Source organism: Ramlibacter rhizophilus, assembly GCF_004681965.1.
Lineage (GTDB): Bacteria > Pseudomonadota > Gammaproteobacteria > Burkholderiales > Burkholderiaceae_C > Ramlibacter > Ramlibacter rhizophilus.
Map to the genome: position 1 here is coordinate 163,861 of NZ_SMLL01000003.1, position 55,100 is coordinate 218,960.

Here is a 55,100-nt window from a genome sequence, read left to right on the forward strand (position 1 = left end):
CAATGATCATGGGGCCTCAGGCGGGAAGCGGCCCGCACGCTGCACCGGCCGCGAAGTCATGGCGGGCCGGCCCCGCTACGTGCAAAGCTGGCTGCGCCGTCAGATTCGAGGCCGCGATCTTAGGTGCGAATGGATGAGCGGCTTTAGGTGTTACGCGTAAGCCCGCGCAGCGTTGCGTGCGCCCAACCTGCGCGGCGTCCGAGACGAAAAACGCACGCCCTTTCCCGTGGAGGGAAGGCGTGCGTGTGCGTCAGGACAGGAATGCGAGCCGAAGGCGGCCGGCTTCAGTCCATCTTCAGATTGAGCTGCTTGACCACCGGCTCCCAGCGCGCGATGTCCGCGCGCATGCCTTTCTCGGCCACTTCGCTGGTGCTGCCCACGGCCTTGAGGTCCGAAGCCTGCAGCTTGGAGCGCACTTCCGGCTGCTGCATGATCTCCGCGGCGTGCTTCTCCAGCGCCGCGATCACCGGCTGCGGCGTTCCGCGCGGCGCCTGCAGCACCAGCTTGAAGGTGATGTCGGCGTCGGGCTTGTTGAGCGCCTTGGGCAGCGTCTGCACGTCCGGGGCCAGCGGCGAAGGCTCGGCCGAGGAAATCGCCAGCGGGGTGAGCTTGCCGGCCTTGGCGTGCGGGATCACCGTGGGCGTGGCCAGGAAGCCGCAGTCCACCTCGCCGGAGAGCACGCCCATGGTCGCGGGCGCCGGGCCCTTGTAGGGGACGTGCTGCATCTTGATGCCGGCGGTCTGCAGGAACATCTCGGCCGCCAGGTGCCCCGGCACGGCCGGACCGCCGGAGGCGTAGGTCATGGGCTTCTTCTTGGCCATGTCGATCAGCTCGGCGACGCTCTTGACGCCGACCTTGGGGTTGCACACCAGCAGCTGCGTGAAGGTGGCGAGCACCGAGACGTTCACCAGGTCCTTCTTCGCGTCGAAAGCGAGGTTGCGGTAGACGAGCGGGTTGGTGGTGACCACGGTGTCGGGGCTCAGCACCAGGGTGTGGCCGTCCGGCTCGGCCTGCGCCACCACCTGGGCGGCCAGGTTGTTGCCGGCGCCGGGGCGGTTCTCCACCACCACGGCTTGCCCGGTGCGCTTCTGCAGTTGCTCCGCGAACAGGCGCGTGGTGATGTCGGACGGCCCGCCGGGCGGCGAGCCGACCAGGATGCGCACGGTCTTGGTGGGCCAGGCCGGTGCCTGGGCCTGCGCGGCGAAGGGGGCGAGGGCGGCCGAAGCGGCGAGGGCGGCCAGCAGGGTGCGGCGAGCGGTCATGGGCTTATCTCCTTGCGTCGTTGTCGGCCGAAGCCGGGTGACGAGTTTATGGCCTGTGCAGGCTGCCGGTCCCCTGCGGCGGACCGCCTGCGCCGCCAGGCTCGGCAATAGTCCGATCGAGCCAGGAGAAAGCTGCCTCGGCCGACCCCACGACGTGCGGGCCTGAACCAGAATTCGCCTGAACGTCAACGGGGCCCGCATGCAGCGCGCGGCGGACCTTGGCTCCAAGAGGTGAGGCGATGTCGATGCTGAAGTTCCTACGCCGTGGATCGCTGGACAGCCAGTTTCCCCCGCCGCCCCCTGCGGCCGAACCCGCCTGCCCGCGTCCCGGCGAGCTGCTCTCGGACGTCTTCGAGCCGCCCGTCGTCGTCCATGGCGACGGCGGCGACGCGGACTGGGCGCTCTGGGACGAGTGCATGTCGGCCTGGGACAGCCTGCGTCCCAGCCCCGACCCGGCCTGAGTGAAACACTCCCTCCCCCTCTGGGGGAGGGTAGGGGTGGGGGCCTCGCGCGCCGACCGCGCCGCTTCCCGCGGGCCCCCATCCCAACCTTCCCCCAGAGGGGGAAGGGGCAAATCCCCTCGCGCCGCGGGAAGGCCCTCCGCCCAACGCCCATACAGACGCCAGACGTTCCCTATTCCAGAGGCCACCGCGGAACCGGCTTCGCCGGGCCGTTGGTGGCGCCCCCTGAGGGGGGAGCGGCCGCAGGCCGCTTCGGGGGGAGCCATTTCCCAGCGGCCACCGCGGAACCGGCTTCGCCGGGCCGCTGGTGGCGCCCCCTGAGGGGGAGGCGGCCGCAGGCCGCTTCGGGGGGGAGCCATTTCTCAGCGGCCACCGCGGAACCGGCTTCGCCGGGCCGCTGGTGGCGCCCCCTGAGGGGGGAGGCGGCCGCAGGCCGCTTCGGGGGGAGCCATTTCCCAGCGGCCACCGCGGAACCGGCTTTGCCGGGCCGCTGGTGGCGCCCCCTTGAGGGGGGAGCGGCCGCCAGGCCGCTTCGGGGGGGGGGCCTATTGTTCGGCGAACGCCCGCTCGATCACGAAGTCCCCGGGCGTGGTCGTGTTGCCCTCGTTGAAGCCGCGCGCCTCCAGCATGTGCTTCAGGTCCCGCAGCATGGCGGGGCTGCCGCAGATCATCACGCGGTCGTTGGCGGCATCCAGCGCCGGCATCTGCAGGTCCTCGAACAGCTTGCCGGTCTGGATCAGCTCGGTGATGCGGCCCATGTTGCGATAGGGCTCGCGCGTGACGGTGGGGTAGTAGCGAAGTTGGCTGGCCACCATCTCGCCCAGGAACTCGTGGGTGGGCAGGTGGTCGATCAGCAGGTCGTGGTAGGCCAGCTCGTCCACCTGGCGCACGCCGTGCACCAGCACCACCTGCTCGAACTTCTCGTAGGTGGACGGGTCGCGCACGATGCTCATGAAGGGCGCCAGACCCGTGCCCGTTCCCAGCAGGTACAGGCGCCGGCCCGGCAGCAGGTAGTCGATCAGCAGCGTGCCGGTGGGCTTGCGCCCCACGATGATGGAGTCGCCCACCTGGATGTGCTGCAGCCGCGAGGTCAGCGGACCCTCGGGCACCTTGATGCTCAGGAACTCCAGGTGCTCCTCGTAGTTCGCGCTCACGATGCTGTAGGCGCGCAGCAGCGGCTTGTTGTTCACGCGCAGGCCGATCATGGTGAAGTGGCCGTTGGAAAAGCGCAGCGAACTGTCACGCGTGGTGGTGAAGGTGAAGAGGCGGTCGGTCCAGTGGTGCACGCTCAGCACACGTTCTTCGTTGAAGGCGCTCATCGGTTCTTTCGATTCGGAAAAAAGGAAAAAGGAATCAGGCCAGTCGCAGCTCCAGCGGACCCAGCGGCGCGTCGAACTCGGCGCGCCAGCACTGTCCGCCGGCGAGCGGCCAGGCGTCGGTCCAGGTGCCGGTGGTGACGAGGTCCCCCGCCTGCAGGCGCGGCGCGCCCGGGCAGCGGGCCAGCTCCCGGGCGAAGGCGTGCAGGGCCGCCAGGGGCCCGCCGAGCACGTTCGATCCGCGCCCGGCCTCGACCTCAGCGCGGTCCCGCAGCAGCCGCACGCCGCAGCGGGCCAGGGCCTCGTTGGCCGACGGCGCGTCCTTGCCGAGGACGCTCACGGGCTGCCTGCGACCCACCCGCAGGCGCGCATGCAGGCCCCCGTCGGCCACGGTCTCGGCGGCGCTGAACTTCCAGTCGGGACAATGCGACTGCACGACCTCGAAGCCGGGCGCCACCCATTCGATGCACTCGAAGAGCTCCTGCAGCGTTGCGTCTGCGGTGGGCGTCGTGCCGAAGCCGAACACGACTTCGGGCTCCAGGCGAGGTTGACACAGGCCGTCGAGGCTCAGCGCGGCGGTGTCGCCCCCGCTCAGGGTGGTGTCCCAGACCGTGCCCCAGATCGGCGCGAAGACGCCGTAGCGGGGCCAGATCAGGCTGTTGGTGAATCCGATCTTGAAGCCACGCGGCTGCTCGCCGCGCCCGACGCGCAGCGCCCGCACGGCCAGGGCAAGTGCATAGGCGGCGTCCAGGTCCGCGGGCGCAGTGCGCACTGCGGGCCAGGCGCGGCCGCTGTCATAGCTGTCCAGGAGGGCTTGAGGTGTGGCGTCCATGGGCGGGGTCGGCGGGGCTTCGGGCGCGGAGCGCCGGCCGGAAAAGCCCTCGATTTTGACAGCTCGCGTTTTTTCCCTGCCGCCGTGCGGTCTGCACCGGCCGGGAGCGCCAGACGTGCGGGATTCGCCCGCAGCTTCGTCAGGTCCCCGCGGTGGCCGTCGCGGCGCCGGAATGGACGATCTCCAGCAGCAGTTCGCTCAGGCCGTTCCAGACGATCTGCACGCCCAGGCACAGCAGGATGAAGGCCGCCAGCCGCAGGAAGACGACGGTGCCCGCCTCGCCCAGGGGGCGCAGCAGGTAGCGCGCGTAGCGGAAGGCCAGGTACAGCAGCACGCCGATGGACAGCAGGGCCAGGATCCCGCCCCCGATGCGCGCCACCGAGATCCAGAAGCGCTCGGTGGGCAGCGACACCCCCACGGTGATCGCCGCGGCGATGGAGCCCGGCCCGCAGCTGATCGGGAAGGTGAGTGGGTAGAAAGCCTGCTTGCTCGCCTGCTCGGGCGTGAAGGCCTCGGCGAGCTCGGCGCGGCTGTCCACGCTGGTGGGCGTCACCGTGAGCAGGCGCCAGGCGGCGGCCGCGACGATGAGGCCACCGCCGATGCGCACGATGGGCAGCGAGATGCCGAAGAACTCCAGCACGTAGGAGCCCACCAGCATGGAGCCGGCCATGAGCAGGACCATGTTGCGCGCGATGCGCCGGGCCAGCAGCGCGCGCGTGCTGTCCGACGCACCCTCGGTCAGGCCCAGGAAGATCGGCGCAGTCGCGGCCGGGTTCAGGATGGGGAGGATGGCGGCCAGGGCGAACAGGTACCCCAAGCCCACATTGGCAACGTGCTCCCAACCCACGGCTTACCCGTGCCGTTTGTCGTCGCGAGTGGCCAGCTGCATGCGCAGCTGCCGGCGCAGCTCGCGTTCACGCAGTTCCTGCTCCAGCCAGTCGGCCTTCACGCCGCGCCAGAGCGCGACGGCCAGGAGCACGATCACGACGGCGAAGGGGAGCGCGAAGACGATGGTGGCGGTCTGCACGGCCTGGATGCCGCCGGCCAGCAGCAGCGTGATGGCGATGCCCGCGACCAGCAGCCCCCAGACGATCTTCACCATCGCCGGCGGGTCCTCGTTGCCGCGCGTGCTCATCATGCCCAGCACCAGCGTGGCCGAGTCCCCGGAAGTGACGAAGAACACCAGCACCAGCACCGTGGCCGCCGCCGACAGCAGGCCGCTCAGGGGCAGGGCGTCGAAGAGCGCGAAGAGCGCGGTGGACACGTCGGCCTTCACGGCCTCGGCGATCGGCACCTGGCGCATGATCTCCAGGTTCAGCGCCGTGCCGCCGAAGACGGAGAACCACACGAACGCCGCCAGAGTCGGCACGGCCACGGTGCCGATGATGAATTCGCGGATGGTGCGTCCGCGCGAGACGCGGGCGATGAACAGGCCCACGAAGGGCGACCAGGAAATCCACCAGGCCCAGTAGAAGACGGTCCAGTCGCCGACCCAGCTGCTGTCGCGGAAGGGCGTCATGCGCAGGCTCATGCGCACAAAGTCGCTGAGGTAGTTGCCCAGGGTGGTGGTGAAGGTGTCCACCACGGCCACGGTGGGTCCCAGGGCCAGCACCGCCAGGGCCAGCAGGCCGGCCAGCACGAGGTTGAAGGTGGACAGCCACTTGATGCCGCGCGACACGCCCGTCACGGCGGAGGCGAGGAAGAGCACCGTGGTCACGGCGATGATGCCCACCTGCGATGCGGGCGCGATCGCCAGGCCCGCGACCGCGTTCAGGCCGCTGTTGATCTGCAGCGCGCCCATGCCCAGCGAGGCGGCCACGCCGAAGGCGGTCGCGATGACGGCCAGCACGTTGACCGCCGGACCCAGCCGGCGCAGCGGCGCCCAGGGCAGCGATTGCACCGCCGTGCTGACCAGGGCCGAACCACCCCGGCGGAACTGGAAGAAGCCGATGGCGAGCGCCACCACGCTGTACACCGCCCAGGGGTGCATGCCCCAGTGGAAGAAGCTGTAGCGCATGGCCGCGTTGGCGGCCTCAGGCGTGCGTGCCTCGATCCCGGGCGGCGGGGTCCCGTAGTGGGACAGCGGCTCGGCCACGCCCCAGAACACCAGGCCGATGCCCATGCCGGCCGCGAAGAGCATCGCGAACCACGCGCCCACCGAGAACTCGGGCTCCTCGTCATCGGCTCCGAGCTTGAGCTGGCCATAGCGGCTGAACGCCAGGAAGAGCGACAACGCGATCAGGCCGAGCACCACCCACAGGTAGAGCCAGCCGAAATTGCGCGTGACGGTCGCCAGGGCCGTGTCGAAGAAGGCGCCGAGGTGCTCGGGCGCAAACACGCCCCACAGGACGATGGCGACGATGACGCCGGCAGAAACGATCAGCTCCAATTGCGTGGGCCTCCGGGAGGTGAGTGGATCGGCCAGTCTAGGCCCTCTCGGCCGCCTGTGGGGCGGGCGGCCCGACCCTGCCTCACGGTGGCGCTGGGCCGCGGCCTATAGTGCAGCGTTCACTACCCCCGATGACCGGAGAGACCCGCATGCCCTTCGTCCGTTTCGGCCGCACCGGCCTGAAGGTGTCCCGCCTGTGCCTGGGCACCATGACCTTCGGCCTGCAGTGCGACGAGGAGACGTCGCGCCGCATCCTGGACCGCGCCTTCGAGGCCGGCATCAGCTTCCTGGACACGGCCGATGGCTATCCGCTGGGGGGCGAGCTGTCGGTGCTCGGACGCACCGAGGAGATCATCGGCCGCTGGATGCGCGGCAAGCGCCAGCAGCTCGTGCTGGCGACCAAGGCCGCGGCCCGCATGGGCGAGGCGCCCTGGGAGCAGGGCTGCTCGCGCCGGCACCTGCTGGATGCCATCGATGCCTCGCTGCGCCGCCTGGGCACCGACTACGTGGACCTGTACCAGCTGCACTGGGACGACCCCGATACCCCGCTGGATGAAATGCTCGAGGCGCTGGATGCCATCGTGCGCTCCGGGCGCGCCCGCTACGCGGGCGTCTCCAACTTCATGGCCTGGCGGCTCGCGCGGCTGATCGGCCGGGCCGAGTTGAACCGCCTCGTGCGCCCGGTCTCGCTGCAGCCCCGCTACAACCTCCTGTTCCGTCAGACCGAGCGCGAGCTGCTGCCGCTCGCGCAGGAGGAGGGCCTCGCGGTCATTCCCTACAACCCGCTCGCAGGGGGTCTTCTCACGGGCAAGTACCGTCCCGGCATGGCGCCGCAGGAGGGCACGCGCTTCACCCTGGGCAAGGCGGCGCGCCTGTACCAGGACCGGTACTGGCACGAGCGCGAGCTGCAGGCCGCCAGCGACTTGCAGGACCTCGCGCAGGCGCATGGCCTCTCACCCGCGCAGATGGCCGTCGCCTGGGTGCTCGCGCAGCCGGCCATCACCAGCGTGATCGTCGGCGCGAGCCGGCCCGAGCAGCTGTCCGATTCGCTCGCGGCGCTGGACGTGAGCCTGGGCGCCGAGCTGCTGCAGGCGCTGGACGAGCGCACGCGCGAGTACCGCTTCGGCGACGCGACGCGCTAGTGGTATCCCTCGCCCGGTCCCAGCTTGCCGCGGAACAGCCAGAACACCAGCACCGTGTAGGCCAGGATCATGGGCAGGAGGATGGAGGCGCCGATCAGGAAGAACACCTGCGAGCCCGGGTAGGCGGCGGCTTCCCAGATGGTCATGCTGGGGGGCACGAGGTAGGGCACGTTGGAGATCACCAGCCCCAGAAAGGCCAAGAGGAAGATCGCGATGGCAGACATGAAGGGCAGCACCGCGTGGCCGCGCCGGATGCCCCACCAGCACAACCAGGCGAAGAGCGCCGTGGCCACCGGAACCTGCAGCAGGAACAGCCAGTTGGGAAAGCTGAACCAGCGCTCGGCGATGCGGTCGAACTGCAGCGGCGTCCAGATGCTCACGATCACGATGAAGGCCAGCAGCGCCGCGAGCAAGGCGGGCCCCATCCGGCGGGCCTTCTGCTCCACGTCGCCCGTGGTCTTCATCATCAGCCAGGTCGCCCCCAGCAGGGCGTAGCCCGAAACCACCGCCAGGCCGCACATGAGGCTGAAAGGCGTGAGCCAGTCGAGGGCGCGGCCGGCGAAGCGGCCGTCGACCACCGGGATCTCACCGAGCAGCCCGCCCAGCACGATGCCCTGCGCAAAGGCCGACAGCGTGGAGCCGACGGCGAAGGACCAGTCCCAGGCATGGTGGTGCGGCTTGGCCACCCAGCGGAACTCGAAGGCCACGCCGCGGAAGATGAGCGCGAGCAGCAGCACCAGCACTGGCACGTACATGGCCGGCATGATCACCGCGAACGCGTGCGGGAAGGCGGCCCACAGCGTCACGCCGCCCAGGACCAGCCAGGTCTCGTTGCCGTCCCAGAACGGCGCCACCGAGTTCATGATCAGGTCGCGCTCGGCCTCCTCGCGGTAGAAGGGAAACAGCATCCCGATGCCCAGGTCGAAGCCGTCGAGCACCACGTACATCACCACCGCGAAACCGAGCAGCAGGGCCAGGATCACCGGCAGCACGTCGGCCATGTCCGTCATGTGGGCACGGCCTCCTTGGTGTCGGGCTGCGCGCCGGCCAAGGGCCGGTTGGGAAGCGTCTCGGGGCCGGGCAGGGACGGGGCGGGGCCCTTGCGGATCATGCGCCACACGTACCAGATGCCCACGCCGAAGACGACGAAGTAGACCAGGACGAACAGCGACAGCGACACCATCACCTGCGCCGCGGATATCGGCGAGACCGCATCGGCCGTGCGCAGGATGCCGGTGGCGATCCACGGCTGGCGGCCGATCTCGGTGACCATCCAGCCGGCCAGCAGGGCGACGAAGCCGAGCGGCCAGCACCGCCGCAGCACCTGCAGGAAGCCGCGACTCGATTCGAGCTTGCCGCGCCACATCAGCCAGCACCCCCACCAGCCGAGGCCGATCATGAGAAAGCCCAGGCCGACCATCAGCCGGAAGCTGAAGAACACCGGTGCCACCGGCGGCCGGTCCTCCGGCGCGAAGTCGCGCAGGCCCTTGAAGAGGCCGTTCCATTCGTGCGTGAGGATGAAGCTGCCCAGCTTGGGGATGGCGATTTCGGCCACATTGCGCTCGGCCTCCTCGTCCGGCCAGGCGAAGAGCACCAGGCCCGCGGGGTGCGAGCCGTCCCAGTGGGCCTCGATGGCGGCGATCTTGGCCGGCTGATACTTGAGCGTATTGAGGCCGTGCAGGTCACCGACCACGGCCTGCAGGGGCGCGAGCACGGCCAGCATGCCCAGGCCCATGCGCAGCATGGTCATGGCTTCCTCGCGGAACTTGCCGAGCAGCAGGTAGCGCGCGCCCGCGGCCACCACCACCAGCGAGGTGGTGAGGTAGGTGGCGATCATCATGTGCGTGAAGCGGTACGGAAAGCTCGGGTTGAAGATGATCTGCAGCCAGTCGACCGGGTAGGTGATGCCGTCGCGCAGCTCGTAGCCCGCGGGCGTGTGCATCCAGCTGTTGGCCGAGAGGATCCAGAAGCCCGACAGCGCCGTGCCCAGCGCCACGACGATGCAGGCGAGGGTGTGCAGCCAGGCGGGAAATCGGTTCCACCCGAACAGCATCACGCCCAGGAAACTCGCCTCCAGGAAGAAGGCGGTGAGCACCTCGTAGCTGAAAAGCGGCCCCAGCGTGTTGCCGAAGACCTGGGCGAAGCGGCTCCAGTTGGTGCCGATCTGGTACTCCATGACGATGCCGGAGACCACCCCCATGGCGAAGGACACCGCGAACACCTTGGTCCAGAAGCGCGCCAGCGTGTGCAGGTGCTGGCGGCCTGTTCTCAGCCACATGACCTCCAGCGTGGCGATGAACGCCGACAGCCCGATGGTGAAGGCTGGAAAGATGATGTGGAAAGCGACCGTGAAGGCGAACTGGATGCGCGAGAGCAGTACCGCGTCCATGCCGAAGACAGTTTCCATGGCTTCTCACCGGAAGAGGCCGCGCCGGGGATGCGGCACTGCGGTCCTGGTGTCCGAAGGACACCAACGCAGTGTAGGCAGCCCGACCCGGACCATGGCGCGCCCGCGCCTGCGAATTGGCAACGATTCTTGTCCGCCCAGGCGGCTAGATGACCTCGGGAATGCGGTCGAGCTGGTGCGCGCCGGGCGTGCGGGCGATGTCGCCCATCAGGCTGCTGTCGCCGCCGACCTGCGCATTCAAGTAGCGCACGGGCCGGCGCGTGCGGGGCGACATGGTGCCCAGCAGCTGCTGCAGCTCCTCGACCAGCATCACGCCCGGGGCGGGGTGCTCGTGCAGCAGCACTGCGGCCACGTGGAACTGCAGCAGCGGGTCGTCCGGATGCTCGGGGTCCTGCATGAGGCCGGAGGCGATCAGCCGCGAGGCGAACTCGCTCACCGGCCCGCGCGCCTCCACGCCTTCGAGCAGCACGGCGAAGCTGCCATCCCCCACGCGCGCGAGCGCGTCCACGTCCTGAACCAGGGCCTGGATCTTGATCACGGCGCGCAGCAGGCCTTCCTCGGCTGCTTCGGCGCCCCGCGCCGATTCGACGGCTGCGTGATTGGCCACCGAAACCACCATGAGCGCAGCGGCATCGCCGCGCTGCGCATGCCGCGCCAGCACGCGGCGAAGGCGCACGCGGAAGGGGTTGAGCTTGGGCAGGCCGGTGAGCGCGTCGTGGCTCGCGAGCGCCTGCTGGCGCAGCTGCGTGCTGCGCCGCTCCCGCAGCCGGATGCGAAGCGCGATGCGCAGCACGGGGAGCGACCACGCGACCGCGCCGAGCACCGCGGCTTCGGAGGCCCAGGGCCAGTGCACCAGGCCGAGCAGGCTCGCCAGCTCCAGCGGCACGACCAGCAGCAGCGGCAGGACGGCCAGCGCCATCCAGCGGCCCACCGGATCGCCCCGGCGCCAGCTCAGGAGCGCCGCGACCATGGCAGCCGCGGTTGCGGCGAAAAGATAGACGCCCAGCAGCAGCACGCCATGGCGTCGCTCGACCAGGAAGGCAAAGGTGCAGGCCGCCGCCACCCCGGCCCAGGCCAGCGCGCGCAGCATGGCCGAGAGCGTGCGACCGCGCGCAGTCGCCCGCGTGAGCTGGCGCATGACCACCAGGCCAAGCGCTCCGGCCAGCAGGGCGAGGCAGCCGGGGGCGAGATCGGCCCAGGGCGTCCATTCGCCCCAGAGCAGGTCTCCCGCAAGCCCGGTGATGCTCGCCGCAGCCAGCAGGCAGGCCGAACCGTAGGCGGCGAACTGCGCGTGACTGCGGTCGCGCAGCACGCAGGCCTGCCACACCGCTGCTGCCACCACCAGCCCCAGGGCGCCGAAGCCCAGGCCCAGGAGCAGGTAGGCCAGGCGGCTGCGCCGTTCATGCGTGTCGGCAGGCAGCAGGCGCACCGGCGCCGCGAGGCGCATGCCGTGCTCCACGCGCAGCCACAGCAGGCTCGGCCCGTCCGCGGGCAGGGACAGGGTCATGCCGGGATGCCGCCCGGCCTGCGGCCAGGCGGAGCGGGGCACCCGGTCACCTGCGCTGGCCGTGCGCCAGCGGCCCTGCTCGTCCTTCCAGTGGAAGCTCACGCGGTCGAGCGTGGGCGAGGGCAGTTCCACACGCCACAGCGCAGGCGAGGATGGCTCGCGGCGCAGGGACAGGGCCAGCCAGGCGGCCGAGCCTTCGTCGGCACTGTGGGCCCTGGGGAGCTGGCCCGATGCCACCTCGACCACGCCGAGCGCGGCGGGTGCATGGCGCCAGGCCCGCCGGGTGTCGACCTCCACCGGCGCATCCGTCGGGACCAGCGTGACCGGCAGCACAGGCGCGAATTCCGCCGCACGCGCGCCGCCGGCCGCCCAGGCGAACAGCCAGGCCGCGAGCAACCCCCACACGCGCCAAGCGCCCCTGCCGCTCATGCGCGGCGCACCGGTCCGGTCATCGACATGCTTCTCCCTCATCACCCTGCTTGTTCTCGGAGCCCTGCGCACAACTGATGAGTTGTACTTGAGAAACGACCCTGCAACAACCTGCGCTCGCCAGAATGTGTGCGGCAGAGGACGCGAGAAGCGGAAAAAAAGGCTGCTATACTTGCGGGCTCAGCGGCTGTAGCTCAGTTGGATAGAGTACTTGGCTACGAACCAAGGGGTCGTGGGTTCGAATCCTGCCAGCCGCGCCACTCACATGCCCCGGAAACCGAAAGGTCTCCGGGGCATTTTCTTTGCGGTCGAGCCTTGCTTCAAGCCAAAGGCACAGCTACGTCCGGTCACGGCGCTTAGCCCATGTCACCCACAGCCGGCCCCGGCGGTGCGCACACTAGGTCCATACCAACCTCGTCCTCAACTTTTCCAAGGAGAAACGTATGCGAAGCGAATCGACCAAGCGGATTGCCGCCGTGCTGGGCCTGGCCCTGGGTGCCGCCGTGATGAGTGGCTGCGCCAACTGGCGTGACGAAGGCCGCATGGGTGCCGGCCCGATGATGAAGGAAGACCCGACCAAGGCCCCGCCTCGGGGTGCCTATGGACCCGGCACGGTGATGCCCAGCGGCACGCAGGGACCGAGCGGCACGGGTGCCGGCGCGGGCACTGGGACCGGGACGCGCTGACCTGCTCGATGGCGCCTTTCGTTTTCCGGACGTGGGCGCCTTCCTTTCAGCCGTTTCGTTCCGTACGCGTGGATGATTCGGCGGCGCCTTCGCCCTTGAGGTAGCACTGGCGCACGCAGTAGTCCACCAGCGAGTCGATCTCGGTGGACTTGTCGAACACCGCATCGACACCCAGTTGTGCGCAGCGCTTGCGCACGCTCGGATTCACATAGTTGCTGAACACCACCACCTTCTGTCCGCTGCGGCGGGTATCGAGCTTCTGCACGAGGTGCATGCCGCTGCCTTGCTGCAGGAAGAGATCCACGATCAGCAGATCCCAGGCATCGCGGTTCGCCTCCACCCAGGCCAGGGCTTCGTCTTCCGTGCCGCTGGTGCCGATCACGCGCACGCAGGTCAGCTCCTCCAGTGTTCCCACCAGGTTCTCGCGGATCGTCAAGTTGTCCTCGACGACAAAAGCATGAAGCTCGGCGGCTGCCATTCGCTCGGGTGGGGTAAAAGAGGGGGTCGGGGAGGGAAGCAAGTCGTTACCACTCTAGCCGGGGTGTTGCTGAGCCCGTACGGACGCGGTCGCGAATGACTGTAGGACGCTGCCGACCCACCTGTGTGCCCCGCGCGGGCTAACATCGTCGGGCAGGCGTGGAACGCCCACCTTCTTCGTGCCAGAACCTTTCACCTCTTCCCACCGGCTGCAGCCGGGTGACTCCCTGGTTGACCTGCTCGAACAGGCGACCCGCGCCGGCCTGTGGGTCCTGGTGCCGCACACGGGTGAGCTGCGCTGGTCGCAGCGCCTGGCCGAGCTGCTCGAAGCGCCCGAGGGCTACACACCGCCGGCTCACCTCGCCTTCGAGTTCCTCGCGCCGGAATGGCGCGAGCCGGTGGAGTTCCTGGCCCGCCGCTGCGCGCAGTCCGGCGAGCCGTTCGACCTGGAAGCGCAGGTGGTCACCTATGCGCGCCGCCGCGCCTGGGTGCGCCTGCTCGGACACGCCGTGCGTGAGGACGGCGGCGCCGTCCTTCGCGTGGAAGGTGCCGTCCAGGACCTGCTGCCCCGCGCCGCCCCCGGCCGCCGGCTGCTGCGCGACGCCGCCGCGTGGGGCACGGGCGCCGAGCCGGGCGACCCCTTCGCCACCGTGGACCGCGAGGGGCGCTTCACCTACCTGAACGAGGCCGCCCAGCGCCTGCTCGCGCAGGACAGTTCGCGCCTGCTGGGCCGCAGCCTCTGGGGCGTGTTCCAGAAGACGGCACGCCTGCGGGTCGAGGAACGGGTGCGCGCGGCGCTGGACAGCGGCAAGCCGCTGGAGCTGGAAGAACTGGACGCCCGGCAGATGGACTGGCTCGAGCTGCGCGGCCAGCCCTTCTCGGGCGGGCTGGCGGTGAGCCTGCGGGACGTGACCAGCCGGCGCAAGTCCCAGGAGCAGCTGCGCCTCCTGGAGGGCAGCATCGCGCGCCTGAACGACCTGGTCATCATCACCGAGGCCGGTCCCTTCAACGAGCCCGGACCGCGCATCGTCTTCGTGAACGACGCATTCGAGTCGCGCACCGGCTACGGCCGCGACGAGGTCCTGGGCCGCTCGCCGCGCTTCCTGCAGGGGCCGCAGTCGCAGCGCGACCGGCTGGACCTGGTGCGCTCGGCGCTGGAGGAGTGGCGGCCGGTGCGGGTGGACCTGATCAACTACCGCAAGGACGGCGAACCCTTCTGGGTGGACCTGGACATCTCGCCCGTGTGGGACAAGAGCCGCAAGCTCACGCACTGGGTGGCGGTGGGCCGCGACGTGACCGAGCGCAAGGCCAACGAGGAGAAGATCCAGTACCTGGCCTTCTACGACGCGCTCACCCGCCTTCCCAACCGGCAGTTGCTGCTGGACCGGCTGAACGCGCTGCTGGCCCGGCGCGAGCCGCTGGGCGAAGGCGCGCTGATGTTCATCGACCTGGACAACTTCAAGGTGCTCAACGACACCCTGGGGCACCAGAAGGGCGACCTGCTGCTGCAGCAGGTGGCCGACCGGCTGCGCACCTGTGTCGATGAGCAGGACACCGTGGCGCGCCTGGGCGGCGACGAGTTCGTGGTCCTGCTGCCTCCCCGCGGTCGCGCAGCGGGCGCCACGGCTGCGGCGGCCCGCACGGTGGCCGACCGTGTCCTCGAAGCCCTGGGCGAGCCGCACGTGCTGCCGGGCTACCTGCACCACAGCACCTGCAGCATCGGCGTGACGGTCTTCGGGGAAGCGCCCTGGAGCGTGAGCGAGCTGCTCAAGCAGGCGGACCTGGCCATGTACCAGGCCAAGCGGGCCGGCCGCAACACGGTGTGCTTCTTCGATCCGCAGATGCAGGCCGTGGCCAGCGCCAGTGCAGCGCTCGCGGCCGACCTGCGCCAGGCCTGGCGCGAGGGGCAGTTCCTGCTGGAGTACCAGCCCCAGGTCGATGCGCAGGGCCGCATGACCGGCGCCGAGGCGCTGCTGCGCTGGCTGCACCCCCAGCGCGGCCGCGTGCCGCCGGAACAGTTCATTCCCACGGCGGAGGAGACCACCCTCATCCTCGTCATCGGTCGCTGGGTGCTGGACCGCGCCTGCGAGCAGCTCGCCCGCTGGGCGCAGCGACCGGACCGCGCGCACCTGAGCATCTCCGTCAACGTGAGCGCCCGGCAGTTCCGGCACCCCGAGTTCGTTGACGAGGTCATGGAAGCCATCGCCCGCACCGGCGTTCCGCCGCGCAAGCTGAAGCTGGAACTCACCGAGTCGCTGCTGGCCGACGGCTTCGACATCACGGTCAAGAAGATGGGCAGCCTGCAGCGCATGGGCGTGGCCCTGTCGCTGGACGATTTCGGGACCGGCTATTCCTCGCTCGCCTACCTGAAGCGGTTGCCGCTGGACCAGCTCAAGATCGATCGCGAGTTCGTCAAGGACCTGCTCACCGACGAGAACGACGCCGCCATCGCGCGCACCATCATCGGCCTGGCGCAGAGCCTGAACCTGGAAGTGGTGGCCGAAGGGGTGGAGACGCCGGCGCAGCGTGAATTCCTGGCCCGCCACGGCTGCGACGGTTTCCAGGGCTACCTGTATTGCCGCCCCGTGTCCATCGAGCAGCTCGAAGCCTTCATCGACGCGAACGCCGGCCTGCCGGTGGCGACCGCCACCGCCTCATAGCGGCGCGATCTGCAGCGGCGAGGTGGCGACCTTGCGCGGCAGGCGCATGACGATGCGGTCCTTCTCCTGGCGCAGCTGCACCGACTCGATGGCGGCCAGTGCCTGCACGTCGGCCCAGTCGAGCTGGCGGTACGCGGCCTCGAAGGGCATGGCCTCGCTGTCCGCCGCGGGCGTGAACTGCAGGGTGAGTACCACCGCGCCCCCGCTGATGTCGCCGCTGACCTTCACCTCGCCGGGGCCGCCGGCGCGGTCGGTCAGGTGGATGAGCGAGGCCAGCAGCAGGTGGCGCAGCAGCACGCGGGAGACGTCGAACTCGTTGGCCGGCAGTTCGGTCTGCAACTTGAAGCCGCGGAAGTTGAAGTTGCTGCGCACCAGCGCCAGGCTCTCCTCCACGCCTTCGCGCAGGCCGACCACCTCATCCTCGGGCGGCTCGATCCAGCCGACCACCTTCAGGCAGTTGGCCACCGCTTCGCGGGCCAGGCGGTTGATCCGGGCCATGCTGTTCTGCAGCTCGGTCTGCGAGGGCACGCCGCGTTCGAGCTTGGCGCCCAGCACCTCGCTCATCATGGCGACGGCCTGCAGGTTCACGACCATGTCGTGCTTGAGCGCCGGGCCGAGCCGGCGCAGGACGCCGTAGCGCGCGGCCTCCGAAGCGGCGCCCGGGCTCATGACGCGGCCATCTGCCACGCCGGGGGAAGTCGCTTGGGTGAGTTCGGCCATTCGGCAGGGGCTCCGCGAGGTCGAGGTGAAGGGATGACGATTGTGTCGGTCATACGGTCGTGCCTGCTGTCAGGCACGGCCCGGCTCCGCTGTAGGATGGGGCTGTCCCACGAACGCATTCGGGACGCGCGGGGCTATGCTCGTGCGATGAGCAAGGCATTCACGCGCGAGACCGATGCGTCCGCGGACGAGGACGAGGACGTACCGTCCGCACCGCCGATTCCCGCCGGCTCGCGCAACTACATCACCCCCGCAGGCTACGCCCGCCTGCGGGGAGAGCTGCTGCAGCTGATGAACGAGGAGCGGCCGAAGGTGGTGGAGATCGTCCACTGGGCTGCGAGCAACGGCGATCGCTCCGAGAACGGCGACTACCTGTACGGCAAGAAGCGCCTGCGCGAGATCGACCGGCGCATCCGCTTCCTCACCAAGCGCCTGGAGCTGGCCGAGGTGACCGACCCGAGCGTCCACCAGGGCAAGGACCAGGTGTTCTTCGGGGCCTGCGTGCGCTATGCGCAGGCGGACGGACAGGAGCGCGAGATCACCATCCTGGGCATCGACGAGGCCGACAGCAGCCGCGGGCAGGTCAGCTGGATCGCGCCCATCGCGCGGGCCCTGCTGAAGTCGCGCGAAGGGGATGTGGTGCGGCTGCAGACGCCGGCGGGCGTGCAGGAGATCGAGGTGCTCGCCGTCACCTACCCGGCGCCGCTGGCCTGAGCGGCCCTTATTGGCCCGGGCGCGGGCGCTTCACGTGCAGCACGGCCGGCGTGCGCCTGAGCGTGCGCATCGCGGCCTCCAGGTGCGCGCGGTCGCGCACGGCGACCACGAAGCGAAGGTCGCAGGCGTCCTGGGCGCGTTCGTCGTCCATGTCCACATGGGTGATGTCGGCCTCGGCACTCGCCAGGGCCGAGGCCACCCGCGCCAGCACGCTCTTGCCGTTGACCACGGTCACCAGCAGGTGCGCCTCGAAGGGGCGCACGGGGTCGTCGGACCATTCCACGCCGATGAAGCGTTCGGCGTCCTTGTTCTGCAGGCGCCGGGCCACGCCGCAGTCCTCGGCATGGACCACCAGGCCTTCGCCGCGGCCCAGGTAGCCCACGATGCGGTCGCCCGGGACTGGGCGGCAGCAGGTGGCGTACTGCACCGAGGCGTTCTCGCTGCCATCGAGCTGCACCGCGCCTTGCGACACGTTCTCGTGCGCGGTGTAGCGCTCGCGCGTGATCAAAAGCGCATCGCGCTTGGCGCCCAGCTCCGCCATCAGCGTGACCAGGCGCTTGGCCACCATGCTGGCGATGCGCTTGCCCAGCCCCAGGTCGGTGAGCAGCTCATCGCGGCTGCGATTGCCGGTAAAGCGCAGGAGCTTGTCCCACAGCGCCTGGTTCTCCTCGTCCTCCGCGGGCAGTCGCTCGAAGCCTTCGGCTCGCAGCGCCTGCGTGAGGAGCTTCTCCCCCAGGTCGCGCGACTCCGCATGCGCCATGGTCTTGAGGTGGTGGCGGATCTTGGAACGCGCGCGGCCCGTGCGCACGAAGCCCAGCCAGGCCGGATTGGGCGCGGACACGGCGGCCGTCACGACCTCGACCACATCGCCGTTCTTCAGCTCGGTGCGCAGCGGCACCTGCTCACCATTGATCTTGGCCGCCACGGTCCGGTCGCCGATGTTGCTGTGGATCGCATAGGCAAAGTCCACCACCGTCGCGCCGCGCGGCAGGGCCATGATCTGGCTGCGCGGCGTGAAGACGTACACCGCGTCCGGGAAGAGATCGATCTTCACGTGATCCCAGAACTCGGCCGCGTCGCGCGTCTCGTGCTGGATGTCCAGCAGGGACTGCAGCCACTTGGTCCCGAGGCGGTCGGCCGAATCGGGGTCGGCCGGCTCGGCCTTGTACAGCCAGTGCGCCGCCACGCCGGACTCGGCCACCACGTGCATGGCCTCGGTGCGCATCTGGAATTCCACGTTCACGCCCGAGGGGCCGACCAGCGTCGTGTGCAGGGACTGGTAGCCGTTGAGCTTCGGGATGGCGATGTGGTCCTTGAACCGTCCCGGCACGGGCTTGTACAGCTGGTGCAGGACGCCCAGCGCGGTGTAGCAATCGATGACCCGGGGCACGATCACGCGAAAGCCGTAGATGTCCGTGACCTGCGCGAAGCTCAGGTGCTTCTCGTCCATCTTGCGATAGACGGAGTACAGCGTCTTCTCCCGCCCCTCGATCCCGATGGGGATGCCCACCGCCTCGAAGGCCTGCTCCACGTCGCGCTGCACCTTCTGGATCAGGTCGCGCCGGCGGCTGCGCGCCTTGGCCACGGCCTTGCTCAGCACGCCGTAGCGCCAGGGCAGCAGGTGGCGGAAGGCCAGTTCCTGCAGCTCGCGGTAGGTCTGGTTCAGGCCCAGGCGGTGCGCGATGGGCGCGTAGATCTCCAGGGTCTCGGACGAGATGCGGGCCCACTTGCTGCGCGGCATGTCGTCCAGCGTGCGCATGTTGTGCGAGCGGTCGGCCAGCTTGATGAGGATGACCCGCACGTCGCGTGCCATCGCCAGCAGCATCTTGCGGAAGGACTCGGCCTGGTTCTCCTCGCGCGTGTCGAACTGGAGCTTGTCCAGCTTGGTGAGCCCGTCCACCAGTTCGGCGACCGGCGCTCCGAAGCGCTCGATCAGCTCGGGCTTGGTGACGCCGCAGTCCTCGATGGCATCGTGCAGCAGGGCGGCCATGATCGCCTGGGCGTCGAGCTTCCACTCGGCGCACTGGGCGGCCACGGCGATGGGATGCGTGATGTAGGGCTCGCCGTTGGCGCGGATCTGCCCCAGGTGCGCCTCGTCGGCGAAGCGGTAGGCTTGGCGGATCTGTTCGACCTCCGCGGCGGCAAGGTAGTCGAGCTTGGCTGTGAGCGCGGCAAAACTGGCCGCCGTGGCGTTCACCGCGGCAGGGTTTGGCGCGGCAGCTTCCTTGCGGGGTTTGCGCCGGCCGGAGGAGGAGGGGTCGAGCACCGCACTCATGGCCTCAAATGTATCGCGCACCCCCGGATGTCCCGGCCGATGAAAACAAAAAGGCACCGCGCAGCGGTGCCTTTGCGAAACAGGCGGAAGAAAACCGGCCGATCAATCAGCCCGGAACCTTTTTGAGCATCTCCAGCCCCACTTTTCCGTCGGCGATCTCGCGCAGCGCGGTGACGCCCGGCTTGTTCTTGCTCTCGACCTTGGGCGCGTGGCCCTGGCTCAGCATGCGGGCGCGGTAGGTGGCGGCGAGTACCAGCTGGAAGCGGTTCGGGATTTTTTCGAGGCAGTCTTCGACGGTGATGCGGGCCATGCAAGCAACTCCAGGGATTCAGATGATGTTGAGGGCCTTGAAGGTATCGGCCCGGCTGCGGCGCTGAGCCGTGAATTTCAGGCGTTGGGCGTGGACGATCGCTTTCAGGTCGAAAAGCGCACGCTCGAAAAGCTCGTTGATTATAACGAAGTCGAATTCCCGGGCCTGGGCCATCTCCTCGGCGGCGTTCTTCAGGCGCATCTCGATCACCTCGGGCGAATCCTCGCCGCGGCGTTCCAGGCGCGAGCGCAGTTCCTCCCAGCTGGGGGGCAGGATGAAGACCAGCACGGCGTTGGTGAAGATGCGCTTGATCTGCAGCGCGCCCTGGTAGTCGATCTCCAGCACCACGTCGGTGCCGCTGGCGATGCGCTCCTCCACGGCCTTCTTCGAGGTGCCGTAGCGATTGCCGTGCACGTGCGCCCATTCGACGAAGGCGCCGCCCAGCACCATGGAGTCGAACTCCTGCTGCGACACGAAGAAGTACTCGCGCCCATGCTTTTCCTGGCCGCGCGGCGCGCGCGTGGTGTGCGACACCGAAGGCTGCACCTGGGAGTCGAGCTCCATCAACGCCTTGACCAGACTCGACTTGCCGGCCCCGCTGGGTGCCGCGACGACGAAAAGGTTGCCGGGGTAATCCATGAGGGTTCCTATTCGATGTTCTGGACCTGCTCGCGCATCTGCTCGACCAGCACCTTCATGTCCACGGAAATGCGCGTGAGCTCCAGCGCCGCGGACTTGGAGCCCAGGGTATTGGCCTCGCGGTGCAGCTCCTGGATGAGGAAGTCCAGGCGCTTGCCGACCTCGCCGCCCTTGTCCAGGAGACGTTCGATCTCGTCCAGGTGGGCGGCCAGGCGCGTGAGTTCCTCGGCGACGTCGATCCGGATGGCGAAGGCCGTTGCTTCCGTGAGCGCCCGGTCCTGGGCGGCCTCCGGGGCCACGGCGCCGCCGGCCTGCTGCCCGGCGTTCATGGCCTCGCGCCAGCGTTCGAGGAAGCGATTGCGTTGTTGCTCCACCAGTTGCGGCACCAGCGGACGGGCCTGGGCGGCCAGGTCGCGCAGCTGTTTGAGGTGTCCGCGCAACATCTCCACCAGCCGCGCACCTTCGCGCTCGCGGGCACCGAGCAGGTCCTTGAGCGCCTGCCGTGCAAGCTGCATCAGCTCCTGGCTCCAGTCGCCGCTGCCGGCCTCGGCGCTCGCCATGCGCAGCACGTCGGCCACGCCCAGGGGGCGGGCCTGCGGCAGCCAGCCGATGACCATGTCCTGCAGGGCCGCCAGGCGCTGCAGCTGCCGCAGTCCCGGCTCCGGCAGGCCCTCGTTACCGGCGGCTTCGACGCCCGCGCGAACTTCGACCTTTCCGCGCTTCAGGCGCGACTGCAGCAGCTCGCGCAGGGCCGGTTCGTGCTGGCGCAGGTCCTCCGACAGGCGGAAGGACAGGTCGAGGAAGCGGCTGTTGACGGACCGGATCTCGACGCCAAGGCGCGCCTGGGAGGCCGGGCTGCGCGACTCTGCGGCCGGCTCGCGCGCCCCGCTCAGCTGGGCGCTTGCGTAACCGGTCATGCTGTAAACTGGCATCGAGACTCTTCGGGTCGAGGGGCGGGCTGGGACGTGTGTTCGACGGGCCCCATCGTCGGCCTCGCCAAGCCCCAAATTATGTCAAAGGTCAAACCCGCGCCCTTGCCGCCGGACACCGTCATCGGCGGCTACCGAATCGTGCGCAAGCTGTCGGCGGGTGGCTTCGGCATGGTTTACCTTGCCGTGGACAGCGAGGGCCAGCAGGTGGCCGTCAAGGAATACCTTCCCTCCTCGCTCGCCTCGCGCGGCGCCGGGGAGCTGCTGCCGCAGGTGGTGCCGGAGAAGCTGTCCCTGTATCGCCTGGGCCTCAAGAGCTTCTTCGAGGAAGGGCGCGCGCTCGCGCAGATCTCGCACGCCTCGGTCGTGAGCGTCCTAAACTTCTTCCGCGAGAACGAGACCGTCTACATGGTCATGAACTACCTGGAGGGCGGGACCCTGCAGGACTTCATCATCACGGCGCGCGACCAGAAGAAGCAGAAGGTGTTCCGCGAGTCCACCATTCGTTCGCTCTTCGACGAGATCCTGCGCGGCCTGCGCATCGTGCACCAGCACAAGATGCTGCACCTGGACATCAAGCCGGCCAACATCTTCATCACCGACGACAACCGCGCCGTGATGATCGACTTCGGCGCCGCGCGCGAGGTGCTCTCCAAGGAAGGCAACTTCATCCGGCCTATGTACACGCCCGGCTTCGCCGCGCCCGAGATGTACCGCCGCGACTCGTCCATGGGCCCCTGGACCGACATCTACGCCATCGGCGCCTGCATCTACGCCTGCATGCAGGGCTACCCGCCCAACGACGCGCCGCAGCGCCTGGAGAAGGACCGCCTGGCATTGGCCCTGTCGCGGCTGCGGGGCGTGTACTCGGATAACCTCATCGAGGTGGTGGAGTGGTGCATGTCGCTCGACGCGCTCTCGCGGCCGCAGTCGGTCTTCGCCCTCCAGAAGGAACTCAGCCGGGAAGGCGAGCGGCGCTACACCAAGCTCACCATGGGCGAGAAGATGCGCCTGCAGTTCGACAACATCGTCTCGGACACGCGCCGGACCGTACGCATGGCCACCGGTTTCGGCGCCAAGCAGCAGCAGAAATGAGCAGGGACCGGCTATGAAGTTTTCCGTCTTCCAGGTGAGCCGCCGGGGCGGCCGCGAGAAAAACGAAGACCGCATGGGCTACTGCTACACGCGGGAGTCCGGGCTCTTCGTGCTGGCCGACGGCATGGGCGGGCATCCCGAAGGCGAGGTGGCGGCCCAGCTGGCGCTGCAGACCGTCTCGGCCCTGTTCCAGCGCGAGGCGCGCCCGGTCGTGCGCCACAGCGGCGAGTTCCTGGCGGCGGCCCTCATGGCGGCGCACCAGCAGATCATCCGCTATGCGAGCGAGCGCGCCATGCTCGACACGCCCCGCACCACCCTCGTGGCCGCCGTGCTGCAGCAGTCCTCGGCCACCTGGGTGCACTGCGGCGACTCGCGCCTGTACCTGGTGCGCGACGGCCAGCTGCTCACGCGAACGCGCGACCACTCCTACCTGGAGCAGCACGCGGCCGGTGTCATCCGGCTGGAGCAGGTCAACCGCAACATCCTCTTCACCTGCCTGGGCTCGCCCAGCAAGCCCGTCTACGACGTGACCGGGCCGGTGTCCCTGCAGCAGGGGGACAAGCTGCTCCTGTGCTCGGACGGCCTGTGGGGCAGCCTCTCCGACGCGGACATCGTGCGCCAGCTCGCGGCCAAGCCCGTCGCCGATGCCGTGCCCGACCTGGTCGAGGCGGCGCTGCGCAGCGGGGGCGCCCATTCGGACAACGTGACCGTCGTCGCGCTCGAGTGGGAGACCCCGGACGCTTTCGAGTCCACGCACGGCGTTTCCACCGACAGCATCAGCGACGGCGTGTTCGCCTCCACCATCCAGTCCGGCGTGCTCGACACTCCGGTGGACGACCTGGACGACGCCGCCATCGAGCGCTCCATCGCCGAGATCAACGAAGCCATCCGCCGTTCGGCCGCCCGCAAGACCTGAAGAAGGCGCGAATGAATCGACTGCGCGATCCGATCTGACGCCTGCGCTTCTCGCCGTACCCGTGTACGGCTGCGATGCTCCGCGTCACTTCGGGCCGCTCGCTACGATTCCTTCACACCTTCTTCGACGTCAGTCGCGTTCCACTCTTCCCGATTGCCATCCATGCGCCCCCACGACCGTTCTCCCGACCAGCTCCGTCCCGTGCGCATCACGCGCGGCTTCACCATCCATGCGGAAGGCTCGGTGCTGATCGAGTTCGGTGACACCCGCGTGCTGTGCACCGCCTCGGTGGAGGAGAAAGTCCCGCCGCACAAGCGGGGCAGCGGCGAGGGCTGGGTCACGGCCGAATACGGCATGCTTCCGCGCGCCACGCACACCCGGGGTGACCGCGAGGCGGCGCGTGGCAAGCAGAGCGGGCGCACGCAGGAGATCCAGCGCCTCATCGGCCGGTCGCTTCGGGCCGTGTTCGACCTCAAGCGGCTCGGCGAGCGCACCCTCACCATCGACTGCGATGTGCTGCAGGCCGACGGCGGCACCCGCACGGCCGCCATCACCGGCGCCTTCGTCGCCGCGCAGGACGCGGTCTCCCTGCTCGTGGCCCGCGGCAAGCTCGCGGCTTCCCCGATCACCGGGCCGGTCGCCGCGGTGTCCGTCGGCATCGTCGAGGGCCAGCCGCTGCTGGACCTGGAATACGTCGAGGACGTGGCCTGCGACACCGACATGAACGTCGTCATGACGGGCGCCGGCCACTACGTGGAAGTGCAGGGCACGGCCGAGGGCGTGGCCTTCACGCGCGCCGAGATGGACGAGCTCCTGCGCCTGGCCGAGAAAGGCATCGCCGAGCTCGTCGGCCTGCAGCAGCGGGCCCTGGCGCAGCCGCTCGAGCGCCGCGCGGCGTGAACGTTTCCGACATGCCCCCGCAGCTCGTCCTGGCCTCCAACAACCGCGGCAAGCTGGCCGAGCTGCAGGCCATGCTCGCGCCCCTGGGCGTGCGCCTGGTCTGCCAGGCCGAGCTGGGCATCGGCGAGGCCGAGGAGCCGCACCGCACCTTCGTCGAAAACGCGCTGGCCAAGGCACGCCATGCCGCGCGCGAGAGCGGCCTGCCGGCGCTGGCCGACGACGCGGGCCTGTGCGTGGACGCCTTCGGCGGCCTGCCGGGCGTGGACACCGCCTTCTATGCCACGCAGTTCGGGCTTCCCAAGGGCGACGATCACAACGTGCAGGCGCTCCTTGAGCAGATGCGCGGCGTCGGGAATCGCCGCGCCGCCCTGGTCAGCACGCTGGTCGCGATGCGCAGCCCCGAGGACCCGGAGCCCTTGATCGCGGTGGGCCGCGCGGTCGGCGAGATCACGCGCGAGCCGATGGGCGAGCACGGCTTCGGCTTCGACCCGGTCATGTTCATCCCCGCCTTCGGCAAGACCTTCGCGCAGCTGCCCCCGGAAGTGAAGAACGCGCACAGCCACCGCGGCCAGGCGGCGCGCCAGATGGTGCAGCTGATGAAGGAACGCTGGGGCGCGGCATGAGCGATCTCGCGCACCACCTGCGTCCGGGCACGCTGCAGCTGGGCGCGCTGCCGCCCCTGTCGCTCTACGTGCACCTGCCCTGGTGCATCCGCAAGTGCCCCTACTGCGACTTCAACTCGCACGAAGTCAGATCGGGCGAGCTGCCCGAGCAGCGCTACCTCGATGCCCTGGTGGCCGACCTGGAGCATTCGCTGCCGCTGGTCTGGGGCCGTGGCGTGCACAGCATCTTCATCGGCGGCGGAACGCCCAGCCTCTTCTCGCCGCAGGGCATCGACCGCCTGCTGGGCGACATCCGCGCGCGCCTGAAGCTCGAAGCCGATTGCGAGATCACCCTGGAGGCCAACCCCGGCACCTTCGAGAAGGAGCGCTTCCGCGCCTTCCGCGACGCCGGGGTGACGCGCCTGTCCGTCGGCGTGCAGAGCTTCGACGACGCGCAGCTCAAGGCCATCGGCCGCGTGCACGACCGCGCCCAGGCCCTGGCCGCCTGCGAGGAGGCGCAGCTCGCCTTCGACACCTTCAACATCGACCTGATGTACGCCCTTCCGGGCCAGACGCTGGCGCAGCTGGAGGAAGACCTCACCCAGGCCCTGGCCCTGCTGCCGCCGCACCTGTCCATCTACCACCTCACGCTGGAGCCCAACACGGCCTTCGCCAAGTACCCGCCGGTGCTGCCGCCGGAGGACACGGCCTACGCCATGCTGGACCGCATCACCGAGGTCACTGAGGCGGCGGGCCTGGCGCGCTACGAGGTCTCCGCCTATGCCAGGCCGGGCCATCGCTGCTGGCACAACCTCAACTACTGGCGCTTCGGCGACTACCTGGGCATCGGCGCCGGCGCGCACGGCAAGCTCAGCTTCCCCCACCGCGTGCTGCGGCAGGTGCGCTATCGCGAGCCGCGCCTGTACATGGACAAGGCCCTGGCGGGCACGCCGGTCACGCAGGAGCACGAAGTCACGCGGGCCGACCTGCCCTTCGAATTCATGCTCGGCGCCCTGCGCCTGAAGGAGGGCTTCGCGCTGCGCGAGTTCGCCGAGCGCACGGGCCTGCCCCTGTCGGCCATCGAACCGGCGCTCGCCGAAGCCGAGCGCAAGGGTTTGGTCACGCGCACGCTGGACCACGTGCAGCCGACGGTCAGGGGCTTCGACTTCTTGAGCGACCTGCAGGGGTTGTTTCTTCCCTAGGGCCGATGTGCTCGAAGCCACTCCCTCCCCCTCTGGGGGAGGGTGGCTGCGCGCGGTATTCGGCCGCGTGATTCGGCCCGCTTAGAATCCCCTTCGTTGGTGCTCGCGTTCCCGGCCTTGCCGGCTCGCAGTTCAACGGGAAGCAGGAGGGTCCCGTCCACCCGGACCGCCTAACCTGCGCTGCCCCCGCAACGGTAAGCAGACGAGCCCCGCTCGGTCTTCGGCTCCCAGCCACTGGACGCGACCGCGTCCGGGAAGGCGCCCGAAGGCAGGTCTGCCAGCCCGGATACCGGCCAACGACGTGGCCCGGCGAGAAGCCGGTGCCGTGACGCCCATGCGCTGCCGGGGAAGGTGGCGCCGGCACCTGTCCCTACCTTCACGTCATGACGTTTTCCTCGCGCACCCGCTGGCTCGGCGCCTCGCTGCCCCTGCTCGCCTCCACGCTGGCCCTGGCCCAGGCCCCGTCCCTCACGGCATCGACGACGCCCACCCTGGCACCGGTGGTGGTCACCGCGACCCGCACCGAGCAGCCGCTCACCGACGTGGTGGCCGACGTCACGCTCATCGATCGCGAGCAGATCGAGCGCAGCGGCGCCACCGGCCTGGCCGACCTGCTCGGGCGCGTGCCGGGCATCGGCTTCGCACGCAACGGCGGCGTCGCCGGCACCACCAGCCTCTACCTGCGCGGCGCCGAGACCCGCTTCACGCCGCTCTTCGTCGATGGCGTGCGGGTCGATTCGCAGGCCACCGGCGGCGCGAGCTGGAACGCCATCCCGCTGTCGCAGATCGAGCGCATCGAGGTCGTCCGCGGCCCGGCCGCGGCGGTGTACGGCAGTGATGCCATCGCGGGCGTCATCCAGGTGTTCACGCGGCGCGGGCAGGGCGAGCCCTTCACGCCCTCGGTGACCGTCGGGGCCGGCAGCGACCGCCTGCGCAAGGCCGATGCGAGCCTGCGCGGCAGCCAGGGCGCCTTCGACTACTCGCTGGGCATCAGCCGCGAGACCAGCGCCGGCTTCAACGCCCAGCCCGCGGCCAACCCCGACCGCGACGGCTACGACAGCACGGCCGGCTCGGCCAGCCTGGGCTGGCGCCTGCTGCCCGGCCACCGCGTCGAGGCCACCGCGCTGGCCAACGCGCTGGACGCCCGGTACGACGGCTTCGCGTCTTCCTTCGACGACTGGAGCCGGCAGGACCTGCGCACCCTCGGCCTGGCCTGGAACGCACAATGGACGGACCGCTACAGCACGCGGCTGGCCGCGACCCGCGGCACCGAGCGCTATGAGACCGACCCCTCGCCCTACCTCACCGAAACGCGCGTGAACAGTGTCCTGCTCCACAACGAGTGGCGCCAGGGGGCGCATCGCTTCTCGCTGGACCTGGAGCGGCGCGAGGACCGGCTGGAGAACGCCACCACCGCGCCCACCGACACGCAGCGCACGCAGGACGGCCTCGCCCTGGGCTGGGGATGGCGGGCGGGGGACCACGCGCTGCAGCTCAACGCGCGCCACGACTACGACAGCGAGTTCGGCGGCCAGAGCACCGGCAGCATCGCCTGGGCCTGGCAGTTCCTGCCGCGATGGGGCCTCACCGCCTCGGCCGGCACGGCCTACCGCGCGCCCACGCTGTACCAGCGCTTCAGCCTCTACGGCATCCCCACCCTGCGGCCCGAGGTGGCCAACAACCGCGAGCTGGGGCTGAAGTACCGGGCCGATGGCGCGAGCTTCAGCGTGGTGGGTTACCGCAACCGCGTCGCGGACCTCATCACCTTCCAGCCCGGCCCCGGCGCCTGTGCGGCGGGCTCCGGACCGTTCGCGGGCTGCTATGCGAATACGGGACGCGCGCGCCTGGCCGGCCTGACCTTCGCGGGCGAGTGGCGCGCTGCCTGGGCGAGCCTGCGCGGTTCGCTGGACCTGCAGGAGCCCACCGATGCGAGCACCGGCCAGCTCCTGCCGCGCCGCCCGCGCCGCATGGCCACCCTGGCCGCCGACACGCGCGCGGCCGGCTGGACGCTGGGCACCGAGCTGCAGCTGGTGGACGAGCGCTTCAACGACGCCGCCAACACGCAGCGCCTGGGCGGCTACGGCCTGGTCAATCTCTGGGCCACGCGCGCCATCGCGCCGCAGTGGAAGCTGCTCGCGCGCATCGACAACCTCGCGGACAAGGACTACCAGACCGCGCGCGGCTATGCCACGGCAGGCCGGGGTGTCTTCGTCTCGCTGCAGTGGGAGCCTCGCTGAGCGATGGCCTGCAGCGCGTCCGCCGCCGCCCTCCCAGGGCGCCCGTGCCGGGCGGCCGGGCGCGCGCTGCTGCTCCTGCTCTTCGCCTGCCTCGCGCCCCTGGCGTGGGCCGCGCCGGTGCAGGTCAGCGACGACCGCGGCCGCGTGCTGCGCTGGGACGAGCCGCCGCGGCGCATCGTGAGCCTGCTGCCGTCCCTCACGGAATCGCTGTGCGCGCTGGGTGAGTGCGCGCGGCTGGTGGGCGTGGACCGCTATTCCAACTGGCCGGCCGCGGTGCAGGCCCTGCCGCGCCTGGGAGGCGGCATCGACCCGCAGGTCGAAGCCGTGCTGGCCCTGCGGCCCGACGCCGTGCTGCTGGCGCAGTCCTCGCAGGCCGTGCAGCGGCTCGAAGCCCTGGGCCTGAAGGTGGTGGTGCTGGAGCCGCGCACCCACGCCGACGCGCGGCGCGTGCTCGCCACGCTGGCGCAGCTGGCCGGCCGGCCGGTGCAGGATGCCGAGCGCCTCTGGCAGGCCATCGAGTCCGAGGTGGACGCGGCGGCACGCTCGCTGCCGCCCGGGGCGCGGCGTGCGCGCGTGTACTTCGAGGCCAGTCGCGGTCCGTATGGGGCTGGACCGCCTTCGTTCATCGGCGAGACCCTCGCCCGCCTGGGCGTGCGCAACGTGCTGCCGGCCGCGCTCGGGCCTTTCCCGCGCCTGAACCCCGAGTACGTGGTGCGGGCCGATCCGGACGTGATCATGATCGGCCGCCGCAATGCCGAGGGCCTGGCCCAGCGCCCGGGCTGGGCGGGCATGCGCGCGCTGCGCGAGCAGCGCCTGTGCGTCTTCGACGACGACCAGGCCGACCTGCTGGTGCGCCCCGGGCCGCGCCTGGGCGAAGCCGCGGCCACCATGGCGCGCTGCCTCAGGGACAAGGCGCCGTGAGCCCCGGCGCACGCCCCGGGCCGGCGATCGGCCTGGCCCTCGCGCTGGTCGTGGCGGCAGCGGTCATCGCGGCCCTGAGCCTGGGGGTCGGCAGCACCGGCGTGGAATCCGCGTGGCACATGCTGGACGACCCGGTGGCCGCGCGCATCGTCTGGGACATCCGCGCGCCGCGCACGCTCGGCGCCTTCGCCGCGGGGGGCCTGCTGGGCCTGGCGGGCGCGGTGGCCCAGGGGCTGTTCCGCAACCCGCTGGCGGACCCCTTTCTCCTCGGCAGCGCCTCGGGCGCCTCGCTGGGCGTCGCGCTGGCGCTGGCCGCACTCGGCCTGTCGCCCCTGGCCACCCAATGGGCGGTGCGCCTGGGGCTCACGGGCGCGGCCTTCCTCGGCGCCGTGGCGGCCGTGATGTTCACGCTGGCCCTGGCGCGCGGCGTGCAGCAGACCCTGCGCCTCCTGCTGGCCGGCGTGGTGGTGGGCGTGGTGCTGGGATCGCTCACCTCGCTGGTCACCCTGGCCGTGCCGCAGACGCTGCAGGCCATGCAGGGCTTCATGCTGGGCTCCACCGCCTTCGTGGGCTGGGCGGCCTGCGCGCTCATGCTGGCCGTGGGCCTGGGCTGCCTGCTGCTGGCGCTGGGCCTGTCGCGCGTGCTCGACGGCCTGGCCCTGGGCGAGGCCACGGCCCTCAGCCTGGGCCTGCCGCTCACGCCGCTGCGCGCGGCGCTGGTGGCGGTGCTGGCGCTGGCCACGGGCACGGCAGTGGCGCAGACTGGCCTCATCGCCTTCGTCGGTCTGGCCGCGCCGCACCTGGTGCGCGGGCTGGTCAAGACCCGGCATGCGCCGCTGCTGGTCCTGGCCAGCCTCATGGGCGGCGTGCTGCTGATGTTGGCCGACCTGCTCGCCCGCGGCCTGCTCGCGCCGCAGGAGCTGCCGGTGGGCGTGCTCACGGCCCTCCTCGGGGGCGCCTACCTGCTGTGGCTCATGCGGGGGCGCATGGAATGAGCGAGGGCCGTTCAGTGGGCACGGCGGCCTTGCAGGTCAGCGGCCTGCGGGTGTCCCTGGGCGCGCGCGAGGTGCTGCACGGCGTCGACCTCGCCTTCGCCGCCGGACGCTGGACCGGCGTCGTCGGCCCGAACGGCGCGGGCAAGTCCACCTTGCTCAAGGCCTGTGCCGGTCTGCTGGCCTGCGAGGGCGAGGTCCGCCTGCTGGGCCGGCCGCTGCGCGAGCTCGCGGGACGCGAGCGTGCGCGCACCCTGGCCTGGCTGGCGCAGGGCGGGGCGGGGCAGGGCGGCGCCGACGACCTCACGGCCTACGACGTGGTCCTGCTCGGCCGCCTCCCCCACCAGGACTGGCTCGCCGCCCCGAGCGCGCGCGACCACCAGGCCGCGGAAGAAGCGCTGCGCCAGACGCAGGCCTGGGACTGGCGCGGCCGCACGCTCGGCTCGCTCTCGGGCGGCGAACGCCAGCGCGTGCTGCTGGCCCGGCTGCTCGCGGTGCAGGCGCCGGTCATGCTCATGGACGAGCCGCTCGCCAACCTCGACGCGCCGCACCAGTCCGACTGGCTGGCCCTGGTGCGGGGGCTGGTCGCACAGGGCCGCACGGTGGTGAGCGTGCTGCACGAGCTCACGTTCGCGCTGCAGGCGGATGACCTCGTCCTGATCGACGCCGGCCGCGTGCGCCATGCCGGGCTCGCGCAGGAGGCGGCCGCGCACCGCGCCCTGGAGGACGTCTTCCAGCAGCGCATCAGCATCCGGCGCGTCGAGGCGCAGTGGGTGGCGCTGCCGCGATGACGCAAGATGGCGGCATGTCCGAAGCTTGTGTGAGCCCGTCGTGAGCGCCCGCTGCCTGATGGTCCTGGGCACCAGCAGCGGCGCCGGCAAGAGCTGGCTGGCCACCGCCCTGTGCCGCCACTACGCACGCCGCGGCCTGCGCGTCGCGCCCTTCAAGGCGCAGAACATGAGCAACAACGCGCGCGTGGTCGAGGGCTTGGGCGGCCGCTGGGGCGAGATCGGCAGCGCGCAGTACTTCCAGGCCCTGGCCGCGCGCGCCGTGCCTTCGGTGCAGATGAATCCCGTGCTGCTCAAGCCCGAGGCCGACACCCGCAGCCAGCTCGTGTTGCTGGGGCAGGTGGACCCGCGGCTGTCGGCGCTGCCCTGGCGCGAGCGCGGCGCGCAGTGCTGGCCGGCGGTGGCCGAAGCGCTGGACACGCTGCGCGCCACCCATGACCTGGTGGTCATCGAGGGCGCCGGCTCGCCGGCCGAGATCAACCTGCAGGCCAGCGACATCGTCAACCTGCGCGTCGCCCAGCACGCGCAGGCGCGCTGCCTGCTGGTCACCGACATCGACCGCGGCGGCGCCTTCGCGCACCTGTACGGCACCTGGGCCCTGCTGCCACCCGAGGCGCGCGCCCTCCTGCACGGCTTCGTGCTCAATCGCTTCCGCGGCGACGCGGCCTTGCTCGCGCCGGCGCCGGAGCAGCTGCGCGCGCTCACCGGCGTGCCCACGGTCGCCACGCTGCCGATGTGGTGGGGCCACGGCCTGCCCGAGGAGGACGGCGTCTTCGACGATCGCACGACGCGCAGCGCCGGCGCACTGCACACCACCGTTGCGGTCATCGCCTACCCCCGCATCAGCAACCTCGACGAGTTCCAGCCGCTGAAGAACGTGCCCGGACTTCGCCTGGTGTGGGCGCGCACGCCCGCCGACTGCGCCGGCGCCGACTGGCTGGTGCTCCCCGGCTCCAAGCACACCAGCGCGGACCTGCAGTGGCTGCGCACGCAGGGCCTGGATCGCGCCATCACCGCGCACGCGGCGCGCGGCGGCCGCGTGCTGGGCATCTGCGGTGGCCTGCAGATGCTGGGCGAAGCGCTGGTCGATCCCGACGGCATCGACGGCAACGGCCCGGGCCTGGGTCTCCTGCCGCTGGTGTGCCGCTTCGAGCCGGCCAAGACCGTGCGGCCGGCGCGCGCCCGCTTCGCAGCGGTGCAAGGTCCCTGGTCGGCCCTCGCCGGGCTCGACGTAGGCGGCTACGAGATCCACCACGGCCAGACCGTGCCGCACCCGGCCATGCTGCGCGCGGGCCGCGAGGCGCGCGAGGTGCTGCCCGGCCTGGGCTGGCAGGACGAATCGGGCCAGGTGCTGGGGGTGTACCTGCACGGCCTCTTCGAGGACGCCGGCGTGCTGCGCGCGCTTTTCGGCGCCCGGGTGCCCACGCTGGACAGCGTCTTCGAGGGCCTGGCCGATTTCATCGAGGCGCACTTCGAGCCGGGCGTGCTCGATGCGCTGGTGCAAGCCTGAGAAGTCCGCATGAACACCGCTGTGTCGCCACCCGCACTGATCGTCTTCTGCGGCCTGCCGGGTGTCGGCAAGACCAGCATCGCGCGCCGGGTCGCATCCGCCGCGGGCGCGGCCTACCTGCGCATCGACAGCATCGAGCAGGCCCTGGCCCGCTGCACGGGGCAGGCCGTGACCGGGCCCGAGGGCTACGCCATCGCCCAGGCCCTGGCGGCGGAGAACCTGCGGCTCGGGCGCAGGGTCGTGGCCGATGCGGTCAATGCGGGTGCCGCCGCCCGCGCGGGCTGGGTGCGCGTGGCGCAGGACCTGGGCGCACCGTGCCGCTTCGTCCACCTCCACTGCTCGCGCGAGGAGGAACACCGCCGCCGGGTGCGTGAGCGGACCACGGACCTGGCAGGGCACGTCCCGCCGAGCTGGAGCCAGATCGCCGCCCTGGCCATGGACCCGCCGGAGCCGGACGCACTCGTGCTGGACACGGCCGAGGGGTCGGCCGAGGCCCTGGCCGCGGCGGTCCTGGCGCGGCTCGGCCTTTCAGGCGTCTCCATGGGCGCTGGAGCATCCGAGTCGCCCAGGTGACATGCGGCCCTGCCCCTGAGGCACGGCGGACGACAGGCAACGCAGAATCGGCGATTCGAATGCATCCACGCCGTCTCGCATCCGCATCGCCGCCCGGCCTCCAGGGAGGACGCGCGGCTTGAGCCGGGCCGCGCTCTGGCAGCGTGTGCGCGCGGCTGGCGCCAGCCGTGCGGCCCTGGTGCTGGCCGCCTGCCTGCTGCTCACCGCGCTGGCGACCCTGCTGGCGGTGCAGGTGGTACGCGAACGCGCGGACGCGGTGGCGCAGGCCGCGGTGGACCAGGAAATCGCAGGGCTGGACCGCCGCGTCGCCGCCTACCTGGCGCTGCTGCGGGCCACCCGCGCCTTTGTGGAGGCGCAGGGCGAGGCCCTAAACGCCGATGAGTTCAAGCGTTTCGTCGCCGGCCTGCGCATCCCGAGCGACTACCCCGGCATCCAGGGCATCGGCTGGAGCCCGCGCCTGGCGCCCGGCACCGAGCGCTACACCATTCTCTTCCTGGAACCACTGGACGAGCGCAACCGCGCCGCGCTGGGTTTCGACATGCATTCGGAGCCCGTGCGCGCCGCCGCCATGGACCGTGCCCGCGACCTGGGCGAGGCGGCGATGAGCGGCGTGGTGCTGCTCAAGCAGGAGATCCTGCCGGACCTCTCGCCGGGCTTTCTCATCTACGAGCCCGTCTATGCCGGTCGGGACGTGCCCGAGAGCGTCTCGCAGCGGCGCGCGCGCCTGCGCGGCTTTGTCTATGCGCCGTTTCGGGGCACGGACTTCTTCAACGGCCTGTTCCGCTCGCCCGAGGTCGAGCTGCTCGCCATCCACACGGCGACGGCCGAGAGCGACCGGCCGGGCGGCTTTCTGCGCGGCGACCCGGCCGTGCCCCTTCCCGAGGCGGCCATCCGGCGGCGCGTGAACGTCGCGGGCCAGCCCTGGGTGCTCGTCTTCGAGCGCAGCGTCGGTCCGCCCCTGGCCGAGCGGGTCATGGTCCTGGCGGTGTTCGTGCTCGGCGTGCTGGTCAGCGGCCTCCTGGCAGCACTCACGCGGCACCAGACGCGCGCCCGGCACCGGGCCGAGAAGCGCAGCAGCGAGATGCGCCAGCGCCTGCAGTTCTCCGAGCTGCTGGTGGGCATCGTCTCGCACGACCTCCGCAACCCGCTGAACGTCATCCAGCTCAACACCGCGCTGCTCTCCCAGGCGGAACTGCCCGAAAACTTCGCGCGTTGCGTCAGGCGCATCCAGGCCAGCGGCGAGCAGAGCCTGCGCATGATCCGCGACCTGCTGGACTTCACCCAGGCGCGCCTGGCCGGCGGCATTCCCGTGGTGCGCGCACCGGGGGACGTGGCCGGCATCGTGCAGCAGGCGGTGGATCAGGTGCGGGTGGCGCACCCCGGGCGCGAGGTGGCCTTCTCGGCCCAGGGCAGCGGCACCGGCACCTGGGACGCGGACCGCATCGCGCAGGTGGTCTCCAACCTCGTGAGCAACGCCATCGTCTACGGCGACGCGAACGCGCCCATCCGCGTGGCGGTGGACGGCACCGGCCAGCGGGTGCGCCTGTCGGTGCACAACCTGGGCGAGCCGATCCGGCCGGAGTTGATGGGGACGCTCTTCGAGCCGCTGCGGCAGGGGTCCAGCGTGGGGGCGCGCGGCCGCAACATCGGCCTGGGCCTGTACATCGTCCAGCAGATCGCGCGCGCCCACGGCGGCCGCGTGCACTGCAGCTCGTCGCGCGAGGCGGGCACGCTGTTCACGGTGGAATTGCCGCGCACGAGCTGAAGAAGCTCGCCGCAGCAGCGGCGTTGAATGCGAACTGATGCCCGGGTAGGGTGGATGGTTTGCCGTCCACCCACGCAGCCGCCATGTCCCACGCCGCCACCTTCTGGACCTTCTTCGGCCGCGATGCCGAGCCTCGCCTGGGCATCCGCGCGCCCACCTTCCGCCGCATCTTCGAGCACCTGGACGCCTGCGAGCACCCGGTCACCATCGTCGAGACGGGCTGTGCGCGCAGCACCGACAACTGGTGGGGCGACGGCCTGAGCACGGTGCTCTTCGACCGCTACGTGACTGCGCGCGGCGACGGCTCGCGCTGCCTCAGCGTGGACATCTGCGCGCACGCCGTGGAGAACGCGCGCAACCTCGTCGGCCCGGGTGTCACGGTGTCGCAGGAGGACAGCGTGACCTTCCTCGCCCGGCTGGCGCAACGCTGCGGGCAGGACGCCAGCAGCATCGACGTCCTCTACCTGGACTCCTTCGACCTGGACAAGCTGTACTGGCAGCCTTCGGCCATCCACCACCTCAAGGAGCTCACCGCCGCCATGCGCTGCCTGCGCGCGGACACGCTGGTGGTGGTGGACGACTGCCCGTCCATCGCCGAATGCATTCCGGCGCGCGAGGGCGACGGCCTCATGGTGCTCAACCCGCCGGCCGTGGGCGGCAAGGGCCTGCTGGTGGCGCAGTACGCCCAGGCCGTGGGCGCACGGCTGGAGTTCGCCGAATACCAGGCCGGCTGGACCGGCATGGTGCCGAGCCAGCCCTCGAAGGATCACGATCCGCCAGCACGGCAGAGCCCCACGCGCGCATCGATCGCCGCACAATGAACAGCCCTGCCGGCCACCCCGGCCGGCAGCTCGAACCCAAGGAGGAAAGCATGGATTTGCGTCTGCAGTTTCTCGAATCCTTCACGGCCCAGGGCTCGGACGGGCAGTCCTACAAGGTCTGCGCCTATGACCGCCTGGCATCGACCGGCACGGGCCCGAACGGCCAGGAGCAGTGGGAGAGCACCGGGCAGGCCGAGTACCGGCTGGAGGACGGCCGGCTGGTGGAGGTGCGGCGGGATGGATCGATGCACATCGCACACAGCGACGTGGAGTTGAGCGCGGAGAAGGCCCCGGCGGGGACTTGAAGGGTGGGCTCTGCGGCTTACCCGTGAGCTGCTCCACACACTCCGAGTCGCCCGGCCGCGAGCACATTCGTATGCGATGACCACTTCGCGCTAGTAATGCTTTTCCATTTCTGGCACATTGCGCTCGGTTCCGGCCAAAGCCGGCTTGAGTCTGCCGCTTGAGAAATAGCGGCAGCGGCCCGGATAGGCGATCCCAAGCTAGCCCGGGCGTCAGTCAAGCCTCCCGTAGCGGGGGCTTTTTCTTGCATGGCGCTTCCCTACCATCCAAACGCGGCGAAGTCCTGGTCTGTGATTTCGACACAGGGTTCCGGCCGCCTGAGATGGTGAAAAAGGCGACCCGTCGTAGTGGTCTCAGTGAAATTGAGCGCAAGTCAAAGAACGGCTGCGCCCAGGTCCTGGCGGAAGCGGTGAGATTCGAACTCACGGACGGTTGCCCGTCGCCGGTTTTCAAGACCGGTGCAATCGACCACTCTGCCACGCTTCCGGAGCCCGGGATTCTAGTCCTGCGGCGTCCCGAAAGACTGCAGGATCAGGGGACCAGCAAGCCCTTGCGCTCGATGAACCCCACGACCTCCTCCACCCCCACCGAGGTCTTGAGGTTGGTCATCACGAAGGGCTTGCCGCGCCGCATGCGCTCGGTGTCGGCCTGCATCACCGACAGGTCCGCGCCCACGTGGGGCGCGAGGTCGGTCTTGTTGATGACGAAGAGGTCGCTCTTGGTGATGCCGGGGCCGCCCTTGCGGGGGATCTTTTCGCCGGCGGCCACGTCGATGACGTAGACGGTGAGGTCGCTCAGCTCGGGGCTGAAGGTGGCCGCGAGGTTGTCGCCGCCGGACTCGACGAAGACGATGTCGGCATCCGGGAACTGCTCCAGCATGCGGTCGATGGCTTCGAGGTTGATGGAGGCGTCCTCGCGGATGGCGGTATGCGGGCAGCCGCCGGTCTCCACGCCCATGATGCGTTCGGCGGGCAGCGCGCCGCTGACGGTGAGCAGGCGCTGGTCTTCCTTGGTGTAGATGTCGTTGGTGATGGCCACCAGGTCCCAGCGCCCGCGCATGCGCTTGCACAGCATCTCCAGCAGGGTGGTCTTGCCGGAGCCGACCGGCCCGCCGATGCCCACGCGCAGGGGGGGCAGGCGCTTGGTGCGGCCGGGAATGTGGTGCAGGAGGGCGCTCATGATCGGAACAGGCGTGAGTACTGGTGTTCGTGCCGGGCCGAGAGGATGGCCAGCATGGGGGAAAAAGCCTGGCGGTCCCCGTCGCCGAGCGCCAGGGCCGTGTCCACGGCCTGCGGGATCTCGCGCGCCAGGCGCGCGAGGATGCGCTGCCCCGCGGCCTGGCCCAAAGGCACGGACTTGATGGCCGCCTGCACCATGTTCTCGGCCCAGCCGAAGGCGAAGGCCAGCAGCAGCGGCCGCTCCCCCACGGGCTGGGACGCGGCGGCCACGGCGAAGGCGACGGGGTAGGTCAGGGGACCCGGTGGCAGCGCGGGTGCGGCGCCGAGCGACTTGAGCCACTCGATGAGCGAACGGCCCATCTGCTCGCTCTGCTGGCGCAGCTCCGCGCTCTCGCGCGTGCGCCGCACCCAGGTGTCCAGGGCCTGCAGCCGCTCCAGGTCGCCGCCGCGCCAGGCGCGCAGGGCGGGGGCCAGCACCGCCAGGTCGGCACGGGCCAGCGTGAGCCGCAGCTGCTGCGACAACCACTCGCCGGCGCTGGCCGCGTCGTGCACCAGCTCCGCCTCCACCGCGGCCTCCAGCCCTTCGGAGTAGGAGAAGCCCCCCACCGGCAGGGCGGGCGAAGCCAGCCACATCAGCTGCAGCAGGCCGGCGTCGTGCTCGGCCTCAGCGGTGGGGGTGCTCATGGGGCGGGTGGTCGTGCTCGTGCGGCTCGCCCTCGTTGGCGTGCTCGTGCCAGCCGGTGTGCGAGTGTTCGTGGGCGCTGCCCGGGTCCGGACCGTGGCGATGCGCGTGGCCGTGTCCGCCGTAGGCGCCGCCTTCGGGCTCGAAGGGCGCATCGGTCGCGCGCACCGTGAGGTGCATGGCGCGCAGCATGTCGGCCAGCACGTGGTCGGGTTCGATCTTGAGGTGGTCGGGCTGCAGTTCGAGGGCGACGTGCCGGTTGCCCAGGTGGTAGGCCGCGCGGGTGAGGTCGAAGGCGTTGCCGTGCTCGGCGCAGGCGGTGATCACCAGCACGGGCTGGGGCGCGGCGATGACGCGAACGAGCGAGCCGTCCTCGGCCACCAGCACGTCGCCGCCGCGCAGCAGGGTGCCGCGCGGAAGGAACACGCCCAGGGTACGGCCCAGCGAGTCGGTGCACTCGAAGCGGCTTTTCTGCCGCCGGTCCCAGTCCAGTTCCACGGTGGCGGCGCGCCGCAGCAGCGCGGGCGCCAGGCCCTGGCCGCCGGGAAGGCGCTTGTTGGCGATCAGCATGGAAAGTTCAGAACAGGAAGTAGCGTTGCGCCATGGGCAGCACGCGCGCGGGCTCGCAGCTCAGAAGCTGCCCGTCGGCGCGCACGGCATAGGTTTGCGCGTCGATCTCCATTGTCGGCAGCCAGTCGTTGTGCACCATGTGCTGCTTGCGGATGCGGCGGATGTCCTTGGCCACGCCCACGGTCTTGGCGAGGCCGAAGCGCGCGGGAACGCCCGCATCGAGCGCCGCCTGCGAGACGAAGGTGAGCGAGCCGCGGGCCAGCGCGCCGCCGTAGCTGCCGAACATGGGCCGGAAGTGCACGGGCTGCGGCGTGGGGATGGAGGCGTTGGGGTCCCCCATGGCGGCCATGGCGATGAAGCCGCCCTTGAGGATGGTGGAAGGCTTGACGCCGAAGAAGGCCGGCTTCCAGACCACCAGGTCCGCCCACTTGCCCGGCTCGATGCTGCCCACCTCGTGGCTGATGCCGTGGGCGATGGCGGGGTTGATGGTGTACTTGGCGACGTAGCGCTTGATGCGGGCGTTGTCGTTGCGCTCCGAGTCGCCGGGCAGGAGACCCCGCTGCAGCTTCATCTTGTGCGCGGTCTGCCAGCAGCGCAGGATGACCTCGCCCACGCGGCCCATGGCCTGCGAGTCGGAGCTGAACATGCTGATGGCGCCCAGGTCGTGCAGGATGTCCTCGGCCGCGATGGTCTCCTTGCGGATGCGGCTTTCGGCGAAGGCCAGGTCCTCGGGGATGCCGGCGTCCAGGTGGTGGCACACCATGAGCATGTCCACGTGCTCGTCCAGCGTGTTGACCGTGTAGGGCATGGTCGGGTTGGTGGACGAGGGCAGGAAGTTGGCCTCCCCCACCACGCGCAGGATGTCCGGCGCGTGGCCGCCGCCGGCGCCTTCGGTGTGGAAGGCGCAGATGCCGCGGCCCTTGGTGGCGGCAATGGTGTTCTCCACGAAGCCCGATTCGTTGAGCGTGTCCGAGTGCAGCGCCACCTGGATGTCCATGGCCTCGGCCACGTCCAGGCAGTTGCTGATGGCGCTGGGCGTGCTGCCCCAGTCCTCGTGCAGCTTCAGGCCGATGGCGCCGGCTTCCACCTGCTCGCGCAGGGCTTGCGGCTGGCTGGTGTTGCCCTTGCCCATGAAGCCCAGGTTCATGGGAAAGGCGTCGGCCGCCTGCAGCATGCGCTCCATGTTCCAGGGGCCGGGCGTGCAGGTGGTGGCGAAGGTGCCCGTGGCCGGGCCGGTGCCGCCGCCGAACATGGTGGTGATGCCCGAGGCCAGGGCCTCCTCGATCTGCTGCGGGCAGATGAAGTGGATGTGGCTGTCGATGCCGCCGGCGGTGACGATGCTGCCTTCGCAGGCGATGATCTCCGTGCCCGGGCCGATGACGATGTCCACGCCCGGCTGCGTGTCGGGGTTGCCGGCCTTGCCGAGCGCGGCGATGCGGCCGTCCTTCAGGCCGATGTCGCACTTGACGATGCCCCAGTGGTCGATCACCAGCGCGTTGGTCAGCACCGTGTCCATGGCGCCCTGGGCGCGGCTGGCCTGGCCCTGGGCCATGCCGTCGCGGATGGTCTTGCCGCCACCGAACTTCACCTCCTCGCCGTAGCCGCCAGCGCGCAGGGTGTAGTCCGCCTCCACCTCCAGGAGGAGGTCCGTGTCCGCCAGGCGCAGGCGGTCGCCCACGGTGGGGCCGAACATGTCCGCGTAGGCGCGGCGTGCGATCTTCGCCATGTCAGAGCTTCCCTTGCACCAGGCCGCGGAAGCCGCAGGCCACCCGCGCGCCGGCATAGTCGATCAGTTCCACCGTGCGCTGCTGCCCGGGCTCGAAGCGCACGGCCGTGCCCGAGGCGATGTTCAGTCGCATGCCGCGCGCCGCGTCGCGGTCGAAGTGCAAGGAAGCGTTGGTCTCGGCGAAGTGGTAGTGCGAGCCGACCTGGATAGGGCGGTCCGCGGTGTTGCGCACGACCACCGTGAGCGTGCGCCGCCCCGGGTTGAGTTCGAGTTCGCCGTCCAGCGGCAGCAGTTCGCCCGGGATCATTTCCTGCCGCCGAACCAGTACCAGACCGCCAGCGCACCCAGGCCGCCCACCAGCAGCAGGCCAACCGCGTCGGTCGGATGCCAATGGGCCAGGCCGGGGAGCCCGTGCCCTTCGTGGGCCGAGGCGGTGGTGGCAAGGAAGGCGAGGGCGGTCGCGGGCAGGCGGTGCAGGGATGGCATGGGGGCTCCTCTCTGTTCAGACGATGGGCTGGTGGACGGTGACGAGCTTGGTGCCGTCGGGGAAGGTGGCCTCGACCTGGATGTCCGGGATCATGTCGGCCACGCCGTCCATCACTTCGTCGCGTGTGAGGACGCTGCGGCCCTCGCTCATGAGCTCGGCCACGGTCTTGCCGTCGCGGGCGCCCTCCAGGACGGCGGCGGAGATGAGGGCCACCGCTTCCGGGTAGTTGAGCTTGAGGCCCCGGGCTTTCCGGCGTTCGGCCAGCAGGGCGGCCGTGAAGAGAAGCAGCTTGTCTTTCTCGCGCGGGGTGAGGTCCATGGAGCCGCATTGTTGCAAGCCCTGTGCCCGCGCGCGAGGGGCCATCCCTGGCCCGGAAGTTGCACCCTGCCGGCCGTGAGCGAGACCGTGGTCCCCATCCATCCTGCCCTCGACGACGCGCCCCAGCGCGTGGTCAAGGTCCGCCGCGACTACAACCGGTGGGTGGCCAGCGAGACGCTGGAGGACTATGCCCTGCGCTACACCCCCCGGCGCTTTCGCAAGTGGTCCGAGGCCCGGGTGGCCAACACGGCTTTCGGCGCCGCCTCCTTCCTCATCCTGGAGGCCGTGGGCGCGACGCTGCTGGTGCAGTACGGCTTCGTCAATGCCTTCTGGGCCATCCTCGCGACCGGGCTCATCATCTTCCTGGCGGGGCTGCCGATCAGTATCTATGCCGCGCGCCATGGGGTGGACATGGACCTGCTCACGCGGGGCGCGGGCTTCGGCTACATCGGATCGACCCTCACCTCCCTCATCTACGCGTCCTTCACCTTCATCTTCTTCGCGCTCGAAGCGGCGGTGATGGCCTATGCGCTGGAACTGGCCCTGGACATCCCGCCTTCCTGGGGCTACCTCGTGTGCGCGCTGGTGGTCATCCCGCTGGTGACCCACGGCATTTCGGCCATCAGCCGGCTGCAGGTATGGACGCAGCCGCTCTGGCTCGTGATGCTGGTGGTGCCCTTCGTCTTCGTGTGGCTGCGCGATCCTGGTGCATTCGTGGGCGTCGTGCACTACGGCGGTGAGAAGGGGCGCCCGGGCGAGTTCGACCTGCACCTGTTTGGTGCCGCCCTGACGGTCGGCATCGCCCTCATCACCCAGATGGGGGAGCAGGCCGACTACCTGCGCTTCATGCCGGCGCGTGGCCCGGCCAACCGCGTGCGCTGGTGGGCGGGCGTGCTGGCCGGCGGCCCGGGCTGGGTGGTGCTGGGCGTGCTGAAGATGCTGGGCGGCGCGCTCCTGGCCTGGCTGGCGATCAGCCACATGGTCCCGGTCGACAGGGCGGTCGATCCCAACCAGATGTACCTGGCCGCCTACGAGTACGTCTTCCCGCACTACGGCTGGGCGGTCGCGGCCACCGCGCTCTTCGTGGTGGTCTCGCAGCTGAAGATCAACGTCACCAACGCCTACGCGGGCTCGCTGGCCTGGTCCAACTTCTTCTCGCGCGTGACGCACAGCCACCCGGGCCGCGTGGTCTGGGTGGTGTTCAACGTGAGCATCGCCTTCCTGCTGATGGAGATGAACGTGTTCCAGGCGCTGGGCGAGGTGCTGGGGCTGTATTCCAACATCGCCATCGCCTGGTTCATGGCGGTGGTGGCGGACCTCGTCATCAACAAGCCCCTGGGCCTGTCGCCGCGCGGCATCGAGTTCAAGCGCGCCCACCTGTGGGACGTCAATCCGGTGGGCGTGGGGGCCATGGGCCTGGCCTCGGCCGCGTCCATCGCTGCCTGGCTCGGCCTCTTCGGCGCCGGGGCGCAGGCCTTCTCCGCGCTCATCGCGCTCGCGGTGGCCCTGATGGCGTCGCCCCTCATCGCCTGGGGCACGCGCGGGCGCTACTACCTCGCACGGCCGGCGAACGAGGCGGGCGACCAGGCCGCGCTGCGCCGCTGCGTGGTCTGCGAGCGCGAGTACGAGTCGCCGGACATGGCGCACTGCCCGGCCTACCAGGGCAGCATCTGTTCCCTCTGCTGCACGCTGGACGCGCGCTGCGGCGATGCCTGCAAGCCGCAGGCGAGCCTGGCGGCGCAGTGGCGCGCCACGCTGCGCTGGCTGCTGCCGCGCCGCGCCTGGCCCTTTCTCGATGCGGGCCTGGGTCACTTCGTGCTGCTGATGCTGCTGATCGTGCCCTTGCTGGCGGCGGTGTTCGGCCTCCTGTACCGGCAGGAGCTGGCCGCGCTGGAACTGGCGGGCGAGGCCGCCCCGCTGCTGCAGGCCACGCTGGCGGCCGGCTTCGCCAAGGCCTGGGTGGCTTTGGTGGTGGTGTCCGGCATCGTGGCCTGGTGGGGCGTGCTCGCGCACAAGACCCGGCAGGTGGCGCAGGAGGAATCCAACCGCCAGACGCACCTGCTCATGCAGGAGATCGAGTCGCACCGCCAGACCGACCAGGCCCTGCAGCAGGCGCGCCTGGTCGCCGAAGAGGCGCAGCACGCGGCCGAACAGGCCAACCAGGCCAAGAGCCGCTACATCAGCGCCGTGAGCCACGAGCTGCGCACGCCCCTCAACAGCATCCTGGGCTACGCCCAGCTCATGGGCGAGGACGCGCAGATCCCTGCGCATCGCAAGCAGGCGGTGAACGTGATCCGCCGCGGCGGCGAGCACCTGCTCTCGCTCATCGAAGGCACGCTGGACATCGCCCGCATCGAGGCCGGCAAGCTGCGGCTGGAGGTGGCGCCCATGCGCTTTGCCGATTGCGTGCACGAAGTGGCGGGCCTGTTCGAGCTGCAGGCCGCGGGCAAGGGCCTGGCCTTCCGCTTCGTGGCCGAAGGCGAGCTGCCCGAGGTGGTGCGCGCCGACGAGAAGCGCCTGCGGCAGATCCTCATCAACCTGCTGGGCAACGCGATCAAGTTCACGGCCGAAGGCGGCGTGACCTTCCGCGTGCGCCATTCGCGCGAGATGGCGCAGATCGAGATCGAGGACAGCGGTCCGGGCATGACGGCCGCGGAGCTGGCCGAAGTCTTCGAGCCTTTCGCGCGGGGCGCCAGCGCCGCGCCGTCCTCCGGCGCCGGGTTGGGCCTGACCATCGCCAAAATGCTCACCGGCCTCATGGGCGGTGAGCTCACCGCGCGCAGCACGCCGGGGCAGGGCAGCGTCTTCCGGGTGCGCCTGTTCCTGCCGGCCGTGCATGGCGTGGCACTCCCGGCGGCCGTACCGGAGACGCGGCGTGGCTACGAGGGCCCCTGCCGGCGCATCCTGGTCGTTGACAACGAGGAGGCCGACCGCGACCTCATCGTCCAGCGACTCGCGCCCCTGGGCTTCGAGCTGCGCAGCGCCGCGAGTGGCCACGACGCGCTGGACCTGCTGGCGGCAGGCTTCGCACCCGATGCCATCTTCCTGGACCTGGCCATGCCCGGCATCGACGGCTGGGAGACCCTGCGGCGGCTGCGGCGCATGCCGGGTCCGCAGGCGGCCGTGGCCATCGTCTCGGCCAATGCCTTCGACCAGGGCCTGGACAACGGCCTGGGCATCACGGCCGCCGACTTCCTGCTCAAGCCCGTGCGCCTGCCGCAGCTGCTCGACTGGCTGGAGCAGCGCCTGCACCTGCGCTGGTGCAGCGAGCCGCCCGCGCAGGCCGAGCCGCCCGCGAGCGAGGCGCCGGTCCCCGACGCGCAGCTGCTGTCCGGCCTGCGCGAGCTGGTGCAACTGGGTTATGTGCGCGGCATCCTCAACCGCCTGCGCGAGATCGAGGCGGCCCATTCCGCCAGCGCCGCCTGGTGCGCGCAGATGGCCGAGCTGGCGCGGCGCTTCGAGTTCGAGGCCATGGCCCGGCGCCTGGAGCCCTCCGCATGAACGCGCCCCCGCCCAGCATCGACCAGGCCCTGGACCGCGACCGCGCCGAGGTGGTCCTCATCGTGGACGACGTGCCCGACAACCTGGCCATGCTGCACGACGCGCTGGACGAAAGCGGCTACACCGTGCTGGTCGCCACCAGCGGCGAAGCCGCCCTGCAGCGCGCCGCCCAGGCCCTGCCGGACGTGGTGCTGCTGGACGCCATGATGCCGGGCCTGGACGGCTTCGAGGTGGCGCGGCGGCTGAAGGCGCAGCCGTCCACCGCGCACATTCCCATCCTGTTCATGACCGGCCTCACCGAGACCGAGCACCTGGTCGCGGCGCTGGCGGCCGGCGGGGTGGACTACGTCACCAAGCCGATCAAGCCCAAGGAGGTACTGGCCCGCATGGCCGTGCACCTGCGCGGCGCGCGCCTGGCCCGCCAGACGCGCAACGCGCTGGACGCCTTCGGCTACGCGAGCATCACCGTGCGCGCGAGCGACGGCCGCCTCATGTGGCAGACCCCGCTGGCGCGCGACCTGCTGCAGGCCTGGTACGGCACGGACATGGCCCGCCGCCCCAACCACGCCCCGCCCGCCGTGGTGGACTGGCTGCGCCGCGCGCTGCCGGACGCCGCCCGCCAGCTCGAACCCGCGCGCCTCTCGGCCGAAGCCGGCGCCCGGCGCCTCACCTTCCGCCTGCACCGCCAGACCGGCGACGACGAGGGCGGCAGCGAGTGGCTGATCGTGATGCGCGAGGAGTCGGACGCGGCCGTGATCGAATCGCTCAGCCTGTCTTTCAAGCTCACCGCGCGCGAGGCCGAGGTGCTGTACTGGGTGGCCCAGGGCAAGATCAACCGCGACATCGCGGAGGTGGTGGGCGCCAGCCCCGCGACGGTGAAGAAGCACCTGGAGCGGGTGTACGCCAAGCTGGGGGTGGAGACGCGCACGGCGGCGGCGGCGATGGCGATGGGGAGGATGCGAGGGGGCGCTGCGGCGGCATGAGCCGGTACGACGCACCGTCTCGTCAGCAGAAGGTGAGGAAAGTGTGCGCCGTTTCCCTAGCATGCGAGTCCTTTTGGCTAAGCAGAGGGATTGCCATGTCGTCCACCCCAGCCGGCTTTTCGCCCCACGCCTCCTCTCTTGAGCGTCAACGGCGCCGGGGCCACCCCTACATCTCACTCACTGAGCGGCGGTACGACCTGCCCGAGCCCGACTCCAAGCCGAGCTTCGGCGCCAGGGCTGTGGCTATGTTCAGGTCGGGTCCAGAAGCGAGAGCGATCAGAGACCTGAGCCGCAGGTACGAACACGCGCTTCAGGTGAGCCGCAACGGCCGCGTGCGAGACCTGACCGACCTGCGTGCGACGCTCAGGGCCTTGTATCAGCGCGAGCCCGCAGAAGTCATCGGGCAACTCAAGGGCGTTCCAGGGACTTCCCGGGCGTGCGAGTTCCTGCGCTTGTCGGATCGCGCCGTGCAGGCGTATCCCAACGCGAAGTTCAGGGACGGCGCTCAGGCCCTGGACACGGCGCTCGCCCAGCTCTACGCCCTTGATCAGGAGACGCTTCGCAAGCACAGTGAGCGTGCCTCGCTCGAGTTGACGGGCAGCCACGCCCAGATTGAGAGTCTTGAACGTGGTGCCGTGGTTCGGGCAGCGCTCGGTGCCGCAACTCGGCCACAGCGCTTGGTCGTCACGCCGGAAATGGCGCAGGCCATTCCGAAGAAGAGGCTGAATTCGCTTTCCGAAATCACGGACGCTGCCGCTGAGGTGGTTCGAACGGGCGGCTTGGCTCCGCGCGAAGGCACGCCAGGTCGCGCGCCCGTGCGCCCCGACGACCTCAAGGCGCAGTCGGCAGAAGTGGCCGCGTTCAAGGCCCGCGTTCAAGAAGGCCTGGACGGCGCAAGCAACAACCCCAGGTTCGACTTCGCTGAATTGCTTTGTCCGGAAGTGGACATGCGACACGAAGCCTCGACGCTCAGTGGTGTGCGCATGTGGCTGTACAGAGTCCGCGCAACCCTGCAGGCCAGCTTCACGGGGATTCGCTCGGACGAGACCAACACGCTCCAAGCACGATTGCTGGGTAATGGCATGCACGACGAGCGCGTACGAGAACTGCTCGCCCAGGATCCGGACAAGCTCACGCTGGCGCGGTGTTCGAACTTGAGTCTCTGCGCCAGCTCACTGCAGCCCGTGCTCGATGCGGCCAACGGCGCTGCGGCCAATCGTTACGCTGAACTGACCCGGACAGGTGATCCCGTGCCGCTGGCCGATGTAGCCAACTTTGCGCGCGTCCGCCTGGGTCTTGGCTTGAAGGCGGAGGGCCGGGTGGAACCGGACACATCTGCAGCTGTCACTCTGCGCAAGAGGGCGGCGCTGGCTCTGCATCGTCACCTTGAGAAGCTCAAGTCCGACGCGGAGGGCGGCATCGCTCAGTCGGCGATCGACGAGTGCGTCGTGAGCTCACTGTCGGAAGTGCTCGGGAATCCGGACCGCTCGGCCGAGGGGCACGCTGGCGCCGCGCACGCATCCGCGGGCGAAGGTGGACCGGCATCCGGCAATCACGATGCGGCATCTGATGAACGCAGCGCGGAACCACCCCCGCAAGCCAGCCCGCAAGCTGCGTCTCCGAATGCCACGCCAGTTGTAGCCACGAAAAGGGTGTCACGTCCACCGAAAGACCTGGGAAACCATCTCGATGCTGCGAGTCGGCTGCTCAGTCCCCTTGCAGCAGGCTTTGACGTGCCCTCTGAAAACATTGAACCTGCACGCGGTCACTTGGAAAGCGCGGCTGCCCTGATCGACACGTCCTCTCAGGGCGCGCCGTGGATCTCAGGCGCCAAGCGCAGGCTCGACTATCTTGAAAAGCGCATCGCTGCGGCGGGCTCTCCTGAGCGCGGTCCGTCGGCACAGTCCCGCCGCCTCGCCGTACAACAGTCACCCTCCTTCGAAGGCCCCCCTGAGGCAGCACCTCAGCCCGCTCAGCACAGCTTCTCTCAAGCCACCGCCGCCCGAGCGGCGTCGTCCGCCAAATGATCCGGCGCGCGGCTCGCATCCTGCGCTGCCTGCCGCGCCGCCACCCGGCCATACGCCACCCGGCGTATTGGCCGGCTGACATGGCCTACCTAGCATTCCTCCATCGCTGACCCAAGGGCCGTGACCCCGGCCCGGCGATGAACCCCAGACCACCCAGGAGTGCCCCGCATGCAACGTCGTTTCACCCTCCAGGCGATTGCCGCCGCCGCCGCGCTGTCCGCGCTCGCCTCGCCCGCCGCCTTGGCCCAGTCGGGCAATACCATCAAGGTCGGCATCCTCCACAGCCTCTCGGGCACCATGGCGATTTCCGAGACCGTGCTCAAGGACACGGCGCTCATGGCCATCGAGGAGATCAACGCCAAGGGCGGCGTGCTGGGCAGGAAGCTCGAGCCCGTGGTGGTGGACCCGGCGTCCAACTGGCCGCTCTTCGCGGAGAAGACCCGCCAGCTCATGACGCAGGACAAGGTGGCCGCCATCTTCGGCTGCTGGACCAGCGTGTCGCGCAAGTCCGTGCTGCCGGTGGTGGAGGAACTCAACGGCCTGCTGTTCTACCCCGTGCAGTACGAGGGCGAGGAGCTGTCCAAGAACGTGTTCTACACCGGTGCGGCGCCCAACCAGCAGGCCATTCCCGCGGTGGAATACCTCATGTCCAAGGACGGCGGCGGCGCCAAGCGCTTCGTGCTCCTGGGCACCGACTACGTCTATCCGCGCACCACCAACAAGATCCTGCGCGCCTTCCTGAAAAGCAAGGGCGTGAAGGACTCGGACATCGACGAGAAGTACACCCCCTTCGGCCACAGCGACTACCAGACCATCGTCGCCGACATCAAGAAGTTCTCGGCCGGCGGCAAGACGGCGGTGATCTCCACCATCAACGGCGACTCCAACGTGCCCTTCTACAAGGAGCTTGGCAACGCGGGCCTGAAGGCCAAGGACGTGCCGGTGGTGGCCTTCTCCGTGGGCGAGGAGGAGCTGCGCGGCGTGGACACCAAGCCGCTGGTGGGCCACCTGGCCGCCTGGAACTACTTCATGTCGGTGAAGAACCCGGCCAATGACGAGTTCACCAAGAAGTGGGCCGCCTATGCCAAGGCCAAGAACATCGCCGGCCACAAGGACAAGCCGCTGACCAACGACCCCATGGAGGCCACCTACATCGGCATCTACATGTGGAAGCAGGCGGTGGAGAAGGCCAAGAGCACGGACGTGGACAAGGTCATCGCGGCCATGGGCGGCCAGACCTTCAAGGCGCCCTCGGGCTTCACGGCCAAGATGGACGAGAAGAACCACCACCTGCACAAGCCGGTGTTCATCGGCGAGGTGCGTGCCGACGGGCAGTTCAACGTGGTGTGGAAGACGCCCGGGCCGGTGAAGGCCAAGCCCTGGTCGCCTTACATCGAGGGCAACGACAAGAAGAAGGACGAGCCGGACGGCAAATCGAAGGTCTGATGTGTGTCCCTCCTTCCCCCTCTGGGGGAAGGCCGGGATGGGGGCTGGCGTGCCGGTGATGTGACCGGCGCACGCGGCCCCCACCCCAACCCTCCCCCAGAGGGGGAGGGGGTTTCGCGACCTTTCCCATGATCAAGAACCTTCTTTCCGCGCTGTTCTGCGTCCTGCTCGCGGCCTCGGCCCACGCGCTCACGGCCGATGAAGCCCTCGGCATCGCCACGGGCGACACCGACGCGCGCATCGAAGCCGTGGGCAAGGCCGTCGCGCAGCCGGATGCAAAGACCGCCGAGTTCCTGCAGGCCCTGGCCGAGGACCGCGTGAAGACCGCCGGCGGCAAGGTCTTCGTCGTGCAGGGCGAGAAAGCCATCGATCCCGTCACCGGCGCGGCGGCCTCGCTGCCTTCCGATGCCGAGGACGTCATCAGCAACAACCGCATGCGCGGCGAGATCGACACCGCGCTCGCCGCCATCCGCCTTTTCTCCCCCGACGCTTCGCAGCGCGCGCAGGCCGTGCGGGCGCTGGCCGGCGAGCCCGACGAGGCGCGCCTGCCGATGATCGAGAAGGCGCTGCAGGCCGAGACCGATGGCGCCATCCGCCAGCAGCTCGAACTCGCGCGTGCCGCCATCCTCCTGGCCAGCGAGGACCCCGCCAAGCGCCTGGCCGCCGCGCGCGCGCTCGCCGACAGCCGCAGCCCCGCGACCCGCACCCTGCTGGTGGAGAAACTCGCGAGCGAACCCGACCGCGCCGTTCAGGCGGCCATGCGCGCGGCGCTGCGCAGCGTGGAGTCGTCCCTCGCCTGGGCCGAGCGCGCGGGGCAGGTCTTTTCCGGCATCAGTCTGGGCTCCATCCTGCTGCTGGTGGCCCTGGGCCTGGCCATCACCTACGGCCTCATGGGCGTCATCAACATGGCGCACGGCGAGCTGATGATGATCGGCGCCTACGCCACCTACGTCGTGCAGGGCCTGTTCCAGCGGTACCTGCCCGCGGAGGTCTTCGGCTGGTACCTGGTCGCGGCCGTGCCCGTGGCCTTCGGCGCCTCGGCGCTGATGGGGGCCATCCTGGAGCGGGGCGTGATCCGCTACCTCTACGGCCGCCCGCTGGAGACCCTGCTGGCCACCTGGGGCATCAGCCTCATGCTGATGCAGCTGGTGCGCAGCGTGTTCGGCGCGCAGAACGTGGGCGTGGAGAACCCGAGCTGGATGAGTGGCGGCGTGGTGGTGCTGGGCAGCCTGCAGCTGCCGTGGAACCGCATCGTGATCATCGGCTTCGCCGCCGCGGTGCTGGCAGGCATGGCCTTCCTGATCGCGCGCACGCGGCTGGGCCTCTTCGTGCGCGGCGTGACGCAGAACCGCTCCATCGCCTCGTGCATGGGGGTGAACACCGCGCGCACCGACACCCTGGCCTTCGCGCTGGGCTCGGGTATCGCGGGCCTGGCGGGCTGTGCGCTCAGCCAGGTCGGCAACGTGGGGCCGGACCTGGGGCAGGCCTACATCGTCGATGCCTTCATGGTGGTGGTGCTGGGCGGCGTGGGCCAGCTCGCGGGCACGGTGTATGCCGCCCTCGGCCTGGGCATCCTCAACAAGTTCCTGGAGGGGTGGGCGGGCGCGGTGCTGGCCAAGATCGCGGTGCTGGTGTTCATCGTGGTGTTCATCCAGAAGCGGCCGCAGGGTCTGTTCGCGGTCAAGGGCCGGAGTGCGGAGGCATGACGATGAACGCGATCGTGGTGAATGACAACATTCCCTCCCCCTCTGGGGGAGGGCAGGGTGGGGGCTCGCGCGTGGAGGGGCAGCCGGCGGTTGTAGCGCGCGCGGCCCCCACCCCGACCCTCCCCCAGGGGGGGAGGGGGCTTCTGTCGCGGACGGGGTGGGCGGGGTTCCTGATCGCGCTGGCGCTCGTCTGCGGCGTCGCACCGCTGCTCAATCTGGTGGTGCCCGAAGGCAGCGCCTTCCACCTGAGCGACTACGCCGTCTCCCTGGTCGGCAAGATCATGTGCTATGCCATCTGCGCGCTGGCCATGGACCTGATCTGGGGCTACACCGGCATCCTGTCCCTCGGCCACGGCCTCTTCTTCGCGCTGGGCGGCTACGTGATGGGCATGTACCTCATGCGCCAGATCGGCCGCGACGGGAATTACCAGAGCGAGCTGCCCGACTTCATGGTGTTCCTGGACTGGAAGGAGCTGCCCTGGCACTGGGCGCTGAGCGACAGCTTCATCGCCACGCTGGTCCTGGTGGTGGCGGTGCCGGGGCTGCTGGCCTTCGTGTTCGGCTTCTTCGCCTTCCGCTCGCGCATCAAGGGCGTGTACTTCTCCATCATCACGCAGGCGCTCACCTTCGCCGCCATGCTGCTGTTCTTCCGCAACGAGACGGGCTTTGGCGGCAACAACGGCTTCACCGACTTCAAGCGCATCCTGGGTGTCACCATCGCCACGCCGCAGACGCGCATGGTGCTGTTCGTGCTCACGGGCGTCGTGCTGCTGGCCTTCTTCCTCTTCTCGCGCTGGCTGGTCACGGCCAAGTTCGGGCGCGTGCTGCAGGCGGTGCGGGACGCGGAGTCGCGCGTCATGTTCTGCGGCTACAACCCGGTGCGCTACAAGCTCACCATCTGGGTCATCTCGGCCATGATGTGCGGCGTGGCCGGCGCGCTCTACGTGCCGCAGGTGGGCATCATCAACCCCGGCGAGATGAGCCCGGCCAACTCGATCGAGATCGCGGTGTGGACCGCCGTGGGCGGGCGCGCCACGCTGGTGGGGCCCATCGTCGGCGCCTTCCTGGTCAACGGGGCCAAGAGCTGGCTCACCGTGACGGCGCCCGAGTTCTGGCTGTACTTCCTCGGCGCGCTCTTCATCGCGGTGACGCTCTTCATGCCGCAGGGCATCGTGGGCCTGCTGCGCCGCCGCAAGGACGCCCCATGACCCCGCTGCTGATGGAGCTGGGCGCCGAGCGCGTGGCCTCGCACACCGAGTCGGGCGGGCGCGCCGCCGGCTGGGGCCGCCCCGCCATCGCCGGCGAGGTGGACCTCACCCACGGGCGCATCCTCTACCTGGAAGACGTGAGCGTGAGCTTCGACGGCTTCAAGGCGATCAACAAGCTGTCCCTGGACATCGCGCCCGGCGAGCTGCGCTGCATCATCGGCCCCAATGGCGCGGGCAAGACCACGATGATGGACATCATCACCGGCAAGACGCGCCCCGACGCCGGCACGGTGTACTTCGGCAGCACCATCGACCTGCTGCGCCACACCGAAGCCGAGATCGCGCAGATGGGCATCGGCCGCAAGTTCCAGAAGCCCACGGTCTTCGAGCAGCTCACGGTGTTCGAGAACCTGGAGCTCGCGCTCAAGACCGACAAGGGCGTGAAGGCTTCCATGTTCTTTCGCCTGCGCAGCGAGCAGGGCGACCGCCTCGCGCATGTGCTGCACACCATCCACCTCGCCGGCAGCGAGCACCGGCTGGCCGGCAATCTCAGCCACGGCCAGAAGCAGTGGCTGGAGATCGGCATGCTGCTGATGCAGGACCCCAAGCTGCTGCTGCTGGACGAACCCGTGGCCGGCATGACGGACGAGGAGACGGTGCGCACCGCCGAACTGTTCCTCACGCTCAAGGGCCAGCATTCGCTGGTGGTGGTGGAGCACGACATGAGCTTCATCCGCCGCATCTGCGAGGTGGTCACCGTGCTGTGCGACGGCTCCGTGCTGGCGCAGGGAACGCTCGACGAGGTGCAGTCGGACGAGCGGGTGATCGAGGTGTACCTGGGAAGGTGATGGCGCGCCGGAAGCCCCCATCCCGGCCTTCCCCCAGAGGGGGAAGGAGCAAGAACCCCCTCCCCCTCTGGGGGAGGGAAGGGGTGGGGGCCGCGCGCCCACCGCGCTGAAAAGAGAAGAACACCATGCTCACCGTCAAGACCATCGACCAGTACTACGGCGGCTCCCACATCCTGCGCGGCGTGAGCCTGGACGTGCCGCAAGGCCAGGTCACCGTGCTGCTCGGTCGCAACGGCGTGGGCAAGACCACGCTGCTCAAGACCCTCATGGGCCTGGTGCCGATCAAGAGCGGCAGCATCGCCTGGCAGGACCGGGAGATCCAGCGCCTGACGCCCTACCAGCGCGCCCGCGCCGGCATCGGCTACGTGCCGCAGGGCCGCGAGATCTTCGCGCGGCTCACGGTGGCGGAGAACCTGCGCATGGGCCTGGCCAGCCAGCCCGCGTCCACGCCCGTGCCGCCGCAGCTGTTCGAGCTGTTCCCGGTCCTCAAGCAGATGCTGCACCGGCGCGGCGGCGACCTCTCCGGCGGGCAGCAGCAGCAGCTGGCCATCGCCCGCGCGCTGGCCGCGAAGCCCAGGCTGCTGATCCTGGACGAACCCACCGAGGGCATCCAGCCCAGCATCATCAAGGACATCGGCCGCGTGATCCGCACACTCGCGAGCGAAGGCCTGGACGGCCAGCGCATGTCGGTGCTGCTGGTGGAGCAGTACTACGACTTCGCGGAAGAACTGGCCGACCAGTACCTGGTGATGGAGCGCGGCGAGGTGATCGCGCGCGGGCCGGGCACCGAGATGCAGGCCAAGGGGATCCGGCAGCTGGTGGCGATCTAGATCGAACCCTGCTTTTCCACCACCAGGATGCGCGCCTCGCCCACCGGGTGCGCCACGTGCTCGCAGCCCACGCCGGCGCTGAAGACGTCGCCGGGATGCAGCCGCTCCACGAACTCGGCGCCGTTCTCGCGCCAGTGCATGTCCACCGCGCCATCCAGCACCACGAACACCTCCGCGCCGTCGTTGACGTGCCATTTGTAGGGCGCGTCAGTCCAGTGCAGGCGCACGCTGGCCCCCTCGATCTGCGCGATGTCGAGGGCGCCCCAGGCGCGCTCGGCGGTGAAGGACTGGCTGCGGACGATCTTCATCATGGCGGGCGGGTTCCTTGGACTGCGATGGCCGGCATTGTCGGGCAGGCAGGCTTCAAGTCGGCCGAGGCGGAACTTCAGGCCCCGTCCAGTTCCTACTGCTGAGCTGTCGGTTGGCATCTTGTCAGCCTTTGGCGCCCAGCAGAAGGAGGTCTCGCATGCACGGTGGATCGTCGTTCAAGCCCCTGTCCAGCGGTCCGGCGGTGACGCGCTATCCCTGTGCGGTCGATCATGCCGGTCATGCGCAGCCGCGCCCCACCTTCGAGTCGCTGAGCTTCATCTCGCAGGCGCCGACAGGGCCTGCTGTCACGTCATTCAAGGAGTGGGTGGAGGGGCCGGCCAAGGGCAAGACGCTGCGAGAGCGCATCACCGGCAAGGCGCCCGAGGCAGCAGCCGCGGCAACCGCGCAGCGCGCTTACCTGGTCGGGCTGCGCAAGCTGCTCAATGCCGAGGCGACGCCGGAGTTGCTGGAGACGGTCATCGCGAAAGACAAGCACAGGACGCTGATCGCTTTCCTCGATGCGTTCGGCGACCCTGCGGCGTCGGTGCTGGACTCCAAAGCGGGCCTCGTGGAACTCTCCCTGCAGGCGGGCGATGTGCTGAACAAGCTGCAGACACAGGCGCGACAGGCTTTCGATGACGCGGTGAAGGCTGGCCGGCACAAAGCCGTCGATCCAAAGCGGCAAGCTTTGGTCATTTACGCTGCCATCAACGTCGCTCTGGACGACTCCACCCGCTTTGCCGAACGCCACCAGGTCCGCACGGTGTCACCCGCGCCCGAACTCTCTCCCGAGGCCCGCCGCCTGGCCCGGGGGGCCTACGACCAGTCCGTTGCCCAGGCACTGAAGCAGGGGCGGGCGCTCACGCCGGCGCTGTTGGAGGAACTCGCGAACGATGCCGTTCGCGAGCTGCAGGCGAGTTTCGAACCGACCGCCGGCGCTGCGGCGGAGTCGGCCCCCGTCGCCGCGGCCTCCACGACCAACAGCCCGACCCGCTACGCGGCGACGGCCTTCCTCGCGAAAGTGGACGCGTTCGCGCCGCAGCAGGAAAAAAGAGGGATGACAGAGCAGCGCGAGGACGGCGTCTGGGTGTTCACCGAGGCCTTCAAGCAGCGCCAGCTCGGGGACTTCATGAAGAGCCTCGCGGACTTCATGCTGGAGGTGGACGCTGGAGCGGGCACCCGGCTGGTGGACGTCCGCCTGGAGGTCTTCTTCGAACAGATGCTCGAGGAGTAGTTCTCAGGGCTTGCGCTTGACTTCCTCGAGCTGTTCGAGGTTCTCCCCCGAGTGGACGCCGCGATCGCCTTCGCTGTACTCGGCCGCGCCCGGCTCGGGCTCGCGCTCGCCCTGGTTCGCATAGGGCTGGTGGCCTTGGCCGCCGTCCCAGCTCACCTCGTTGCGATAGCCGTGTTCGGCCTTGTCGGCCGGCTTGTCCTCCGGTCCGGCGGGACGATTCATCGCCGCACCCCGGCGCCCTCGGTCATCGGAAAGGCCGGCTCCAGC

General features: G+C 70.0%; 53 protein-coding genes, 2 tRNA genes and 1 riboswitch (2 of these 56 only partly in view). Of the genes, 29 read left to right on the top strand and 26 right to left on the bottom strand.

Translation table 11 applies throughout. The features are described from left to right. Both EZ242_RS22370 and EZ242_RS07230 read right to left on the bottom strand, forming a co-directional pair. Window positions 1–10, bottom strand: the start of a protein-coding gene (locus EZ242_RS22370) for a beta-ketoacyl-[acyl-carrier-protein] synthase family protein (protein WP_240787018.1). The gene continues 518 nt to the left of window position 1, outside the view; the window shows 10 of its 528 coding nt (coding positions 1–10); the start codon lies at window positions 8–10; the stop codon falls past the left edge of the window. A gap of 274 nt (window positions 11–284) precedes the next feature. Next, the gene (locus EZ242_RS07230) at window positions 285–1,262 is read right to left on the bottom strand and encodes a Bug family tripartite tricarboxylate transporter substrate binding protein (RefSeq protein WP_135284471.1); all 978 of its coding nucleotides are present in this window, start codon (window positions 1,260–1,262) and stop codon (window positions 285–287) included. A 245-nt stretch (window positions 1,263–1,507) separates the two neighbouring features. Between EZ242_RS07230 and EZ242_RS07235 the strand changes: the two genes are divergently transcribed. Next, the gene (locus EZ242_RS07235) at window positions 1,508–1,723 is read left to right on the top strand and encodes a hypothetical protein (protein WP_135284472.1); all 216 of its coding nucleotides are present in this window, start codon (window positions 1,508–1,510) and stop codon (window positions 1,721–1,723) included. A gap of 545 nt (window positions 1,724–2,268) precedes the next feature. Here the strand turns inward: EZ242_RS07235 and EZ242_RS07240 are convergent. From EZ242_RS07240 to EZ242_RS07255, 4 genes are all read right to left on the bottom strand, one after another. Further along, window positions 2,269–3,042, bottom strand: coding sequence for a ferredoxin--NADP reductase (locus EZ242_RS07240; protein WP_135284473.1), 774 nt, complete (start codon window positions 3,040–3,042; stop codon window positions 2,269–2,271). Window positions 3,043–3,076: 34 nt separating this feature from the next. Next, window positions 3,077–3,871 (bottom strand): 2-keto-4-pentenoate hydratase, encoded by a 795-nt coding sequence (locus tag EZ242_RS07245; protein WP_135284474.1) that lies wholly within the window; start codon window positions 3,869–3,871, stop codon window positions 3,077–3,079. Window positions 3,872–4,010: 139 nt separating this feature from the next. Beyond that, window positions 4,011–4,694 (bottom strand): MarC family protein, encoded by a 684-nt coding sequence (locus EZ242_RS07250; RefSeq protein ID WP_420821243.1) that lies wholly within the window; start codon window positions 4,692–4,694, stop codon window positions 4,011–4,013. Between the two features lie 27 nt (window positions 4,695–4,721). Next, window positions 4,722–6,260 (bottom strand): BCCT family transporter, encoded by a 1,539-nt coding sequence (locus EZ242_RS07255; protein ID WP_135284476.1) that lies wholly within the window; start codon window positions 6,258–6,260, stop codon window positions 4,722–4,724. A gap of 149 nt (window positions 6,261–6,409) precedes the next feature. Here EZ242_RS07255 and EZ242_RS07260 point away from each other — a divergent pair, with 149 nt between their 5' ends. Then, window positions 6,410–7,402, top strand: coding sequence for an aldo/keto reductase (locus EZ242_RS07260; protein WP_135284477.1), 993 nt, complete (start codon window positions 6,410–6,412; stop codon window positions 7,400–7,402). On the opposite strand, the gene cydB is transcribed toward EZ242_RS07260, so the two are convergent. From cydB to EZ242_RS07275, 3 genes are all read right to left on the bottom strand, one after another. Continuing rightward, window positions 7,399–8,412 carry a cytochrome d ubiquinol oxidase subunit II gene (gene cydB / locus EZ242_RS07265; RefSeq protein ID WP_135284478.1) on the bottom strand — a complete coding sequence of 338 codons (1,014 nt, stop codon included), beginning with the start codon at window positions 8,410–8,412 and terminating at the stop codon, window positions 7,399–7,401. The two genes, EZ242_RS07260 and cydB, sit on opposite strands and share 4 nt — an antisense overlap. After that, the gene (locus EZ242_RS07270; protein ID WP_205960614.1) at window positions 8,409–9,809 is read right to left on the bottom strand and encodes a cytochrome ubiquinol oxidase subunit I; all 1,401 of its coding nucleotides are present in this window, start codon (window positions 9,807–9,809) and stop codon (window positions 8,409–8,411) included. The genes cydB and EZ242_RS07270 overlap by 4 nt, the downstream gene beginning before the upstream one ends. Before the next feature lie 145 nt (window positions 9,810–9,954). Beyond that, window positions 9,955–11,787 carry a 7TM diverse intracellular signaling domain-containing protein gene (locus tag EZ242_RS07275; RefSeq protein WP_135284479.1) on the bottom strand — a complete coding sequence of 611 codons (1,833 nt, stop codon included), beginning with the start codon at window positions 11,785–11,787 and terminating at the stop codon, window positions 9,955–9,957. Window positions 11,788–11,928: 141 nt separating this feature from the next. Here EZ242_RS07275 and EZ242_RS07280 point away from each other — a divergent pair. After that, a tRNA-Arg gene (locus EZ242_RS07280) sits at window positions 11,929–12,005 on the top strand. A gap of 183 nt (window positions 12,006–12,188) precedes the next feature. Further along, complete coding sequence (locus tag EZ242_RS07285) at window positions 12,189–12,431, top strand: hypothetical protein (RefSeq protein WP_135284480.1); 243 nt, start codon at window positions 12,189–12,191, stop codon at window positions 12,429–12,431. Between the two features lie 46 nt (window positions 12,432–12,477). Here EZ242_RS07285 and EZ242_RS07290 read toward each other — a convergent pair whose 3' ends face one another. Beyond that, the gene (locus tag EZ242_RS07290) at window positions 12,478–12,909 is read right to left on the bottom strand and encodes a response regulator (protein WP_135284481.1); all 432 of its coding nucleotides are present in this window, start codon (window positions 12,907–12,909) and stop codon (window positions 12,478–12,480) included. 178 nt (window positions 12,910–13,087) lie between these two features. Between EZ242_RS07290 and EZ242_RS07295 the strand changes: the two genes are divergently transcribed. Further along, entirely contained in the window at window positions 13,088–15,568 is a 2,481-nt protein-coding gene (locus EZ242_RS07295; RefSeq protein ID WP_135284482.1) for an EAL domain-containing protein, read from the top strand. Here the strand turns inward: EZ242_RS07295 and EZ242_RS07300 are convergent. Beyond that, window positions 15,563–16,288, bottom strand: a complete 726-nt coding sequence (locus tag EZ242_RS07300) for a hypothetical protein (protein WP_135284483.1) — start codon at window positions 16,286–16,288, stop codon at window positions 15,563–15,565. The genes EZ242_RS07295 and EZ242_RS07300 overlap by 6 nt on opposite strands. Before the next feature lie 147 nt (window positions 16,289–16,435). On the opposite strand from EZ242_RS07300, the gene greB reads away from it, so the two are divergent. Further along, window positions 16,436–17,002: a transcription elongation factor GreB gene (gene greB / locus EZ242_RS07305; protein ID WP_135284484.1), complete on the top strand. Its 567-nt coding sequence runs from the start codon at window positions 16,436–16,438 to the stop codon at window positions 17,000–17,002. Window positions 17,003–17,009: 7 nt separating this feature from the next. Here the strand turns inward: greB and EZ242_RS07310 are convergent, their stop codons facing one another. From EZ242_RS07310 to EZ242_RS07325, 4 genes are all read right to left on the bottom strand, one after another. Continuing rightward, window positions 17,010–19,277, bottom strand: coding sequence for a RelA/SpoT family protein (locus EZ242_RS07310; protein WP_135284485.1), 2,268 nt, complete (start codon window positions 19,275–19,277; stop codon window positions 17,010–17,012). A gap of 106 nt (window positions 19,278–19,383) precedes the next feature. Next, window positions 19,384–19,587, bottom strand: coding sequence for a DNA-directed RNA polymerase subunit omega (rpoZ, locus tag EZ242_RS07315; RefSeq protein ID WP_135284486.1), 204 nt, complete (start codon window positions 19,585–19,587; stop codon window positions 19,384–19,386). 18 nt (window positions 19,588–19,605) lie between these two features. Next, window positions 19,606–20,226 carry a guanylate kinase gene (gene gmk, locus EZ242_RS07320; protein WP_135284487.1) on the bottom strand — a complete coding sequence of 207 codons (621 nt, stop codon included), beginning with the start codon at window positions 20,224–20,226 and terminating at the stop codon, window positions 19,606–19,608. A gap of 8 nt (window positions 20,227–20,234) precedes the next feature. Then, the gene (locus tag EZ242_RS07325) at window positions 20,235–21,158 is read right to left on the bottom strand and encodes a YicC/YloC family endoribonuclease (protein WP_135284488.1); all 924 of its coding nucleotides are present in this window, start codon (window positions 21,156–21,158) and stop codon (window positions 20,235–20,237) included. Window positions 21,159–21,236: 78 nt separating this feature from the next. Here EZ242_RS07325 and EZ242_RS07330 point away from each other — a divergent pair, with 78 nt between their 5' ends. The 14 genes from EZ242_RS07330 (at window position 21,237) to EZ242_RS07400 (ending at window position 35,782) form a co-directional block, all read left to right on the top strand. Beyond that, window positions 21,237–22,250, top strand: a complete 1,014-nt coding sequence (locus tag EZ242_RS07330; protein ID WP_135284489.1) for a serine/threonine protein kinase — start codon at window positions 21,237–21,239, stop codon at window positions 22,248–22,250. Between the two features lie 13 nt (window positions 22,251–22,263). Beyond that, window positions 22,264–23,166: a PP2C family protein-serine/threonine phosphatase gene (locus EZ242_RS07335; protein ID WP_135284490.1), complete on the top strand. Its 903-nt coding sequence runs from the start codon at window positions 22,264–22,266 to the stop codon at window positions 23,164–23,166. A gap of 162 nt (window positions 23,167–23,328) precedes the next feature. Further along, window positions 23,329–24,066 carry a ribonuclease PH gene (rph, locus tag EZ242_RS07340; protein ID WP_135284491.1) on the top strand — a complete coding sequence of 246 codons (738 nt, stop codon included), beginning with the start codon at window positions 23,329–23,331 and terminating at the stop codon, window positions 24,064–24,066. Between the two features lie 11 nt (window positions 24,067–24,077). Then, window positions 24,078–24,689 (top strand): RdgB/HAM1 family non-canonical purine NTP pyrophosphatase, encoded by a 612-nt coding sequence (rdgB, locus tag EZ242_RS07345; protein WP_135284492.1) that lies wholly within the window; start codon window positions 24,078–24,080, stop codon window positions 24,687–24,689. After that, window positions 24,686–25,870 carry a radical SAM family heme chaperone HemW gene (gene hemW, locus EZ242_RS07350; RefSeq protein ID WP_135284493.1) on the top strand — a complete coding sequence of 395 codons (1,185 nt, stop codon included), beginning with the start codon at window positions 24,686–24,688 and terminating at the stop codon, window positions 25,868–25,870. The genes rdgB and hemW overlap by 4 nt, the downstream gene beginning before the upstream one ends. 80 nt (window positions 25,871–25,950) lie before the next feature. Next, window positions 25,951–26,182, top strand: a riboswitch (cobalamin riboswitch). Window positions 26,183–26,253: 71 nt separating this feature from the next. Beyond that, window positions 26,254–28,107: a TonB-dependent receptor domain-containing protein gene (locus EZ242_RS07355; protein WP_135284494.1), complete on the top strand. Its 1,854-nt coding sequence runs from the start codon at window positions 26,254–26,256 to the stop codon at window positions 28,105–28,107. Between the two features lie 3 nt (window positions 28,108–28,110). Next, the gene (locus tag EZ242_RS07360) at window positions 28,111–29,028 is read left to right on the top strand and encodes an ABC transporter substrate-binding protein (protein WP_135284495.1); all 918 of its coding nucleotides are present in this window, start codon (window positions 28,111–28,113) and stop codon (window positions 29,026–29,028) included. After that, a complete protein-coding gene (locus tag EZ242_RS07365) occupies window positions 29,025–30,023 on the top strand; it encodes a FecCD family ABC transporter permease (RefSeq protein WP_205960615.1) in 999 nt (332 codons plus the stop codon). Before EZ242_RS07360 ends, EZ242_RS07365 begins: the two co-directional genes overlap by 4 nt. Continuing rightward, on the top strand, window positions 30,020–30,811 hold the full coding sequence (locus EZ242_RS07370) for an ABC transporter ATP-binding protein (RefSeq protein WP_135284496.1): 792 nt from the start codon (window positions 30,020–30,022) through the stop codon (window positions 30,809–30,811). The genes EZ242_RS07365 and EZ242_RS07370 overlap by 4 nt, the downstream gene beginning before the upstream one ends. A gap of 58 nt (window positions 30,812–30,869) precedes the next feature. Then, complete coding sequence (locus EZ242_RS07375; RefSeq protein ID WP_135284980.1) at window positions 30,870–32,318, top strand: cobyric acid synthase; 1,449 nt, start codon at window positions 30,870–30,872, stop codon at window positions 32,316–32,318. A 9-nt stretch (window positions 32,319–32,327) separates the two neighbouring features. Further along, complete coding sequence (locus tag EZ242_RS07380) at window positions 32,328–32,891, top strand: P-loop nucleotide/nucleoside kinase family protein (protein ID WP_135284497.1); 564 nt, start codon at window positions 32,328–32,330, stop codon at window positions 32,889–32,891. A 118-nt stretch (window positions 32,892–33,009) separates the two neighbouring features. Next, entirely contained in the window at window positions 33,010–34,656 is a 1,647-nt protein-coding gene (locus EZ242_RS07385; protein ID WP_135284498.1) for a CHASE domain-containing protein, read from the top strand. 83 nt (window positions 34,657–34,739) lie between these two features. Then, on the top strand, window positions 34,740–35,477 hold the full coding sequence (locus EZ242_RS21975) for a class I SAM-dependent methyltransferase (RefSeq protein WP_167784686.1): 738 nt from the start codon (window positions 34,740–34,742) through the stop codon (window positions 35,475–35,477). Between the two features lie 50 nt (window positions 35,478–35,527). Next, window positions 35,528–35,782 (top strand): hypothetical protein, encoded by a 255-nt coding sequence (locus EZ242_RS07400; RefSeq protein WP_135284501.1) that lies wholly within the window; start codon window positions 35,528–35,530, stop codon window positions 35,780–35,782. A 396-nt stretch (window positions 35,783–36,178) separates the two neighbouring features. On the opposite strand, the gene EZ242_RS07405 is transcribed toward EZ242_RS07400, so the two are convergent. The 8 genes from EZ242_RS07405 to EZ242_RS07440 form a co-directional block, all read right to left on the bottom strand. Beyond that, window positions 36,179–36,266 (bottom strand) — tRNA-Ser (locus tag EZ242_RS07405). A gap of 45 nt (window positions 36,267–36,311) precedes the next feature. Next, window positions 36,312–36,959 carry an urease accessory protein UreG gene (gene ureG, locus EZ242_RS07410; protein ID WP_135284502.1) on the bottom strand — a complete coding sequence of 216 codons (648 nt, stop codon included), beginning with the start codon at window positions 36,957–36,959 and terminating at the stop codon, window positions 36,312–36,314. Further along, a complete protein-coding gene (locus EZ242_RS07415) occupies window positions 36,956–37,642 on the bottom strand; it encodes an urease accessory protein UreF (RefSeq protein ID WP_135284503.1) in 687 nt (228 codons plus the stop codon). The genes ureG and EZ242_RS07415 overlap by 4 nt, the downstream gene beginning before the upstream one ends. Next, window positions 37,623–38,210, bottom strand: a complete 588-nt coding sequence (gene ureE / locus EZ242_RS07420) for an urease accessory protein UreE (RefSeq protein WP_135284504.1) — start codon at window positions 38,208–38,210, stop codon at window positions 37,623–37,625. The genes EZ242_RS07415 and ureE overlap by 20 nt, the downstream gene beginning before the upstream one ends. Window positions 38,211–38,217: 7 nt before the next feature. Next, window positions 38,218–39,936 (bottom strand): urease subunit alpha, encoded by a 1,719-nt coding sequence (gene ureC, locus EZ242_RS07425; RefSeq protein ID WP_135284505.1) that lies wholly within the window; start codon window positions 39,934–39,936, stop codon window positions 38,218–38,220. A gap of 1 nt (window position 39,937) precedes the next feature. Continuing rightward, a complete protein-coding gene (locus EZ242_RS07430) occupies window positions 39,938–40,243 on the bottom strand; it encodes an urease subunit beta (RefSeq protein ID WP_135284506.1) in 306 nt (101 codons plus the stop codon). Further along, on the bottom strand, window positions 40,240–40,422 hold the full coding sequence (locus EZ242_RS07435) for a hypothetical protein (protein WP_135284507.1): 183 nt from the start codon (window positions 40,420–40,422) through the stop codon (window positions 40,240–40,242). The genes EZ242_RS07430 and EZ242_RS07435 overlap by 4 nt, the downstream gene beginning before the upstream one ends. A 16-nt stretch (window positions 40,423–40,438) precedes the next feature. Next, window positions 40,439–40,741: an urease subunit gamma gene (locus tag EZ242_RS07440; RefSeq protein WP_135284508.1), complete on the bottom strand. Its 303-nt coding sequence runs from the start codon at window positions 40,739–40,741 to the stop codon at window positions 40,439–40,441. 75 nt (window positions 40,742–40,816) lie between these two features. Between EZ242_RS07440 and EZ242_RS07445 the strand changes: the two genes are divergently transcribed. From EZ242_RS07445 to urtE, 8 genes are all read left to right on the top strand, one after another. Next, window positions 40,817–44,242: a hybrid sensor histidine kinase/response regulator gene (locus EZ242_RS07445; protein WP_240787020.1), complete on the top strand. Its 3,426-nt coding sequence runs from the start codon at window positions 40,817–40,819 to the stop codon at window positions 44,240–44,242. Continuing rightward, window positions 44,239–45,225: a response regulator gene (locus tag EZ242_RS07450; RefSeq protein ID WP_135284509.1), complete on the top strand. Its 987-nt coding sequence runs from the start codon at window positions 44,239–44,241 to the stop codon at window positions 45,223–45,225. The genes EZ242_RS07445 and EZ242_RS07450 overlap by 4 nt, the downstream gene beginning before the upstream one ends. Before the next feature lie 314 nt (window positions 45,226–45,539). Then, window positions 45,540–47,252 carry a hypothetical protein gene (locus tag EZ242_RS07455; RefSeq protein WP_135284510.1) on the top strand — a complete coding sequence of 571 codons (1,713 nt, stop codon included), beginning with the start codon at window positions 45,540–45,542 and terminating at the stop codon, window positions 47,250–47,252. Between the two features lie 168 nt (window positions 47,253–47,420). Next, the gene (gene urtA, locus EZ242_RS07460; protein WP_135284511.1) at window positions 47,421–48,698 is read left to right on the top strand and encodes an urea ABC transporter substrate-binding protein; all 1,278 of its coding nucleotides are present in this window, start codon (window positions 47,421–47,423) and stop codon (window positions 48,696–48,698) included. A gap of 128 nt (window positions 48,699–48,826) precedes the next feature. Continuing rightward, entirely contained in the window at window positions 48,827–50,404 is a 1,578-nt protein-coding gene (urtB, locus tag EZ242_RS07465; protein WP_135284512.1) for an urea ABC transporter permease subunit UrtB, read from the top strand. Next, window positions 50,401–51,612, top strand: a complete 1,212-nt coding sequence (gene urtC / locus EZ242_RS07470) for an urea ABC transporter permease subunit UrtC (RefSeq protein ID WP_240787021.1) — start codon at window positions 50,401–50,403, stop codon at window positions 51,610–51,612. Before urtB ends, urtC begins: the two co-directional genes overlap by 4 nt. Next, window positions 51,609–52,460 (top strand): urea ABC transporter ATP-binding protein UrtD, encoded by an 852-nt coding sequence (gene urtD, locus EZ242_RS07475; protein WP_135284513.1) that lies wholly within the window; start codon window positions 51,609–51,611, stop codon window positions 52,458–52,460. Before urtC ends, urtD begins: the two co-directional genes overlap by 4 nt. A 125-nt stretch (window positions 52,461–52,585) precedes the next feature. Next, complete coding sequence (gene urtE / locus EZ242_RS07480; protein WP_135284514.1) at window positions 52,586–53,290, top strand: urea ABC transporter ATP-binding subunit UrtE; 705 nt, start codon at window positions 52,586–52,588, stop codon at window positions 53,288–53,290. On the opposite strand, the gene EZ242_RS07485 is transcribed toward urtE, so the two are convergent. Then, complete coding sequence (locus EZ242_RS07485; protein ID WP_135284983.1) at window positions 53,287–53,598, bottom strand: cupin domain-containing protein; 312 nt, start codon at window positions 53,596–53,598, stop codon at window positions 53,287–53,289. The two genes, urtE and EZ242_RS07485, sit on opposite strands and share 4 nt — an antisense overlap. 158 nt (window positions 53,599–53,756) lie before the next feature. Between EZ242_RS07485 and EZ242_RS07490 the strand changes: the two genes are divergently transcribed. Next, window positions 53,757–54,833, top strand: coding sequence for a hypothetical protein (locus tag EZ242_RS07490; protein WP_135284515.1), 1,077 nt, complete (start codon window positions 53,757–53,759; stop codon window positions 54,831–54,833). Between the two features lie 3 nt (window positions 54,834–54,836). On the opposite strand, the gene EZ242_RS07495 is transcribed toward EZ242_RS07490, so the two are convergent. Together EZ242_RS07495 and EZ242_RS07500 are read right to left on the bottom strand one after the other, a co-directional pair. After that, window positions 54,837–55,055 carry a hypothetical protein gene (locus EZ242_RS07495; RefSeq protein WP_135284516.1) on the bottom strand — a complete coding sequence of 73 codons (219 nt, stop codon included), beginning with the start codon at window positions 55,053–55,055 and terminating at the stop codon, window positions 54,837–54,839. Then, window positions 55,052–55,100: the final stretch of a hypothetical protein gene (locus EZ242_RS07500; protein WP_135284517.1), read on the bottom strand. It continues 509 nt past the right edge of the window; 49 of the gene's 558 nt are visible here — the last part of the coding sequence; its start codon lies off the right edge, out of view; the stop codon is at window positions 55,052–55,054. The genes EZ242_RS07495 and EZ242_RS07500 overlap by 4 nt, the downstream gene beginning before the upstream one ends.

What these genes read in the sequence shown, in the direction of transcription:
- EZ242_RS07230 (WP_135284471.1), bottom strand. Translation starts at nt 1,262, where the DNA reads ATGACCGCTCGCCGCACCCTGCTGGCCGCCCTCGCCGCTTCGGCCGCC.
- EZ242_RS07235 (WP_135284472.1), top strand. Translation starts at nt 1,508, where the DNA reads ATGCTGAAGTTCCTACGCCGTGGATCGCTGGACAGCCAGTTTCCCCCG.
- EZ242_RS07240 (WP_135284473.1), bottom strand. Translation starts at nt 3,042, where the DNA reads ATGAGCGCCTTCAACGAAGAACGTGTGCTGAGCGTGCACCACTGGACC.
- EZ242_RS07245 (WP_135284474.1), bottom strand. Translation starts at nt 3,871, where the DNA reads ATGGACGCCACACCTCAAGCCCTCCTGGACAGCTATGACAGCGGCCGC.
- EZ242_RS07260 (WP_135284477.1), top strand. Translation starts at nt 6,410, where the DNA reads ATGCCCTTCGTCCGTTTCGGCCGCACCGGCCTGAAGGTGTCCCGCCTG.
- cydB (WP_135284478.1), bottom strand. Translation starts at nt 8,412, where the DNA reads ATGACGGACATGGCCGACGTGCTGCCGGTGATCCTGGCCCTGCTGCTC.
- EZ242_RS07270 (WP_205960614.1), bottom strand. Translation starts at nt 9,809, where the DNA reads ATGGAAACTGTCTTCGGCATGGACGCGGTACTGCTCTCGCGCATCCAG.
- EZ242_RS07275 (WP_135284479.1), bottom strand. Translation starts at nt 11,787, where the DNA reads ATGAGGGAGAAGCATGTCGATGACCGGACCGGTGCGCCGCGCATGAGC.
- EZ242_RS07285 (WP_135284480.1), top strand. Translation starts at nt 12,189, where the DNA reads ATGCGAAGCGAATCGACCAAGCGGATTGCCGCCGTGCTGGGCCTGGCC.
- EZ242_RS07290 (WP_135284481.1), bottom strand. Translation starts at nt 12,909, where the DNA reads ATGGCAGCCGCCGAGCTTCATGCTTTTGTCGTCGAGGACAACTTGACG.
- EZ242_RS07300 (WP_135284483.1), bottom strand. Translation starts at nt 16,288, where the DNA reads ATGGCCGAACTCACCCAAGCGACTTCCCCCGGCGTGGCAGATGGCCGC.
- greB (WP_135284484.1), top strand. Translation starts at nt 16,436, where the DNA reads ATGAGCAAGGCATTCACGCGCGAGACCGATGCGTCCGCGGACGAGGAC.
- EZ242_RS07310 (WP_135284485.1), bottom strand. Translation starts at nt 19,277, where the DNA reads ATGAGTGCGGTGCTCGACCCCTCCTCCTCCGGCCGGCGCAAACCCCGC.
- rpoZ (WP_135284486.1), bottom strand. Translation starts at nt 19,587, where the DNA reads ATGGCCCGCATCACCGTCGAAGACTGCCTCGAAAAAATCCCGAACCGC.
- gmk (WP_135284487.1), bottom strand. Translation starts at nt 20,226, where the DNA reads ATGGATTACCCCGGCAACCTTTTCGTCGTCGCGGCACCCAGCGGGGCC.
- EZ242_RS07325 (WP_135284488.1), bottom strand. Translation starts at nt 21,158, where the DNA reads ATGCCAGTTTACAGCATGACCGGTTACGCAAGCGCCCAGCTGAGCGGG.
- EZ242_RS07330 (WP_135284489.1), top strand. Translation starts at nt 21,237, where the DNA reads ATGTCAAAGGTCAAACCCGCGCCCTTGCCGCCGGACACCGTCATCGGC.
- EZ242_RS07335 (WP_135284490.1), top strand. Translation starts at nt 22,264, where the DNA reads ATGAAGTTTTCCGTCTTCCAGGTGAGCCGCCGGGGCGGCCGCGAGAAA.
- rph (WP_135284491.1), top strand. Translation starts at nt 23,329, where the DNA reads ATGCGCCCCCACGACCGTTCTCCCGACCAGCTCCGTCCCGTGCGCATC.
- rdgB (WP_135284492.1), top strand. Translation starts at nt 24,078, where the DNA reads ATGCCCCCGCAGCTCGTCCTGGCCTCCAACAACCGCGGCAAGCTGGCC.
- hemW (WP_135284493.1), top strand. Translation starts at nt 24,686, where the DNA reads ATGAGCGATCTCGCGCACCACCTGCGTCCGGGCACGCTGCAGCTGGGC.
- EZ242_RS07355 (WP_135284494.1), top strand. Translation starts at nt 26,254, where the DNA reads ATGACGTTTTCCTCGCGCACCCGCTGGCTCGGCGCCTCGCTGCCCCTG.
- EZ242_RS07360 (WP_135284495.1), top strand. Translation starts at nt 28,111, where the DNA reads ATGGCCTGCAGCGCGTCCGCCGCCGCCCTCCCAGGGCGCCCGTGCCGG.
- EZ242_RS07370 (WP_135284496.1), top strand. Translation starts at nt 30,020, where the DNA reads ATGAGCGAGGGCCGTTCAGTGGGCACGGCGGCCTTGCAGGTCAGCGGC.
- EZ242_RS07375 (WP_135284980.1), top strand. Translation starts at nt 30,870, where the DNA reads ATGGTCCTGGGCACCAGCAGCGGCGCCGGCAAGAGCTGGCTGGCCACC.
- EZ242_RS07380 (WP_135284497.1), top strand. Translation starts at nt 32,328, where the DNA reads ATGAACACCGCTGTGTCGCCACCCGCACTGATCGTCTTCTGCGGCCTG.
- EZ242_RS21975 (WP_167784686.1), top strand. Translation starts at nt 34,740, where the DNA reads ATGTCCCACGCCGCCACCTTCTGGACCTTCTTCGGCCGCGATGCCGAG.
- EZ242_RS07400 (WP_135284501.1), top strand. Translation starts at nt 35,528, where the DNA reads ATGGATTTGCGTCTGCAGTTTCTCGAATCCTTCACGGCCCAGGGCTCG.
- ureG (WP_135284502.1), bottom strand. Translation starts at nt 36,959, where the DNA reads ATGAGCGCCCTCCTGCACCACATTCCCGGCCGCACCAAGCGCCTGCCC.
- EZ242_RS07415 (WP_135284503.1), bottom strand. Translation starts at nt 37,642, where the DNA reads ATGAGCACCCCCACCGCTGAGGCCGAGCACGACGCCGGCCTGCTGCAG.
- ureE (WP_135284504.1), bottom strand. Translation starts at nt 38,210, where the DNA reads ATGCTGATCGCCAACAAGCGCCTTCCCGGCGGCCAGGGCCTGGCGCCC.
- ureC (WP_135284505.1), bottom strand. Translation starts at nt 39,936, where the DNA reads ATGGCGAAGATCGCACGCCGCGCCTACGCGGACATGTTCGGCCCCACC.
- EZ242_RS07430 (WP_135284506.1), bottom strand. Translation starts at nt 40,243, where the DNA reads ATGATCCCGGGCGAACTGCTGCCGCTGGACGGCGAACTCGAACTCAAC.
- EZ242_RS07435 (WP_135284507.1), bottom strand. Translation starts at nt 40,422, where the DNA reads ATGCCATCCCTGCACCGCCTGCCCGCGACCGCCCTCGCCTTCCTTGCC.
- EZ242_RS07440 (WP_135284508.1), bottom strand. Translation starts at nt 40,741, where the DNA reads ATGGACCTCACCCCGCGCGAGAAAGACAAGCTGCTTCTCTTCACGGCC.
- EZ242_RS07450 (WP_135284509.1), top strand. Translation starts at nt 44,239, where the DNA reads ATGAACGCGCCCCCGCCCAGCATCGACCAGGCCCTGGACCGCGACCGC.
- urtA (WP_135284511.1), top strand. Translation starts at nt 47,421, where the DNA reads ATGCAACGTCGTTTCACCCTCCAGGCGATTGCCGCCGCCGCCGCGCTG.
- urtB (WP_135284512.1), top strand. Translation starts at nt 48,827, where the DNA reads ATGATCAAGAACCTTCTTTCCGCGCTGTTCTGCGTCCTGCTCGCGGCC.
- urtC (WP_240787021.1), top strand. Translation starts at nt 50,401, where the DNA reads ATGACGATGAACGCGATCGTGGTGAATGACAACATTCCCTCCCCCTCT.
- urtD (WP_135284513.1), top strand. Translation starts at nt 51,609, where the DNA reads ATGACCCCGCTGCTGATGGAGCTGGGCGCCGAGCGCGTGGCCTCGCAC.
- urtE (WP_135284514.1), top strand. Translation starts at nt 52,586, where the DNA reads ATGCTCACCGTCAAGACCATCGACCAGTACTACGGCGGCTCCCACATC.
- EZ242_RS07485 (WP_135284983.1), bottom strand. Translation starts at nt 53,598, where the DNA reads ATGAAGATCGTCCGCAGCCAGTCCTTCACCGCCGAGCGCGCCTGGGGC.
- EZ242_RS07490 (WP_135284515.1), top strand. Translation starts at nt 53,757, where the DNA reads ATGCACGGTGGATCGTCGTTCAAGCCCCTGTCCAGCGGTCCGGCGGTG.
- EZ242_RS07495 (WP_135284516.1), bottom strand. Translation starts at nt 55,055, where the DNA reads ATGAATCGTCCCGCCGGACCGGAGGACAAGCCGGCCGACAAGGCCGAA.